At 61.2% G+C, this 55,013-nt stretch carries 61 protein-coding genes (2 of these 61 running past the window's edge); 17 read left to right on the top strand and 44 right to left on the bottom strand.

Features of this window, described 5'->3' with window-relative positions; translation table 11 throughout:
* From acnA to K3762_RS07460, 3 genes are all read left to right on the top strand, one after another.
* Positions 1–2,350, top strand: partial view of an aconitate hydratase AcnA gene (acnA, locus tag K3762_RS07470; RefSeq protein WP_120350772.1) — the 3' portion only. It extends 425 nt beyond the left edge of the window; 2,350 of the gene's 2,775 nt are visible here — the last part of the coding sequence; its start codon lies off the left edge, out of view; its stop codon occupies positions 2,348–2,350.
* A gap of 146 nt (positions 2,351–2,496) precedes the next feature.
* A complete protein-coding gene (locus K3762_RS07465) occupies positions 2,497–3,309 on the top strand; it encodes a hypothetical protein (RefSeq protein WP_132443672.1) in 813 nt (270 codons plus the stop codon).
* 63 nt (positions 3,310–3,372) lie between these two features.
* Positions 3,373–3,963 (top strand): NAD(P)H-dependent oxidoreductase, encoded by a 591-nt coding sequence (locus K3762_RS07460; protein ID WP_132443673.1) that lies wholly within the window; start codon positions 3,373–3,375, stop codon positions 3,961–3,963.
* On the opposite strand, the gene K3762_RS07455 is transcribed toward K3762_RS07460, so the two are convergent.
* The 10 genes from K3762_RS07455 to yajC form a co-directional block, all read right to left on the bottom strand.
* The gene (locus K3762_RS07455) at positions 3,953–4,471 is read right to left on the bottom strand and encodes a DsbE family thiol:disulfide interchange protein (RefSeq protein ID WP_162931897.1); all 519 of its coding nucleotides are present in this window, start codon (positions 4,469–4,471) and stop codon (positions 3,953–3,955) included. The two genes, K3762_RS07460 and K3762_RS07455, sit on opposite strands and share 11 nt — an antisense overlap.
* 13 nt (positions 4,472–4,484) lie before the next feature.
* Entirely contained in the window at positions 4,485–4,640 is a 156-nt protein-coding gene (gene ccmD / locus K3762_RS07450) for a heme exporter protein CcmD (protein ID WP_067627937.1), read from the bottom strand.
* Positions 4,640–5,374, bottom strand: a complete 735-nt coding sequence (locus K3762_RS07445) for a heme ABC transporter permease (RefSeq protein WP_132443674.1) — start codon at positions 5,372–5,374, stop codon at positions 4,640–4,642. The genes ccmD and K3762_RS07445 overlap by 1 nt, the downstream gene beginning before the upstream one ends.
* A 67-nt stretch (positions 5,375–5,441) precedes the next feature.
* On the bottom strand, positions 5,442–6,098 hold the full coding sequence (gene ccmB, locus K3762_RS07440) for a heme exporter protein CcmB (protein WP_132443675.1): 657 nt from the start codon (positions 6,096–6,098) through the stop codon (positions 5,442–5,444).
* Entirely contained in the window at positions 6,095–6,706 is a 612-nt protein-coding gene (gene ccmA, locus K3762_RS07435; protein ID WP_132443676.1) for a heme ABC exporter ATP-binding protein CcmA, read from the bottom strand. Before ccmA ends, ccmB begins: the two co-directional genes overlap by 4 nt.
* A gap of 19 nt (positions 6,707–6,725) precedes the next feature.
* A complete protein-coding gene (locus K3762_RS07430; protein WP_132443677.1) occupies positions 6,726–7,079 on the bottom strand; it encodes an Mth938-like domain-containing protein in 354 nt (117 codons plus the stop codon).
* Between the two features lie 18 nt (positions 7,080–7,097).
* Entirely contained in the window at positions 7,098–7,829 is a 732-nt protein-coding gene (locus tag K3762_RS07425) for a sulfite exporter TauE/SafE family protein (protein WP_260012600.1), read from the bottom strand.
* Positions 7,830–7,845: 16 nt separating this feature from the next.
* Positions 7,846–8,814, bottom strand: coding sequence for a protein translocase subunit SecF (gene secF / locus K3762_RS07420; RefSeq protein ID WP_120350762.1), 969 nt, complete (start codon positions 8,812–8,814; stop codon positions 7,846–7,848).
* Position 8,815: 1 nt separating this feature from the next.
* Positions 8,816–10,465: a protein translocase subunit SecD gene (gene secD, locus K3762_RS07415; protein WP_120350761.1), complete on the bottom strand. Its 1,650-nt coding sequence runs from the start codon at positions 10,463–10,465 to the stop codon at positions 8,816–8,818.
* A gap of 35 nt (positions 10,466–10,500) precedes the next feature.
* Positions 10,501–10,779 carry a preprotein translocase subunit YajC gene (yajC, locus tag K3762_RS07410; protein WP_067627241.1) on the bottom strand — a complete coding sequence of 93 codons (279 nt, stop codon included), beginning with the start codon at positions 10,777–10,779 and terminating at the stop codon, positions 10,501–10,503.
* 217 nt (positions 10,780–10,996) lie between these two features.
* On the opposite strand from yajC, the gene serS reads away from it, so the two are divergent.
* Together serS and K3762_RS07400 are read left to right on the top strand one after the other, a co-directional pair.
* On the top strand, positions 10,997–12,289 hold the full coding sequence (gene serS, locus K3762_RS07405) for a serine--tRNA ligase (RefSeq protein WP_132443679.1): 1,293 nt from the start codon (positions 10,997–10,999) through the stop codon (positions 12,287–12,289).
* Positions 12,290–12,441: 152 nt separating this feature from the next.
* On the top strand, positions 12,442–13,158 hold the full coding sequence (locus tag K3762_RS07400; RefSeq protein ID WP_132443680.1) for a tryptophan-rich sensory protein: 717 nt from the start codon (positions 12,442–12,444) through the stop codon (positions 13,156–13,158).
* Between the two features lie 6 nt (positions 13,159–13,164).
* Here the strand turns inward: K3762_RS07400 and der are convergent, their stop codons facing one another.
* From der to K3762_RS07385, 3 genes are all read right to left on the bottom strand, one after another.
* A complete protein-coding gene (gene der / locus K3762_RS07395) occupies positions 13,165–14,646 on the bottom strand; it encodes a ribosome biogenesis GTPase Der (RefSeq protein WP_132443681.1) in 1,482 nt (493 codons plus the stop codon).
* Positions 14,647–14,706: 60 nt separating this feature from the next.
* On the bottom strand, positions 14,707–16,089 hold the full coding sequence (locus tag K3762_RS07390) for a PQQ-like beta-propeller repeat protein (protein WP_132443682.1): 1,383 nt from the start codon (positions 16,087–16,089) through the stop codon (positions 14,707–14,709).
* A gap of 67 nt (positions 16,090–16,156) precedes the next feature.
* Positions 16,157–16,861, bottom strand: coding sequence for a tetratricopeptide repeat protein (locus K3762_RS07385; protein ID WP_120350756.1), 705 nt, complete (start codon positions 16,859–16,861; stop codon positions 16,157–16,159).
* A 148-nt stretch (positions 16,862–17,009) separates the two neighbouring features.
* Here K3762_RS07385 and K3762_RS07380 point away from each other — a divergent pair, with 148 nt between their 5' ends.
* Complete coding sequence (locus K3762_RS07380; protein ID WP_132443683.1) at positions 17,010–17,459, top strand: DUF302 domain-containing protein; 450 nt, start codon at positions 17,010–17,012, stop codon at positions 17,457–17,459.
* 20 nt (positions 17,460–17,479) lie between these two features.
* On the opposite strand, the gene K3762_RS07375 is transcribed toward K3762_RS07380, so the two are convergent.
* The 3 genes from K3762_RS07375 to K3762_RS07365 all read right to left on the bottom strand — a co-directional run bounded on the left by K3762_RS07375 (position 17,480) and on the right by K3762_RS07365 (position 22,665).
* Positions 17,480–18,295, bottom strand: coding sequence for an ion transporter (locus tag K3762_RS07375; RefSeq protein ID WP_165935532.1), 816 nt, complete (start codon positions 18,293–18,295; stop codon positions 17,480–17,482).
* 116 nt (positions 18,296–18,411) lie between these two features.
* The gene (locus tag K3762_RS07370; protein ID WP_132443744.1) at positions 18,412–20,196 is read right to left on the bottom strand and encodes an ABC transporter ATP-binding protein/permease; all 1,785 of its coding nucleotides are present in this window, start codon (positions 20,194–20,196) and stop codon (positions 18,412–18,414) included.
* A 216-nt stretch (positions 20,197–20,412) separates the two neighbouring features.
* Positions 20,413–22,665, bottom strand: a complete 2,253-nt coding sequence (locus K3762_RS07365) for a LysM peptidoglycan-binding domain-containing protein (protein ID WP_240791539.1) — start codon at positions 22,663–22,665, stop codon at positions 20,413–20,415.
* Between the two features lie 104 nt (positions 22,666–22,769).
* On the opposite strand from K3762_RS07365, the gene K3762_RS07360 reads away from it, so the two are divergent.
* A complete protein-coding gene (locus tag K3762_RS07360; protein WP_132443684.1) occupies positions 22,770–23,318 on the top strand; it encodes a TIGR00730 family Rossman fold protein in 549 nt (182 codons plus the stop codon).
* On the opposite strand, the gene rarD is transcribed toward K3762_RS07360, so the two are convergent.
* The 9 genes from rarD to K3762_RS07315 all read right to left on the bottom strand — a co-directional run bounded on the left by rarD (position 23,255) and on the right by K3762_RS07315 (position 31,616).
* Positions 23,255–24,175 carry an EamA family transporter RarD gene (gene rarD, locus K3762_RS07355; protein ID WP_132443685.1) on the bottom strand — a complete coding sequence of 307 codons (921 nt, stop codon included), beginning with the start codon at positions 24,173–24,175 and terminating at the stop codon, positions 23,255–23,257. The genes K3762_RS07360 and rarD overlap by 64 nt on opposite strands.
* Positions 24,176–24,241: 66 nt before the next feature.
* Positions 24,242–24,697 (bottom strand): host attachment family protein, encoded by a 456-nt coding sequence (locus K3762_RS07350; protein ID WP_120350750.1) that lies wholly within the window; start codon positions 24,695–24,697, stop codon positions 24,242–24,244.
* Positions 24,694–24,903: a hypothetical protein gene (locus K3762_RS07345; RefSeq protein WP_132443686.1), complete on the bottom strand. Its 210-nt coding sequence runs from the start codon at positions 24,901–24,903 to the stop codon at positions 24,694–24,696. Before K3762_RS07345 ends, K3762_RS07350 begins: the two co-directional genes overlap by 4 nt.
* 259 nt (positions 24,904–25,162) lie before the next feature.
* Positions 25,163–25,762 (bottom strand): superoxide dismutase, encoded by a 600-nt coding sequence (locus K3762_RS07340; protein ID WP_132443687.1) that lies wholly within the window; start codon positions 25,760–25,762, stop codon positions 25,163–25,165.
* A 122-nt stretch (positions 25,763–25,884) separates the two neighbouring features.
* Positions 25,885–26,463: a sarcosine oxidase subunit gamma gene (locus K3762_RS07335; RefSeq protein ID WP_132443688.1), complete on the bottom strand. Its 579-nt coding sequence runs from the start codon at positions 26,461–26,463 to the stop codon at positions 25,885–25,887.
* Positions 26,456–29,473 carry a sarcosine oxidase subunit alpha family protein gene (locus tag K3762_RS07330; RefSeq protein WP_132443689.1) on the bottom strand — a complete coding sequence of 1,006 codons (3,018 nt, stop codon included), beginning with the start codon at positions 29,471–29,473 and terminating at the stop codon, positions 26,456–26,458. The genes K3762_RS07335 and K3762_RS07330 overlap by 8 nt, the downstream gene beginning before the upstream one ends.
* 63 nt (positions 29,474–29,536) lie before the next feature.
* The gene (locus K3762_RS07325) at positions 29,537–29,866 is read right to left on the bottom strand and encodes a sarcosine oxidase subunit delta (protein ID WP_120350747.1); all 330 of its coding nucleotides are present in this window, start codon (positions 29,864–29,866) and stop codon (positions 29,537–29,539) included.
* A 111-nt stretch (positions 29,867–29,977) separates the two neighbouring features.
* A complete protein-coding gene (locus K3762_RS07320; RefSeq protein WP_067630669.1) occupies positions 29,978–30,268 on the bottom strand; it encodes a hypothetical protein in 291 nt (96 codons plus the stop codon).
* A gap of 103 nt (positions 30,269–30,371) precedes the next feature.
* Positions 30,372–31,616: a sarcosine oxidase subunit beta family protein gene (locus K3762_RS07315; RefSeq protein ID WP_120350745.1), complete on the bottom strand. Its 1,245-nt coding sequence runs from the start codon at positions 31,614–31,616 to the stop codon at positions 30,372–30,374.
* A gap of 196 nt (positions 31,617–31,812) precedes the next feature.
* On the opposite strand from K3762_RS07315, the gene ccmI reads away from it, so the two are divergent.
* Genes ccmI through K3762_RS07300 form a run of 3 tightly spaced genes read left to right on the top strand, consistent with a single transcriptional unit; the run spans position 31,813 to position 33,744 of the window.
* Positions 31,813–33,042: a c-type cytochrome biogenesis protein CcmI gene (ccmI, locus tag K3762_RS07310; RefSeq protein WP_132443690.1), complete on the top strand. Its 1,230-nt coding sequence runs from the start codon at positions 31,813–31,815 to the stop codon at positions 33,040–33,042.
* Positions 33,039–33,512, top strand: a complete 474-nt coding sequence (gene ruvX / locus K3762_RS07305) for a Holliday junction resolvase RuvX (protein ID WP_132443691.1) — start codon at positions 33,039–33,041, stop codon at positions 33,510–33,512. The genes ccmI and ruvX overlap by 4 nt, the downstream gene beginning before the upstream one ends.
* Complete coding sequence (locus tag K3762_RS07300) at positions 33,505–33,744, top strand: DUF1289 domain-containing protein (protein ID WP_132443692.1); 240 nt, start codon at positions 33,505–33,507, stop codon at positions 33,742–33,744. Before ruvX ends, K3762_RS07300 begins: the two co-directional genes overlap by 8 nt.
* A 7-nt stretch (positions 33,745–33,751) precedes the next feature.
* Here K3762_RS07300 and K3762_RS07295 read toward each other — a convergent pair whose 3' ends face one another.
* Both K3762_RS07295 and K3762_RS07290 read right to left on the bottom strand, forming a co-directional pair.
* Positions 33,752–34,006 (bottom strand): hypothetical protein, encoded by a 255-nt coding sequence (locus K3762_RS07295; RefSeq protein WP_120350741.1) that lies wholly within the window; start codon positions 34,004–34,006, stop codon positions 33,752–33,754.
* Between the two features lie 151 nt (positions 34,007–34,157).
* Entirely contained in the window at positions 34,158–34,979 is an 822-nt protein-coding gene (locus K3762_RS07290; protein ID WP_132443693.1) for a sulfite exporter TauE/SafE family protein, read from the bottom strand.
* A 184-nt stretch (positions 34,980–35,163) separates the two neighbouring features.
* On the opposite strand from K3762_RS07290, the gene K3762_RS07285 reads away from it, so the two are divergent.
* Positions 35,164–36,351 carry a multidrug effflux MFS transporter gene (locus K3762_RS07285; protein ID WP_132443694.1) on the top strand — a complete coding sequence of 396 codons (1,188 nt, stop codon included), beginning with the start codon at positions 35,164–35,166 and terminating at the stop codon, positions 36,349–36,351.
* Between the two features lie 2 nt (positions 36,352–36,353).
* Here K3762_RS07285 and dusA read toward each other — a convergent pair whose 3' ends face one another.
* The 9 genes from dusA to K3762_RS07240 form a co-directional block, all read right to left on the bottom strand.
* Positions 36,354–37,361, bottom strand: coding sequence for a tRNA dihydrouridine(20/20a) synthase DusA (gene dusA / locus K3762_RS07280; RefSeq protein ID WP_132443695.1), 1,008 nt, complete (start codon positions 37,359–37,361; stop codon positions 36,354–36,356).
* Positions 37,362–37,822: 461 nt separating this feature from the next.
* Positions 37,823–38,257 carry an EamA family transporter gene (locus tag K3762_RS07275; protein ID WP_132443696.1) on the bottom strand — a complete coding sequence of 145 codons (435 nt, stop codon included), beginning with the start codon at positions 38,255–38,257 and terminating at the stop codon, positions 37,823–37,825.
* Between the two features lie 94 nt (positions 38,258–38,351).
* Positions 38,352–38,843, bottom strand: a complete 492-nt coding sequence (locus tag K3762_RS07270; RefSeq protein ID WP_165935533.1) for a DUF2127 domain-containing protein — start codon at positions 38,841–38,843, stop codon at positions 38,352–38,354.
* On the bottom strand, positions 38,840–39,439 hold the full coding sequence (locus K3762_RS07265; RefSeq protein WP_120350736.1) for a DedA family protein: 600 nt from the start codon (positions 39,437–39,439) through the stop codon (positions 38,840–38,842). Before K3762_RS07265 ends, K3762_RS07270 begins: the two co-directional genes overlap by 4 nt.
* Before the next feature lie 39 nt (positions 39,440–39,478).
* Complete coding sequence (locus tag K3762_RS07260) at positions 39,479–40,507, bottom strand: metallophosphoesterase (protein ID WP_132443699.1); 1,029 nt, start codon at positions 40,505–40,507, stop codon at positions 39,479–39,481.
* Between the two features lie 166 nt (positions 40,508–40,673).
* Positions 40,674–41,012, bottom strand: coding sequence for a PepSY domain-containing protein (locus K3762_RS07255; RefSeq protein WP_132443700.1), 339 nt, complete (start codon positions 41,010–41,012; stop codon positions 40,674–40,676).
* A gap of 87 nt (positions 41,013–41,099) precedes the next feature.
* Entirely contained in the window at positions 41,100–41,528 is a 429-nt protein-coding gene (locus K3762_RS07250) for a GtrA family protein (protein WP_132443701.1), read from the bottom strand.
* Positions 41,528–42,523, bottom strand: coding sequence for a glycosyltransferase family 2 protein (locus tag K3762_RS07245; protein WP_132443702.1), 996 nt, complete (start codon positions 42,521–42,523; stop codon positions 41,528–41,530). The genes K3762_RS07250 and K3762_RS07245 overlap by 1 nt, the downstream gene beginning before the upstream one ends.
* Positions 42,520–44,040: a glycosyltransferase family 39 protein gene (locus tag K3762_RS07240; protein WP_240791540.1), complete on the bottom strand. Its 1,521-nt coding sequence runs from the start codon at positions 44,038–44,040 to the stop codon at positions 42,520–42,522. Before K3762_RS07240 ends, K3762_RS07245 begins: the two co-directional genes overlap by 4 nt.
* Before the next feature lie 144 nt (positions 44,041–44,184).
* On the opposite strand from K3762_RS07240, the gene K3762_RS07235 reads away from it, so the two are divergent.
* Positions 44,185–44,856, top strand: coding sequence for a response regulator transcription factor (locus tag K3762_RS07235; protein ID WP_120350731.1), 672 nt, complete (start codon positions 44,185–44,187; stop codon positions 44,854–44,856).
* Complete coding sequence (locus K3762_RS07230; protein WP_132443703.1) at positions 44,849–46,222, top strand: ATP-binding protein; 1,374 nt, start codon at positions 44,849–44,851, stop codon at positions 46,220–46,222. The genes K3762_RS07235 and K3762_RS07230 overlap by 8 nt, the downstream gene beginning before the upstream one ends.
* Positions 46,223–46,308: 86 nt before the next feature.
* Here K3762_RS07230 and istB read toward each other — a convergent pair whose 3' ends face one another.
* From istB to K3762_RS07190, 8 genes are all read right to left on the bottom strand, one after another.
* The gene (gene istB / locus K3762_RS07225; protein ID WP_260012591.1) at positions 46,309–47,100 is read right to left on the bottom strand and encodes an IS21-like element helper ATPase IstB; all 792 of its coding nucleotides are present in this window, start codon (positions 47,098–47,100) and stop codon (positions 46,309–46,311) included.
* Positions 47,090–48,619 carry an IS21 family transposase gene (istA, locus tag K3762_RS07220; protein ID WP_260010420.1) on the bottom strand — a complete coding sequence of 510 codons (1,530 nt, stop codon included), beginning with the start codon at positions 48,617–48,619 and terminating at the stop codon, positions 47,090–47,092. Before istA ends, istB begins: the two co-directional genes overlap by 11 nt.
* A gap of 570 nt (positions 48,620–49,189) precedes the next feature.
* Positions 49,190–50,536, bottom strand: coding sequence for an NAD(P)/FAD-dependent oxidoreductase (locus K3762_RS07215; RefSeq protein WP_260012589.1), 1,347 nt, complete (start codon positions 50,534–50,536; stop codon positions 49,190–49,192).
* A 45-nt stretch (positions 50,537–50,581) separates the two neighbouring features.
* On the bottom strand, positions 50,582–50,944 hold the full coding sequence (locus tag K3762_RS07210) for a hypothetical protein (protein WP_132446793.1): 363 nt from the start codon (positions 50,942–50,944) through the stop codon (positions 50,582–50,584).
* 4 nt (positions 50,945–50,948) lie between these two features.
* Positions 50,949–52,364 (bottom strand): mercury(II) reductase, encoded by a 1,416-nt coding sequence (merA, locus tag K3762_RS07205; protein ID WP_260012587.1) that lies wholly within the window; start codon positions 52,362–52,364, stop codon positions 50,949–50,951.
* Positions 52,361–52,597 carry a mercury resistance system transport protein MerF gene (merF, locus tag K3762_RS07200; protein ID WP_240791680.1) on the bottom strand — a complete coding sequence of 79 codons (237 nt, stop codon included), beginning with the start codon at positions 52,595–52,597 and terminating at the stop codon, positions 52,361–52,363. Before merF ends, merA begins: the two co-directional genes overlap by 4 nt.
* The gene (locus tag K3762_RS07195) at positions 52,594–52,890 is read right to left on the bottom strand and encodes a heavy-metal-associated domain-containing protein (RefSeq protein ID WP_132446787.1); all 297 of its coding nucleotides are present in this window, start codon (positions 52,888–52,890) and stop codon (positions 52,594–52,596) included. Before K3762_RS07195 ends, merF begins: the two co-directional genes overlap by 4 nt.
* A gap of 14 nt (positions 52,891–52,904) precedes the next feature.
* Entirely contained in the window at positions 52,905–53,306 is a 402-nt protein-coding gene (locus K3762_RS07190) for a mercuric transporter MerT family protein (protein WP_240791679.1), read from the bottom strand.
* A gap of 64 nt (positions 53,307–53,370) precedes the next feature.
* Between K3762_RS07190 and K3762_RS07185 the strand changes: the two genes are divergently transcribed.
* The 4 genes in view from K3762_RS07185 to K3762_RS07170 are tightly spaced (at most 46 nt apart) and all read left to right on the top strand, a layout consistent with a single transcriptional unit that may run on beyond the window.
* Positions 53,371–53,808: a helix-turn-helix domain-containing protein gene (locus K3762_RS07185; RefSeq protein WP_120350722.1), complete on the top strand. Its 438-nt coding sequence runs from the start codon at positions 53,371–53,373 to the stop codon at positions 53,806–53,808.
* Complete coding sequence (locus K3762_RS07180; RefSeq protein ID WP_132446785.1) at positions 53,805–54,167, top strand: hypothetical protein; 363 nt, start codon at positions 53,805–53,807, stop codon at positions 54,165–54,167. Before K3762_RS07185 ends, K3762_RS07180 begins: the two co-directional genes overlap by 4 nt.
* Before the next feature lie 46 nt (positions 54,168–54,213).
* The gene (locus tag K3762_RS07175; RefSeq protein ID WP_240791678.1) at positions 54,214–54,690 is read left to right on the top strand and encodes a molybdopterin-dependent oxidoreductase; all 477 of its coding nucleotides are present in this window, start codon (positions 54,214–54,216) and stop codon (positions 54,688–54,690) included.
* Positions 54,660–55,013, top strand: the beginning of a protein-coding gene (locus K3762_RS07170) for a sensor histidine kinase KdpD (protein ID WP_132446781.1). It continues 1,068 nt past the right edge of the window; 354 of the gene's 1,422 nt are visible here — the first part of the coding sequence; it begins with the start codon at positions 54,660–54,662; the stop codon falls past the right edge of the window. Before K3762_RS07175 ends, K3762_RS07170 begins: the two co-directional genes overlap by 31 nt.

Genomic DNA, 55,013 nt, shown 5'->3' with positions numbered 1-55,013 from the left:
CAACCCGCGCGCGTTCCAGATGAACGTCGACCGCGAATATGAGCGCAACATTGAGCGCTACACCTTCCTCAAGTGGGGCCAAAAGGCGTTTAACAACTTCCGCGTTGTGCCCCCCGGCACCGGCATCTGCCACCAGGTGAACCTTGAGTATCTCAGCCAGACCGTTTGGACCGACAAGGACCAAAACGGCGAGGAAGTCGCCTACCCCGATACGCTCGTCGGCACCGACAGCCACACCACCATGGTCAACGGCGCTGCCGTTCTGGGCTGGGGTGTTGGCGGGATTGAGGCCGAAGCCGCAATGCTGGGGCAGCCGATCTCCATGCTGATCCCCGAAGTCATCGGCTTTGAGCTGACAGGCCGCATGATGGAAGGCACCACCGGTACCGACCTCGTGCTGAAAGTCGTGGAAATGCTGCGCGAAAAAGGCGTGGTGAGCAAATTCGTCGAATTCTACGGCGAAGGTCTGGATCACCTGCCGCTGGCCGACCGGGCAACCATCGCCAACATGGCCCCCGAATACGGCGCGACCTGTGGGTTCTTCCCGATCGACGACGAGACCCTGCGTTACCTGACCAACACAGGCCGCGACAAGGATCGTGTGGCGCTGGTCAAAGCCTATGCCCAAGAGAACGGCATGTGGCGCGATGCGAACTATGCGCCGGTCTACACCGACACGCTGTCGCTCGACATGGGCACCATCGTGCCTGCGATTTCCGGCCCCAAACGCCCGCAGGATTACATCGCTCTCGACAGTGCGCACACTGCATTCGCCGAATACGTCAAAGGCATCCGCGAAGGCAAAGACACTTCGGCCAACTCGGAAATCCGTTGGGAAGGCGAAGGCGGCCAGCCCGAGCCGCGCGACATCCCCGGTGACGAAGGCCATCACAACCGCGGCTATGTCGCCACGGATGATGGCAACTACCAGCTGCACGACGGCTCCATCGTGATCGCCTCGATCACGTCCTGCACCAACACCTCGAACCCCTACGTCATGATCGGCGCGGGCCTCGTGGCACGCAAAGCGCGTGAATTGGGCCTGACCCGCAAGCCTTGGGTCAAGACATCGCTGGCGCCGGGCTCGCAGGTCGTGTCGCATTACCTTGAGGCCGCTGGCCTGCAAGAAGACCTTGATGCGATTGGCTTCAACCTCGTGGGCTATGGCTGCACCACCTGCATCGGCAACTCCGGCCCGCTGGAAGCGCCGATCAGCAAGGCGATCAACGATTATGACCTGATCGGCACCTCGGTCCTCTCAGGCAACCGTAACTTCGAAGGCCGGATCAGCCCTGATGTACGTGCCAACTACCTCGCCTCCCCGCCCCTCGTGGTGGCCTATGCGCTGGTGGGTGACATGAACCACGACCTGACAAACAGCCCGCTGGGTCAGGACAAGAACGGCAACGACGTCTACCTGAAAGACATCTGGCCCTCGACGCAGGAAGTCGCTGAACTGGTCGAACAGACCGTGACGCGCGAAGCCTTTCAAGAGAAATACGCCGATGTCTTCAAAGGCGACGAAAAGTGGCAGTCGGTCGAAACCACGGACAGCAAGACCTACGACTGGCCGCCGACCTCGACCTACGTGCAAAACCCGCCCTACTTCCAAGGCATGTCGCCAGAGCCGGGCGTGATCTCCAACATCGACGGCGCGAAAGTGCTGGCGGTGCTGGGTGACATGATCACCACCGACCACATCTCGCCCGCCGGTTCCTTTAAGGAAACCACCCCTGCGGGTCAGTACCTGACAGAGCGTCAGGTGCCGGTGCGGGAGTTCAACTCCTACGGGTCGCGTCGTGGTAACCACGAGGTCATGATGCGTGGCACATTCGCCAACATCCGCATCAAGAACGAGATGCTGGACGGCGTTGAGGGCGGTTATACCAAAGGCCCCGATGGCGCGCAGACCTCGATCTTTGATGCCGCCATGGCGCATCAGGAAAACGGCACCCCGCTGGTGATCTTCGGTGGCGAACAGTACGGCGCGGGCTCCTCGCGTGACTGGGCCGCCAAGGGCACAGCCCTGCTGGGTGTGAAGGCCGTGATCGCCGAGAGCTTTGAGCGTATCCACCGCTCCAACCTCGTCGGCATGGGCGTCATCCCGTTTGAGTTCACCGGCGGCGACACCCGCAAATCACTGGGCCTGACCGGCGAAGAAACCGTGTCGATCAGCGGTCTGGACACCATCAAGCCGCTGCAAGAAGTGCCCTGCACGATCACAATGGCCGATGGCAGCACCAAAGAGATCACGCTGAAGTGCCGCATCGATACCGCGATTGAGATCGAATACATCGAACACGGCGGCGTGCTGCACTACGTGCTGCGCAACTTGGCGAAATCGGCCTAAGCGCCGATCGCCCTCGCGAACTGATCCAAGGAGCGGCCCCCCAGCGGGCCGCTCCTTTTCTTTTTGCCCCAAGCCCCTGCGCGGGAACCTGCCTGCCGATCACGGGTTGCCCCTGTAAGACGATCGCGTTCGGGGAAGGCAAAGCAATGATAGCAGGTTACGCGCTTGGCGCTTTGGGCGCGCTGATCCTAGCTATCGTGCTGCTGGACTTTCTCTATACCGCCATCGGTGCCGCCCCTGTCGCGCCCCTGTCGGAGCGGGTTGCACGGGCGGCGTTCTTCGTCTTTTCCAAAATCATGCCAGAGGGCAACGCCCGCCACCGCCTCTCTGGCCCGGTGGTGATGACAGCCATTGCGGTGACATGGATCATACTCGTCTCGCTTGGCTGGACCTTGGTCTTTCAGATAAGCCGCGAGGCCGTGGTGATGACCGAAAGCGAACGCCCGGCGGGCTTTCTGCGCGATTTCGCATTCGTCGGCCATCTGCTCTCAACCCTCGGCGGCGGGCCGTTTCAGACCGAAAACCCCTTTTGGCTGGTGCTGTCGGTCCTTGCTGGGGTCAACGGTATGGTGATCCTCACGCTGTCGGTCAGCTTTGTGCTGTCGACCACCACCACCGTGGCCCAAGCGCGCGGGCTGCTGACCAAAGCGTCCATGTTTGCAGCCGATAGCAACGAGATGAACACCATCATCCTGCCTGAGCTTGCCGATCTGGTGTCGAACCTCAACGCGATGCAATTCGCGCTCTACTACAGTGCCGAACACCCTGCCCGCCGCGTGCCCGCGGCGATGGTCGAGATGGCCCAGCGGGTCGCACCCTACCCCGAACAGATGCGCCGCCTGCGCATCGCACTAGAGCCGCTGCCCGATTTTACCGCGCCTGAGGGCACCTTGGATCAACTGACCGATGCGCAGTTCATCGCCCGACTGCGAGACTGGGCGCGGCAGTATTCGCTTTGAGCGGGAGGAACAGAACACCCTGCGAGCCGTTGATCTTGACGCACCCAAGCGAAAGGACACCTCATGAGCCCGAAAATCACCGTTCTTTTCTACTCCACCTATGGCACAAACCACGCCATCGCTGAGGAAGCCGCCCGCGCCGCCAAAGAGGCAGGCGCCGAGGTTCGCCTCCGCCGCTGTACCGAAACCGCCCCAAGAGCCGTTGTCGACGGACAAGATGCGTGGCGCGAACAGTTGGACAAGATGAAAGACATTCCCGAGGCCAAGCCCGAAGACATGGAATGGGCCGATGGCTATTTCATCTCCGTCCCGACGCGCTTTGGCGTCGCCGCCAGCCAGTTCCGCGCCTTTATCGACACGTTGGGGCCGCAGTGGCAATCAGGCGCGCTGGCCAATAAAGCGGTCACCGCGACAACCTCTGCCCAGAACCCCCACGGGGGCCAAGAAACCACACTCCAATCGATCTATGTCACTGCGATGCACTGGGGCGCGATCATCGTGCCGCCGGGCTATGCCGATGGGGTGAAGTTCGAAGACGGCGGCAACCCTTACGGCTATTCCTGCGAACCCGGCCCGCTGGGTGAAACGGGCAAGAAATCCGTCGCCTTTCAGGCCAAACGTCTGGTCGAATTCGCAGGCAAGATCAGCGGCTAAGCGCGTCTTGCAATGCCGGGAGGAACCGCTGCTCGTAATCGCTGCCGACCAGCGGCCCGGCAAATCGGAACAGCACCGTCCCGTCACCGCCAACGATGAACGTCTCTGGCGGGGCGGTCACGCCCCAGTCGATCGCCACCCGCCCTTGGGGGTCGAAACCAACCCCGGCAAAGGGGCTTTTTTCGTCTTCCAGATAGGCGCTGGCGTTCTTCTCGGTATCCTTGAAATTCACGCCGATGATGTTCATCCCCTCGGCCTGCAATTCCAGCAGCTTGGGATGCTCAGCACGGCAGGGCGGGCACCAGCTTGCCCAGAAATTCACAAGGCTCACCTCCCCCCCGCGCAGCATGTCGTCGGTGGCCTGCGGATAGCCGGGCAACGCGGCCTCGGGCATGGCGGGCGCCTGTTTGCCAACCAGCGTAGAGGGCAGCCCCTCAGGGTCATCGCGGTACATGCCGACCGCCGCCAGCGCCACGAAGGCCGCGAAGATCAGCGGCGGGGCGATCATCATGGGAGAGAGTTTAGCCACGGCGTCCGGCCTCCGCTTCGACCTCTTCCAAAGCGCGGCGTGCCGCCCGGCCCCGCAGCAGGGTCAGCCCCACCAATGCGGCCAACAGCAGCAGCGACACCCCATAGGCCGAGAGCACCTCGGCCGCATATTTTCCAAGTTCCGGCATCACGCCCCCCTGTTCATCCGCGCCCGCAGCGCCGCCGTGCGGCGCAGGCGAATTTCGGTGCCCGTGCGGTAGACCACCAGCGCCAGAAACAGCAGGCCGAAGCCGATCATCGCCAGCACCAAAGGATAGAAAAATACATCCGCCACGCTGCGGTTGCCCGTGGCCACGGGGATCGACGTGCCCTGATGCAGCCCTTGGTTCCAGAACTGCACCGCATAGCGCGACAGCACCGCAAAGACCGAGCCCACAAGGCAGAGGACCGATGTCAGATCGGCAGCGGTGTCTGGGTCTTCGACCGCCTGCCACAGCGCGATATAGCCAAGGTAGAACAAAAACAGGATCAGAAACGACGTCAGCCGCGGATCCCACGCCCACCATGTGCCCCACATCGGCTGACCCCAGATCGCCCCCGTCACCAGCGCGATTAACGTCATGACCAGCCCCACGGGGGCCGCAGCCTTGGCCGCCAAGGCGCTGACGTGGTGCCGACGGATCAGCCAGATCAGCGAGGCGACCAGCATCATGAACCATGCGTTGATCGCCATCAGGGCGGCAGGCACATGCAAATAGATGATCTTGACCGTGCTGCCTTGGCGCGCGTCATCGGGCGTGCCGAAGAACCCCCAGAGCAGGCCGAGGCTTACAAAAACAGCCGCAAGCGCCCAAAGCACAGGCTGCACACGCTCTGAAAGCGCAAGGAATTTGACCGGGTTTGCGTATTGCCAAAGGGACATGCGGACTACCTATCGCGCGGGTGGGTGGTGCTCAATGCACAAATACTTGGGGCACGGTTTCTTGGGGTCATCGCAACCCCATCCGAAGCACCGCCGCTGCGGCAAATGGCATCAAGGCCAGAACGGCCAGCGTCAGCCCCGCCAGCATGAAAAGCGGTGTGCTGACATCCAGCCCCGCCGCCCCGCGCCGCGCGACCTCGGCGCCGAAAATAAGCGTGGGGATATAAAGCGGCAGCACCAGCAGTGACAGCAGCAGACCACCGCGTTTGATCCCAACCGTCAGCGCCGCGCCGAACATGCCGATTACCGACAGCGCAGGCGTGCCGAGTGCGAGCGAGGCCAGCAGCCACAGATGTCCGGGTGCGGCGAGTTGCAGCATCACGCCAAGGAATGGGGCCGCCAGCACCAGCGGCAACCCTGTGGTCAGCCAATGCGCCAAAGCCTTGATCGCAAGCGCACCTTCAAGGGGCAAAGGCGCAGTGAGTAGCAGTTCCAGCGACCCATCTTCGAGGTCGAGCGCCAGCAGACGGTCGAGCGACAATAGGCAGGCCAACAGCGCCCCGAGCCAGAGCACACCGGGGGCAATCGCCTTGAGCAGCGTGGCCTCTGGCCCAACGCTAAAGGGCACCAGCATCGTCACGATCAAAAAAAACGCCAGCCCAAGGCCAAAGCCTCCGCCCGCGCGCAGCGCCAGCCGCAAGTCCCGCAGCAACAGCGCCTTCATAGGAACGCCGCGTCGCTGGCGCCGAAATCGGCATCGGGGGCCGCGCGAAATGCGGTGATATCAAGCACGCGGGCATCGACCCCCAGATCAATATGCGTGGCCATCAGCGCCGATCCCCCCGCCGCGAGATGCCCGCGCAGAACGCTGCCGAACAGCGCCACGGCATCCGCATCGAGCGAAACCGTCGGCTCGTCCAACACCCAAATCGGCCGCCCGGTCACCAACAGCCGCGCCAGCCCCAGACGCCGCTTTTGCCCGGCAGAGAGCGTCCCTGCCAAACGATCTGCAAGCGGCCGCAGCGCATAACCATCAAGCGCCTCAGAAATATCTGCGTTCCCAAAGACTTGGGCCCAAAAGCTCAGGTTCTCGCGCACGGTCAGCATGGATTTCAGCCCATCCGCATGGGCAGCATAGGCGACACGGTCCTCCGCCCCCTCGATCTGCCCCGTGAGCGGCGCTTGCAGCCCAGCGATGCAGCGCAGCAGCGTCGTCTTGCCCGCCCCGTTGGGGCCGCGCAGCACCAAAGCCTCACCCGACTCCAGTGCGAAGGATACGCCCGAAAGCACCGGCACCCCGCCGCGCGCCACGCTGAGATCGCTTATTTGCACCGGCGTCGCCGCTCCGCCCTTAGACCGGCAAAAGGGCCAGTGCGATGCGCCGCCCCTCGCTCAGCAAGATGTTGTAGGTCCGGCAAGCGGCGGGGGACGACATGACCTCGACCCCCAGGCCCGCCTCCTCCAAAGTCTCACGCAGGTCGTCGGGGATATGCGCCACGTCCGCCCCGGTGCCGAGGAAGACCACATCGACCTTGCCCGCCAGCGCCAGCACCGGCGCGGGATCAGCCAGACCGCCCCAGCCTGTGATGCCGTCGGGGCCGATCACTTGCGGCCCTTGCACAACCTCTCCGCCAATGCGGAAAAAGCCGGGGCCGTAGCCGTCGATCGGTTTGGCGTCGGTATAGGTGATCTCATTCAATCGCATGTCATGTCCCTCTCAGGCTCAGGTATTCCACAGCGGCAGGCCAAGGATAGCCGATGCGGCGATGACGATATAGGCCACCGCGCGAAAAAGCCGCTCTCGGCCCGGATCAAATAGCCGCGCCCCGACGATATTGGCGATGACATTCGGCACCCCGGCCAAGAGGCCCAGCATCAGCACCGGCCAGACCACCTGCCCCGTCGCTGCCAGCATCGCAAAGAGCATCAAGTCCAGCCCCAGAAGATAGAGCAGGAAATTGGCGCGGATCACCGCAGCGGGCCGACGGCTGGCCATATAGAGCAGGATCACCGGCGGCCCGGCGATGCCCGCGAAACCGGTCATGAAGCCACCCAGAGCGCCGGTGGCCGTCACCAGCTTCGGGCCAAGCGGGCCATGGTAGCGCCAGCCCGCAAGCAGCAGCACCAGAAGCCCCAGAACCACACCGGAAACGATCCAGCCAAAGCCCTCGGGCGACATCAGCGACAGCCCCCAGAGCCCCAGCGGCATCCCGATCAGCACGCCCAGCAGTAGCCGCCCCACTTCACGGGGGGCACCTTCGCGCAGGGCATCAGGGAGGTTTGGCAGGGGGCCGATTAACTCGGCAGCGGTCATGAACAGGATCGCTTCGACCGGAGAGAGCACAGAGGCCGCCGCCGGCATGATAATCATGGCAGAGCCAAATCCCGCAAAGCCGCGGACCAGCCCTGCCACGATCACGGCCAGCGCAAGCCAAGCCACCCCGGGGGTGGCCATGGCCTGCGCCAGCAGGTCAGGCATCAATATTGGCGAATTGTGTGCCTGCGCCCGCGTCGGGCTTGGACCAGTCGCGTTTCACGCCAAGGTACAGCACCACATTCTTGGCCACATAGACCGAGGAATAGGTGCCGACGATCACGCCCCATGTAATCGCAAAGACAAAGGCCCGGATCACATCGCCGCCCAAGATCAGCAGCGCGATCAGCGCCAGCAGCGTGGTGCCCGAGGTCATCAGTGTCCGGCTGAGCGTCTCGTTCACGCTGAGGTTCATCACCTCACGCAGAGGGCGCTTTTTGTATTTGCGCAGGTTCTCCCGCAGCCGGTCAAAGATCACCACCGTATCGTTGATCGAATAGCCAATGATGGTCAGGATCGCGGCCACCACCGGCAGGTCGAAACGGATTTGCAGGATCGAGAACAGGCCGATCGTCAGCACAACGTCATGGAACAGCGCCACCACCGCGCCCACCGAAAACTGCCATTCGAACCGCAACCAGATGTAGATCAGGATCGCCGCCAGCGCCCCGCCCACGGCGAGGAACGCCGTCTGGATCAGCTCGCCCGAGACCTTGGGCCCAACGGATTCCACCGATGTGAACTTGATGTCGGGGGACACGCCTTGCAGCGCGGCCTCGATGGTTTGGATGGTTTCCGTGGTCGCCGCTTCTTGGCCCTCTTGGGCCTGCACGCGGATCATCGCCACATGGCGATCCGCGCCGAAACCGGGGTCAAAGACCTCGGAAATCGTCACGTCGCCCAGTTCCAGAGGGCCGAGGGCATCGCGGTAAGCGCCCACGTCGATGGCCTCAGAGCTTTCCGTCCGCAGCGTGGTGCCACCGCGGAAGTCGATGCCAAAGTTCAGCCCCATCACGCCCCAAGCGATCAGCGACAGGATCATCGCCACCACAGACGCGCCAAAGGTGATCTTGGCATAGCCGAAGAAATCGAAGTTCGTGTTGTCGGGTACCAGCTTCAGTCGCATGTCAAACCTCGATTGTCTTGGGGCGGCGGCGTTCAAACCAGATCACCACCAGCAGACGGGTGACGAAGAAGGCGGTGAAGACCGATGTCATGATGCCCAGTCCCAGCGTTACGGCGAAGCCGCGCACCGGGCCAGAGCCTAGGGCAAAGAGGATGACCGCCACGATGAAGGTCGTGATGTTGGCATCCAGAATGGCGCTGAGTGCGCGCTCATAGCCCAGCGAGATCGCCCGCGCGGCACCCTTGGCGTTGCGTTGCTCTTCGCGGATACGCTCAAAGATCAGCACGTTGGCATCCACCGCCATGCCGACCGTCAGCACGATCCCGGCAATGCCCGGCAGGGTCAGCGTGGCCCCGATGAGGCTCAGCAGGCCAAAGATCAGCCCGACGTTGATGATCAGCGCGATATTGGCGAAGAACCCGAAGAGCCCATAAGACGCCCACATGAAGAACAGCACAGCGGCAAAGGCCACCATGGTCGCGATCTTGCCCGCGTCGATGCTGTCTTGGCCCAGTTCCGGCCCGATGGTGCGTTCTTCGACAAAGCTCAGCCCCGCAGGCAGGGCCCCGGCGCGCAGCAGCACGGCAAGGTTGGTGCTTTCCTCGACCGAGAAGCGCCCGGTGATGATGCCTGAGCCGCCGGGAATATGGCTTTGGATGGTCGGCGCGCTGATGACTTCATCGTCAAGCACGATGGCAAAAGGCGAGCCGATGTTCTCGGCCGTGTAGTCCCCGAATTTGCGCGCACCGGAGGTGTCAAAGCGGAAGGACACGGCAGGTGCGCCGTTCTGATCAAAGCTTGGCTGCGCGTCGACGAGTTGCTCGCCGGTGACGACGGGGGCGGTTTCGATCGTGTAGAACACGCCCTCTTCATCCGCCGCCGGCAGGATCGCGTTGCCGATGCCGGGGTTGTCGTTTTCATTGGAGCCACGGTTGACCACCGGGTTGAAGGTCAGCTGCGCCGTGGTGCCGATGATCGCCTTCAACTCGGCAGCAGAGCCAATGCCCGGCACCTGAATCAGAATGCGGTCTGCACCCTGACGCTGGATCGTCGGCTCGCGGGTGCCGACTTCGTCGATGCGGCGGCGCACAATTTCGAGGCTCTGCTGCATGGTGCGCTCATCGGTGGCCTGCATTTCGGCCTCCGACAGGGTGATTGTGATGACGCCATCAGCGCCGCTCACGTCGATGTCGCTGCCGCCTGCCCCGGTCACCGTAGTGACGGGACGTGCCAGATCACGGGTGATCTGCAGCGCTTCGGCCATTTTCGACGGATCATTCAGACGGACCCGCAATTCCCCCGCTGGCGCTTCTTCGCGCCGGACCGGGGTCAGGCTGCGCAGGGCATCGCGGACCTCAGGCCATTGGGCTTCCATCCGCGAGGCATAGACATCGGCCAGTTGCACTTCGGCCAGCAGATGCGCGCCGCCGCGCAGATCGAGGCCAAGGTTCACCAACCCCGAGGGCATCCATTCAGGCCAAAGCGCGCGCTGCGCTTCCAGTTCGGGCGTGCTGCCCTGAACTTCGATGGCCGCAACGGCGTCATTGTGCTTTTCAACAGGAGCGTAAAAGGCATTGGGAAGCGCCAGCCAAAGCCCTGCCAAACAGGTCAGGACAATGACAATCCGCTTCCACAGATCAATCTGTAGCATAGTTCCGCCTTTGGGTTGCGGCCTCGGGGTAGGGTTTATTTCGCCGGTTCGGTCTTGGAAACGACGGTCGCGATGGTGGCCTGCACCACCCGAATTTTCACGCCTTCGGCGATTTCCACCTCAAGCTCGCCGTCGTCTTTGACCTTGGAGACCTTGCCGATGATTCCGCCTTGGGTGACGACCTGATCGCCGCGGCGCAGGCCGGCCACCATGGCCTGATGTTCTTTGGCCTTCTTCTGCTGCGGGCGGATGAGCAGAAAATACATGATCGCGAAGATCAGGATCAGCGGCACAAATTGCTGGATGCCTTCCATGGGGGTCGTCCTTTTCGATGGGTATTGGGCCGCAGGATGGGCCCTGAGAATTTGGCCAGAACCTATGCGCGGCGGCAGCGGGGTGCAAGGTGGAAAGCCGCCGCCGCATGGCCGCCTGCGCGGGGCCAATCGCCGCACGGTTGCGGCCCCTACCGCCGCGCAGCACTTTGAGGCATAAGGCAACGAAACCGACTCACCCGATCTTGAGGACAAACCCATGCACGACATCCGCGCCATCCGCGACAATCCCGAGGCTTTTGACGCCGCTCTCGCCCGCCGGGGCGAGGCTGCGATGTCGCAGGCGGTGCTGTCGCTCGATGCCGCGCGCCGCGCTAAGATCGCTGCGGCTGAGACGGCCAAAGCCGAGCAGAACAAGGCCAGCAAAGAGGTTGGTGCTGCCAAGGCAAAGGGTGATGAGGCCGAATTTGAGCGCCTGCGCGCGCTGGTCAGCGACAAAAAGGCCGAAGTCGCCGCGATGAATGCTGAGGCGCAGGAGCTGGATGCACAGCTGATCGACATGCTGGCCCGCATCCCCAACAGCCCCGCCGATGACGTGCCGCAGGGCGATGACGAAGGTGACAACGTCGAGGTGAAAAGCTGGGGCGAGAAGCCCAGCTTTGATTTCAAACCGGTCGAGCATTACGAGATCAAGGGCGTCAAACCCGGCATGGATTTCGAGACCGCGGCCAAGACTTCGGGCGCGCGGTTCGTCATGCTGAAAGGCGCCGTGGCGCGGGTGCACCGGGCGCTGGCGCAGTTCATGATCGACACCCATGTGGATGAGAATGGGCTGACTGAGGTAAACTCCCCCGTGCTGGTGCGCGACGAGGCGATGTATGGCACGGATAAGCTGCCCAAATTCGGCGAGGACAGCTATCAAACCACCAATGGCTGGTGGCTGGTCCCGACCTCGGAAGTGCCGCTGACCTATTCGGTGGGCGGCGATACGTTAGAGGAAAGTGCCCTGCCGATCCGGCTGACCGCCCATACCCTCTGCTTCCGCTCCGAGGCCGGGAGTGCTGGCCGAGACACCGCTGGCATGCTGCGCCAACACCAGTTTGAGAAGGTCGAGATGGTCTCGGTCACCCACCCGGATCAAAGCGACGCCGAGCAGCAGCGCATGGTTGGCTGCGCCGAAGGTATCCTTGAAAAACTCGGCGTACCCTACCGCACGGTGATCCTCTGCACCGGGGACATGGGCTTTGGCGCGCGCCGCACCTATGACATCGAGGCTTGGGTGCCGGGGCAGAATTGCTACCGCGAGATTTCCTCGGTCTCGACCACCGGGGATTTTCAGGCGCGGCGCATGAACGCGCGGTTCAAGCCCGAAGGCGGCGGCAAGCCGCAGTTCGTGCATACGCTGAACGGTTCTGGTTTGGCCGTCGGACGCTGCCTCATCGCGGTGTTGGAGAATGGCCAGCAGGCGGATGGGTCGGTGAAACTGCCGGACGCGCTGGCGCCCTATTTGGGTGGGAAGACGACGCTGACCGCGGAAGGTGTGCTCGCCTAAGGATGGGGCATCCACTAGGCCCGGGATCAAGCCGCATGCGCCGGGCCATCGCCTGCCCGCCCGGACGGGTAGGCGATGGCCCTTGGTTGCCATGGTTCCCGCCCGCTCTAAGATTAGCTGTACCGCAACAGCTAATCCCGCGAGGCCCCCGCTTGCCCAAATCCTCCCGCACCCTGATCGCAGCGCTCGCACTGCTGCTCAGCATCGCCTTCGCGATTTCGCCCTTCTTCGTGCCCAGCTTTTCAGGCTTTGACCCAAACCAATTCCCGATCCCGCAAGACAACCCGCCCGCGCAGCCCGCGGGCTATGCGTTTTCCATCTGGGGCGTGATCTATCTTTGGCTGATCATCGGACTGGCCTATGGGCTTTTGCGCGCGCCGCGGGATGGGCAGTGGCACGACATGCGCGTGCCGCTCTGCCTGTCGCTCGCCGTGGGGACGACATGGCTCGCGGTGGCCACCATGAGCCCGATCTGGGCGGCGGTGCTGATCTGGGTCATGCTGATCACCGCCCTGATCGCCCTGTTCCTCGCCCCGGTCGAAGACCCGCTGTGGGCCGCGGCCCCGGTGGGGCTCTACGCGGGCTGGCTCTCTGCCGCATCCTGTGTGTCACTGGCGCTGCTTGCGGCGGGCTATGGCTATCTGGAAGACCAGACGGCCGCCGTGGTCTTTGTCGGGCTCGCAGGGGCGATTGGGGCCATCGTGCAGACCGCCCTTGGCCGGACCCCCACCTACGGTATCGCGGTGATCTGGGGGCTGGTGGGCGTGATCGTGACCAATTGGGGCGAAACGCCCTTGGTCGCCTATCTGGCCTTTGGGGGCAGCATCCTTGTGGCGCTGCCCATGCTCAGGGCGTTTCGGCGGGGCTGACCACGGTCAATCCCGGCGGCGACCGTCGGTGTGCTTGCGCAGCTTCGACGGCGCGGCCTTTTTGCGGTTTTTATAGGGGTTGGCATCCGACTGGCCGCGCATCCACAGACGGATCGGCGTGCCGGGCATGTCGAAATCCAACCGCAACCCGTTGACCAGATAGCGCGTGTAGCTGTCCGGCACCTTGTCGGGATGGCTGCACATCACAACGAAGCCCGGCGGACGGGTCTTGGCTTGGGTCATGTAACGCAGCTTGATGCGCTTGCCCTGCGGCGCGGGGGGCGGATGCGCCTCCATCATGCCCGAGAGCCAGCGGTTGAGCTGTGCGGTGGTGATCCGGCGGTTCCAGACCTCATAGGCGCGCATGATCGCGGCCTGAAGACGGTCAAGCCCCCTGCCCGTTTTGGCAGACACAGTGATCAGCGGCGCGCCACGCAACTGCGGCAAGAGCCTCTCAAAGCTTTCCTTGAGATCGCGCAGCTTTTCCTGACGGTTCTCTTCGATGTCCCATTTGTTCACGGCCACAACGACCGCGCGGCCCTCACGTTCGGCCAGATCGGCGATGCGCAGGTCTTGCTGCTCAAACGGGATTTCGGCGTCGAGCAGGACGACAACGACCTCGGCAAATTTCACCGCGCGCAGACCATCGCTGACACTGAGCTTTTCAAGCTTCTCCTGTACCTTGGCCTTTTTGCGCATCCCGGCGGTGTCGAAAATCCGCATTGGCACCGGATCACCATCCGGCCCGGCCCATTCGGTCATGAGAGAGATCGCATCGCGGGTGATCCCCGCCTCCGGCCCGGTGAGCAAGCGGTCCTCGCCCAAAATCTGATTAATCAACGTCGACTTGCCCGCATTGGGGCGGCCCACCACGGCAACCTGCAGAGGTTTGGAGCGCGTGGGCATCGGCACGGATTCGGCTTCGAGATCGGCGTCATCCTCAGGCAGGTCCACATCCGTCTCGGGCGCGTCCTGCGTGGCGCGGTCCTCATATTCATCGGCCAGCGGCATCAGCACGGAGTAAAGATCGGTCAGACCTTCGCCATGTTCGGCGGACATGCGAATGGGCTCGCCCAGACCCAGCGAATAGGCCTCGATCATGCCAGCATCGGCGGCTTTGCCCTCGGCCTTGTTACCGGCGAGAATCACATGGGCGGATTTTTTGCGCAGGATCTCGGCAAAGACCATATCCGACGGGGTCACGCCGACACGGGCGTCGATCATGAACAGACAGATATCGGCCATATCCACGGCACGCTCGGTCAGGCGGCGCATCCGGCCTTGGAGGCTGTCGTCGGTGACCTCTTCCAGACCGGCCGTGTCGATCACGGTAAAGCGCAGGTCGGCCAGTTTGGCCGCCCCTTCGCGCAGATCGCGGGTCACGCCGGGCTGGTCGTCGACCAGCGCAAGGCGTTTGCCGACAAGGCGGTTGAACAGCGTGGATTTCCCGACATTGGGACGGCCCACGATGGCAAGGGTAAAGGACATAATTCAGGCTCCGGGCCCCGGTTGGGCCAGTTCAGACACGCGCCTTAGCCTATTTGCGGCCTAACGGAAAGCGTGCAATTGCCCCTTGGTGGAGACGACATAAAGCGTGCCGCCTGCCACGACGGGGGCAGTGGTCGCCCCGCCGGGGATTTGGGTGGTGCCCGTCAGCCCGCCGCCCACGGGGTCAAAGCTGCGCAGCACCCCGTCGTTGGACGCCACGATCACGCGGCCTCCGGCGATGATCGGGCCGTAATGCGCCACGACTTCGGATTGCCTTCTGGGCCGGTCCTTGACGAAATTCGGCAGCGGCGTGCCCCAGATGCGGCGGCCCGTGCTGGCGTCGAGCCGCACAAGTTCATTGAGGTCGGTGACCGCGAAAACAGAATCGCCCGCAGGCCAGACCGGGCCGATCGCCCCGTCGCGCGCGACCCATTTACGGTCCCCGCTGTTAACGTCGAGCGCGGCCAGACGGCCCGAATGGTTGCCCACATAGACAGTCCCGCCCGAGACCACGGGCGCGCTTGTCACGTCGCCAACAAAGCTCAGCGCGCGGCCCTGACGTTTGCCCAGAACAGAGGTCGCCCACCGCTCCAGCCCGCCTTGACGGAACAGCCCCTGAACCTCACCCGAGCCGAAGGCAAAGATCGCAAGATCATTGGTGACGGCGGGCGCCGGTGCGCCCAACACGTTGCTGAGGCTGGTGACAGCACCGGTCTGCCACTGGATGCGGCCTGTGGTTTTGTCGAGCGCGAAGCCGGTATCGTCACCCGCCGTGAGATAGACCAGATCGCCCGAGACGGTCGGCGTGCCGGAGCCCGTGGCGTCGAGGTCTTGCGTCCAACGCACTCCGCCTGTCGTCACGTCGAGCGCGGCCAGAACACCAAAGCCCACAGAGACGTAAAGCGTTTCGCCGTCCACGGCGAGCCCGCCACCGGAGGCTTGGCCTTCGCGGTCGGATGCGGGGGTGAGGTCGCGGGTCCAGAGCGTTTGCCCGGAGGTCGAGGTCGCAGTGACCTGCGCGCCGGCATCGAGCGTAAAGACGCGCCCGCCCGCGACCACCGGATCAGCAGTGATGCGCTGTTTGCGGCTGTCGCCCGCGCCGATCTTGGCGCTCCAGACCGGCTGCAATGTGCTGCGCAACGCGGGGTGGCCCACGCGGGTCGAGGGGGTGCCGACACTGTGGGTCCAGTTGGCGTTGTTTACCGCGCCGCCCAAAGCGATGGCGCGGCTGGTGTTTTCTGGCACCGGGCCGTCAATGGCGTCAAAGGCCGGGTTTTGCACACCGGGGTTTTGCAGCACCGCGCGCACGTCTTCGCGTTTGCCCGGCAGATAGGTCTGCTCATCCGCGCAGGCCGTCAGCAACAGCGCGGCACCGAAGGCCCCCGCCACGCCCAGCCCCCGCAGACCCGCATGGCCGGGTTCGGATTCGCGATGCTTCGTCATGGACCTGCTCACTTTCTGTCTTTCCTCAACCTTCACGCCCCCGCCGTTTTCGGCGGGTGGATATGTGTCAGTCACCCGTTGCTTCGGGGATCTCCAGCTCAGCCGCTGCAGCAGCGTCTTCGACCCCCGGTTCTTCACCCAAGGCCACAATCACCTGAAGGGCGCGTTGTTGCAAGTCCGGGGTGGTTTCCGCATCGGAGAGAATGGATTGGTAGCGCGCCACGGCCTTGTCGGTCTCACCCTCTTGGATGTCGATCAGGGCCAGTTGCTCTTCGGCCAGTAGGCGCAGCGGGGCACCGGGCTGGGCCAGTGCTTCGAGCGCCTGACGCCGCTCTGCCACGGGCACCGATTGGCCCTGAAGGGTCACGGCTTTGAACTGCGCCAGTTGGCGGTAAATCGGCGCAAGATCGCCGTCGAGCGCCACGGCGTCGAGCTGTTCAACGGCGGCGTCAATCTCGCCGGCCTCGGCCAAGGCATCGGCGCGCATGAAATTCAACACGGCGCGGGCACCGGGGCCTTCGGCCTCAATCGGGGCAAGCGCTTCGGCGCGGGCATTGCTGGCATCCGCTTCAAGCGCTTCGAGCATGGCATCGCCCAAGGCTTCGGCCTGCGCGCGTTCTTGCGCTTTGCTATATTCGTTCCACGCGGCACCGCCGACGATGGCAACCACAGCGACCACAGCGATCCAGCCATAGCGGCGCAGCAGGCCATAAAACCGGTCGCGGCGGACCTCTTCGTTCACTTCGTCAATAAAACTGTCGGTATCGCTCATCGCGCCCTGCCCCCGGCCTGATTTTGCCCCTCTTACCGCGCGTGAGCAGCCAAGCCAAGACCCAGCGAACCGCAGCACGGTGTTGAGCGCTTGGCGCGGGCCGAGGTCACGCTAAGTCAGTGGCAGGATGCAGCGAAAGGAGACGATGATGAGAGCGATTGCAATGGCGGCAGGTCTGGTGATGGCGGCGGTGCCCGCCTTGGCCCAAGATTTGGTGGCCAAAGTCTCACCCCATGACGTGGTGACGACGATGGACCGGCTGGAAAGCGCCGTCGAAGAGGCCGGGGCCGAGGTTTTCGCCCGCGTCGATCACGCCGCAGGGGCCGAGAAGGCCGAGATGGAATTGCGCCCAACGCAGCTTTTGATCTTTGGCAACCCCAAGCTCGGCACGCCCGCGATGCAGGACGCCCAGACGGCCGGGCTGGATCTGCCGATGCGGGTGCTGGTCTATGCTGATGGTGAAGGCGCGGTGCACGTCGCCTATGCCGCGCCCGAGACGCTGGTCACGGCGCATGGTCTGCCGGAAGAGGCCGAATATATCACTAAGATGACCGAGGCGCTGGACAACCTCACCGCCAAGGCGATCGGCGAAGAGTAACGCTTCTCCCCGCCCGGACCTTAGCGTTTGGGCGGGGTGTTCTGCGCCTTGATGAGGTTTTCCAGATCGGTCAGCCGCGACATGACCTCATCGCGGTAGGTATTGGTCTGCTCGTTGCTTTCCTCATGATGCGCGTCTTGCATTGAGTTCACGATCAGACCGACCAGCAGGTTCACCACCGCGAAGGTCGTGACCATGATGAAGGGCACAAAGAACATCCACGCATAGGGATAGACCTCCATCACCGGGCGCACGATGCCCATCGACCACGATTCCAGCGTCATGATCTGAAACAGCGAATAGCCCGAGCGCCCCAGCGTGCCGAACCACTGCGGGAAATCCGCGCCAAAGAGTTTGGTGGCCATGACGGAGGCGATGTAAAAGATCACCCCCATCAGCAGGAAAACCGACCCCATGCCCGGCAGCGCGTTGACCAGCCCCTCAACCACGCGGCGCAGCGAGGGGGCGACGGAGACCACGCGCAGCAGGCGCAGGATACGCAGGGCACGCAACACGCTGAGCCCTTGGGTCGCCGGGATCAGCGAAATGGCAACAATCACGAAGTCGAAGATGCTCCAGCCGCGTTTGAAGAAATCCATCCCCCGACCGTAGAGTTTAATCGCGATCTCAATGACAAAGATGCCAAGGCAGACCTTGTCGAGCAGCAGGATCAGCGACCCCACCTCCGCCATCACCTCATCCGAGGTTTCCAGCCCCAAGATCACGGCGTTGAACAGAATCACGCCCAGAATGAAGTTCTGAAACGATGCGCGGTCAGCCAGTCGCGCCGCGCGGGCGCGCAGCGATTGTGGCGAGGGAGGGGAGAGATCGGTCATGGCGGTAGATATCGTGTGCCGCTTGGCACAACGCAAGAGCAGATCAGCAGCGATTGCACCATCGGCGGCAACGCTCCGCCCGTCTGCCAAAACAGAAGGCGGGGCCTGCGCGGCGTTTACTCTTCTTCCGCCTGCTGGCGCTGCCATAGCTGGGCATAACGCCCGCCTTGGGCCAAGAGCACCTCGTGGCTGCCCTGCTCGATGATCTCGCCCTTCTCCAGCACGACGATGCGATCCGCCTCTGCGATGGTCGACAGACGGTGGGCGATGGTCAGCACCGTGCGCCCCTGCCCGGCCCGGCGCAGCGCGTCTTGGATTTCGTGCTCCGTCTCACTGTCGAGCGCGCTTGTCGCCTCGTCCAGCAGCAGGATGGGCGGGTCTTTCAGCAACGTCCGGGCGATGCCCACGCGCTGTTTCTCGCCGCCTGAAAGCTTCAGCCCCCGCTCGCCCACCGTGGTCTTATACCCCTGCGGCAGCGCCATGATGAAATCGTGGATCTGTGCAGCGCGGGCGGCGGCTTCGACCTCTTCCTGCGTCGAACCATCGCGTCCGTAGGCGATGTTATAGCCGATGGTGTCGTTGAACAGCACCGTATCCTGCGGCACCACGCCGATGGCCATATGCAGCGAATGCTGGGTCACATCGCGCACGTCTTGCCCATCGATTTTCAGTGCGCCTCCGGCGACATCGTAGAACCGGAACAACAGCCGCCCGATGGTGGATTTGCCCGACCCGGTCGAGCCGACGATCGCCACCGTCTCTCCCGGTCGCGCCTCAAGCGAGATGCCTTTGAGGATTTCACGGTCGGTGTCATAGGCAAAGCGCACATTCTCCAGCGTCACATGGCCGCCCGTCACCTTGAGGTCCGGCGCATTCGGCTTGTCGTCAATCTCTGCCGGTTGTTCGAGCAGGCCGAACATCTGGCCCATATCCACCAGCGCCTGACGGATCTCGCGGTAAACGGTGCCAAGGAAGTTCAGCGGCACGGTCAATTGGATCATGTAGGAGTTCACCATGACGAAGTCACCGACGCTGAGTTCACCGCTTTGCACGCCCATCGCCGCCATGACCATGACGCCCACAAGCCCCGCGGTGATGATCAGCGCTTGACCAAAGTTCAGGAAAGCGAGCGAATAGTTCGTCTTGATCGCCGCGTTTTCATAATCCGCCATTGCCAAGTCATAACGCGCGGCCTCACGGCCCTCGGCGCCGAAGTATTTCACCGTCTCATAGTTCAGCAGGCTGTCGATCGCACGTTGGTTGGCCTCGGTGTCGCTGTCGTTCATCTGCCGCCGCAGACGCACGCGCCATTCGGTCACGGCAAAGGTAAACCAGACGTAGACCGCGATGGTCACGGTCACGACCGCCAGATACCAAATGTCGAACAAAACGGCGAGGATCACGCCGACGAGGATCAGCTCAAGGATCAGCGGCCCGATGGAGAACAGCAAAAAGCGCAGCAGAAAATCGACGCCTTTGACACCGCGCTCAATGATCCGGCTCAGCCCGCCGGTCTTGCGGGTGATGTGATAGCGCATCGAGAGTTTGTGGATGTGCTGAAAGGTCTCAAGCGCCAACATCCGCAGGGCGCGCTGCCCAACACGGGCAAAGACCGCATCGCGCACCTGTTGAAAGCCCACGCCCATCAGTCGCGCCATGCCGTAGGCCACGGTCAGGCCAATCGCCCCAAGCGCCAGCATCGGCGCGCCCTCGCCCGCCAGCGCATCCACCGCGTCGCGGTAGAAGAACGGCGTGGCGACGATGATCAGTTTCGACACCAAAAGCGCCAACATCGCCAGAACCACCCGGCGCTTTACCCAAGGCATATCCTTGGGCCAAAGGTAGGGCGCCACCTTGCGCAGCACCAAAAAGCCCGATTGACGCTCGGCAGCGTCGATCATCTCGGCCTCTGTGGGGATGCGGTCAGGCTTGGGGGTTTTGCGGTCGCGCCGACGCGCGGCGGGAGATTGGTCTGTATCGGCTGGCATGGGAATTCCTGAAGTGATTACAGGCTACATAGGCCCCATGCGCCGAGGTTGCCAGTGTGAGGCGGCGCACAGCCGGTCTGCGCGCTGCGAATGCCGCCCCGGTTTGGGCCCCTGAGGTCGGGCGTCGGATCACTCAGATGCGGGTTCTTCGGGCAAATCGAAAACCTGTCCGGGGTAGATCAGATCGGGGTCGCGGATGTTGCCGCTATTGGCCTCGAACACCTTCACGTAAAGCAACGGATCACCGTAGCGTTCGCGTGAGATCGCCCAGAGCGTGTCGCCTTTCTGGACCGTCACAGCGCTCAGCGGGCCGCTCAGCCCTTCGGTGGCGGCGGCCAGCACCTCGGGGGATTCGCGTTTGAAGGGTGTCTCCACCCGGCTGGTCACATCGCCTGCGCGAGAAAGCTCATCCACCCGCAGGGTATAGACGCCCTCATCGACATTGGGCAGATCGCCCCGCCAGCGGCCCTCCTGATCGACCGGCAGGCTGATCACCGCGTTGTTGTTGAGATAGACGCGCACTTCGCTGGTGTCCGGCTGCGCACGGCCTGCAAGCTGCACGTCCCCCTGATCGGAATAGCCGATAGTGTCGAGCGCTACATTGGTCATGACTTGCGGTGGCGCGGTGTCGAGCCGCTCCACCCCCTCGGCCGTGGATTTCAGCACCGGGGCTGGCGCAGATGGCTGAGCCGGGGCGGCGGTGGTGTCGGTTTCTTTCGTGGGCGTCGGGTTTGTGGTCTCAGGGCTGGGCGCGTCGCGTTCCGCGAGGCTGGGGGCATCGGTTGTGGGATTTGGCGTCGTGGCCCCCTGCGCAGGGGATGCGGTATCATCGGCAGCGCCAGTGGCGGGATCCGCCGTTCCCGTCTCCGCCAGCGGCGTGGCTTGGGCTAGGGCGTCGGAGGTCGCCTGTTGCCCTTGGTCAGGCGCAGTATTGTCGCCCGCGCCGGTGCCCGTTCCGGCCAACCCCGCGCCAGTGCCCGTTCCGGCCAACGGAGTCGCTTGAGAGGGCGCGGTGCCGGTGGCAAGGTCTTCCCCCGCCTCGGTGGCTTGGTCCTGCTCCGGTGCGGAGCCCGCTCCCTCCGCGGGGCCGGTTTCGGAAAGCGGTGTGGCCTGAGTGGGGTCAGAGACGGTGGCAGTCTCTCCTTCGCCCGCGGCAGCCTCTTGCTCTGGGGCGGAGTTCGCGCCCTCCGCGGTGCCGGTTTCGGAAAGCGGTGTGGCCTGAGTGGGGTCGGAAATGTTGGCGGTCTCACTTTCGCCCACGGCAACCTCTTGCTTTGGGGCGGAGTTCGCGCCCTCCGCGGTGCCGGTATCGGAAAGCGGTGTGGCCTGAGTGGGGTCGGATACGTTTGCAATCTCTCCTTCGCCTGCGGCAGGCTCTTGCTCTGATGCGCTGCCCCCGGGCCTGTCGGTTTCCGTAGGCTCGGATTGGCCTCCGCCCTCAATGGTCTCTTGCTCCGCTGTGGCCGTCTCGCTTGCAGCGGCGGGCGTTGGCGAACCGTCGTCAGATGATGGCTGGCTTTCGGCAGCCTCCTCAGCCTCGGCGGTCGCAGTCCCGGCGAGCGGGGTCGCCTGTGCCGGAGCGGTCGCGGCGGGCTCGATTGCGGCCTCGTCCCGCTCTTCGGCAGGAGCATCGGTCGAAGCCGTCTGATCCGCAGGCGCCTCTCGCGTCATCTCCGCCTCGGCAAGCGAGGTCACGTCAGAGGCTTCAGACTCAACCTGCGCGTCGCCCGGCGATGCGAGGTCAGGCTCGGCACCCTCGTCTGCTGCCGCGTCGCCACCGGGGTCCGCGCCCTCCTCCGCAATCCCAAGCGGGCTTTGCTCGGGCGTGGTGTCCGCCTCTGCCATCTGCAGAGGCGCTGCATTCGGCGTGAGGATGATTTCTTCTTCCGAGGCGAGCTTGGTCTCACCGTCCTGCCCCAAAAGCGTCAGCACATGGCCCTTGCCGTCGGGAGGGATCATCGCGAGGGTCGCGAACTTTCCGGACCCATCGGCGGTGGCGGTGGCGATCTCCTTGCCGTCTTTCAACACTGCCACGCTGCTGCCGGGGGCCGCGCGGCCTGCGATCACGGTCATCCCATCGCTTTCGCGGCGCACTTCGTCAAAGGCTGGGGCCTGCGGCTCTGTCGCTTGCTGTGTGACCTTGGGCTCCGTCGCTGCCGCGTCTTCGGGGCCCACGGAAACGCCCTGCACGGCATTTGGCACAAGCGTGGCGTTCTCTGGGGTGGCATCGCGTTCGGGGAGCACGGCCACCGTGGTTTGCCCTGCCTCCTCCGGCCCGCTGCGCTTGCTGCCGATCCACGCGCCAAGCGCCAGCACCGCCGCCGCAAAGGCGCCCGCCGCCATCGCTCCCATGCCGCCAAACCGGCCAAATCCCTTGAACATCTTCTACTTCCCCTGTGGTTGAGCCTTTTTAGCAAGCAGGCTAACAGGGGTCAAAAGCGCAGACGATCCGCGCCGAATTTTCCTAATCATCAGGACGCTTTACCATGCAACATTCTGTCTGTGTCTATTGCGGCTCCCGCCCCGGCGATGACGATGCCTTCACCCAAGACGCCGAAACGCTGGGCCGTGGTCTGGCCGAAGCCGGGCTGCGGCTGGTCTATGGCGCTGGCGATGTCGGCCTGATGGGCAGCGTCGCCCGTGCCGCCCAAGCGGCTGGCGGAGACACCTTTGGCGTGATCCCCGCGCATCTTGTTGCATGGGAAGTCGGCAAGACCGATCTGACCCGCTACATCGTAACCGAGACGATGCATGAACGCAAAAAAGTGATGTTCATGAACTGTGATGCCGTAGCCGTTTTGCCCGGCGGCGCGGGATCGCTGGATGAGCTTTTCGAGGTGCTGACATGGCGCCAGTTGGGCCTACATGAAAAACCGATTTTCCTTGTGAACACAAACGGATACTGGGATCCGTTCATGTCATTGATGAACCATGTCGTGGCTCATGGTTTTGCCGATGCGACGCTATTGAATTACGTCACCGTAGTGGCGGATGCCGATGCCGCTCTCAGCGCCCTGCGCCGCGCCTTGTCCTGACGGAAGCTGCTGACGGAATAGACCGCCAACGCGCACCAGATCAGAACGAAAGCCTGCACATGCCAGCCAGTGAAAGGCTCGCGAAACAGGACCACGGCGCAGAAAAACTGCAAGGTCGGATTGATGTAGCTCAGCAATCCGGCCGTCGCCATCGACAGCCGCCGCGCGGCGTAGCTAAACAGGATCAGCGGCGTGGCCGTGATCGGTCCGGCCAGTATCAAAAGCGCCGTATCGCGAAACGACGCACCAAAGGCCCCGGCCCCATTGTCACCCGTTTGCCACAGCACGAGCACCGCGAGGGGCGACAAAAGCAGCACCTCCGCCGTGACGGAGACCACCGGCCCCACCGCCAACCGCTTTTTCGCCAACCCATAAAGCCCGAAGGAGGCCGCCAGCGCCAGGGCGAGCCAGGGCGCGGTGCCCAGCCCATAGGTGAGAAATGAGACGGCCACGGTGACCAAACCGACCGAGAAGAGCTGCACAGGGCTCAGCCGCTCGCCAAAGACCAGCCGCCCCAGCAGGACGGAGACCAGCGGGAAGATGTAGTAGCCCAAAGCGGCCTCGGTCGCCTGCCCGCTCTGCACCGCTGAGATGAAAAGATACCAGTTCGTCGCGATCACCAGCGCCGCGAAGGCGAGCAGACCAAAGGCCCGCGGCCCCGCCATCGCGTCGAATACCGCCCGCAGACGCCGCTGTACCGTCAAGACGATGATGAAAAACACCAGCGACCATAGGGTACGATGCGCAAGCACCTCGGCGGCGGGCACATGCGACAACAATTTATAGAAGATCGACGACAGCCCCCAGATGCAGCAGGCCGCGATCATGGCGGCGAAACCCTTGGTGGTGTCGGTCATTGGAAATCCTTGGCGCGGTAGACTGCTTCCTTGTGAAGGCAATCAATTCCCGCGCCAAGGGAAAAGTCAGGCCTGGGCCAGTTCCCCGGCCACGATCTTTTCGATCTCATCAATGGGGTGGTTGGTCAGGGTCTTGGGGATTTCGCCCACGACCTTGTTCCGCACCTCTTTGTGAAGATCATCGCGCAGATCACCCAGCACGGCGGGTGGCGCCACCAGAACGATCCGCTCGAAACGTCCCTTGTGGGCAAGCTTGTAAAGAATGTCCGCCAAGTCTTTGGCAAAGCGCTCTTTTTCCAGCTCGTGCCAATCGGTATCGTCAAAGGCAGAGCGGTGCCCGCTGGGCCCGTCGCTCATACGTCCGGGGCGGTTGGCGGCTTGTTCCCGCGTCGGGGGATTTTCCTGCTCTTCCTTGCGCACGACCTGAAGATAAGGGTCTTCGCCATCCGTGTGGTTTTGCAGGAAAAGGGCCTTTTCGCCGTCCGCGATCAGCACCCATGTGTCTTGGCTGAGTTTGGTCATGAAGGCTCTCCGTGGTTGCGTTTGTCTTCGCCGGTGACACGGGTCACGCCGTCTTCGCCCTTCGCGGCGCGGCGCATGGCATCTTGGGTGCCCACGTCCTTTTGCAGGTCTCCCACGGCGCGGCCACCTTGGTCTGGCGTCTCAGTCTCGGAGAGGAATTTTTCCGTTTCCTTGGTACCGTCGTTGGATCGTTTCCGCTCGGCCATGTTGTCCTCCTTTTTTGACGTGAAGTCTCATGGGAAAAACATCCGCGAAGGGGCTTGGGTTCCAACGAAAAAACCCCGCAGCAGGCTGCGGGGTTCTGTCTGCCACTTGGGGCCAGCCTGAAGGCCGGAGGGTCAAATCACAATCGCGAGGCGACGTTGTCCCAGTTCACCCAGCCTGCGGCGCAGCCGCGGGCGGCGGTGGCTGGGAGAGCAACACCCGCATCAAGCGCAGGCGTCGCTCAAACGCGCCGCAACCTAATCACAGGCGCGAGGCGACGTTGTCCCAGTTCACCAGATTGTCGAGGAAGTTCGAAAGGTAGTCGGGGCGCGCGTTGCGGAAGTCGATGTAGTAGGAGTGTTCCCACACGTCGCAGCCCAGCAGTGTCGTTTGGTCAAAGCAGATCGGGTTCACGCCGTTCTCGGTCTTGGTGACCTTCAGGCTGCCGTCTTTATCCTTAACCAGCCACGCCCAGCCCGAGCCGAACTGGCCCGCGCCTGCGGCTTTGAACTCATCCTTAAACTTGTCGACGGAACCAAAGCTCTCGGTGATCGCTTTTTCCAGCTCGCCGGGAAGCTTGTTGTCTTCGGGGCTCATCATTTCCCAGAACTGGTTGTGGTTCCACAGCTGGCTGATGTTGTTGAAGATGCCGCTTTGCGCCACGGCGTTCGGGTCATAGGTGCCCTTGATGATCTCTTCGAGGGTCTTGCCCTCCCACTCGGTGCCTTCGATCGCCTTGTTGCCGTTGGTCACATAGGCGTTGTGGTGCTTGTCGTGGTGGTATTCCAGCGTTTCCTTGGACATGCCTTTGGATGCAAGCGCGTCGTGGGCATAGGGGAGATCGGGAAGTTCAAAAGCCATTTCTGGGCCTCCTCATTTGGGAATTTCGCTGCGGCCACTTGATGGGGATCAAGCGCCAACGTCAAGGTCAACGTCTGCAAATCACATCCGTTCCAAGCGAAATAGTCAGTTTTTCTCCCGACTTATACCGTTTGGAAATGGCCCACCTCGCTGCCGGGCTGGGCCGCGACACTGAGCAGGTCGAACATATACTGGGCAACCGACCGAAAGCAGATCACCTCAAAGGCACCGTCTTCGCGCAGCCATAAGGCCGCTGGCACCTGCCCCATGCGGGTACGGCGGAACATGCCGGAGGTGAACTGACCGGGGGCGAGGTCGACCGGCGCCAGCTTGGCCAGCACCTCCCGCGCATGGGGGCCTTCGACGCGAAACACCGCCCGCGCGCCAGAGACATCCACCGCTGTGGTATGGGTATCCTCAAAGGCCGCATGCAGCCGCGCCAGCACCTCTGGCACCTGCGGGTGCGGACAGAAAAGCAGCAGTTCGTCGGGCGACATCCAAGCCACGCCGGCTGCGCCTTCGAACTGGCACTGCCCGTGCTCCGGGCGGTCAACGCCGGTGAGTTTTTTGGTCACCTTGCGGACATAGGGGGCATCCAGATCGCCGCGAATGGTGATCATGCCCAAGGGGGCGACTTCGGAAATCGTAGCGATACCAGCGTCGTAGCGGGCGTTCTTCAATGCGGTGACGGGTTCAGACATTCTGTTTCTCCCCTTTGGGATCATAAAACACCGGGTCGACGATCATCGCCTCATAGGTTTTGCCGTCGGTGCCGGGGAAGGTCAGCACTTCGCCCATCCGGTCCGGCCCGTTCAGCACCAGCCCCATGGCGATGCCGCGGTCGAGCGTCGGCGAATGATAGGTCGAGGTCACGCGCCCCTGCATTACCTTTTGCCCGTTCTCATTCTCTCCCTCGCCAAGCGCGTAGGCGCCATCCGGCAGGGTGCTACCATCGGTGGTTTCCAGTCCCACCAACTTCCAGCGTGTCGGGTCCTGCATATGGCGGCGCTGCTGGGCGCGTTTGCCAAGGTAGTCATCTTTCTTTTTCGAAATCGCCCAGTTCAGGCCAAGGTCTTGCGGGATCACCGTGCCATCGGTTTCATCCCCGATCATGATAAAGCCCTTTTCCGCGCGCAGAATATGCAGACATTCCGTGCCATAGGGCATTACGCCCAAATCATGTCCAGCAATCAGCAGTGCGTCCCAGAATGCTTGCCCCTGCCCGGCCTCGACCGCGATCTCATAGCTCAACTCGCCCGAGAAAGAGATACGGAAGACGCGCACCTTGAAACCGCCAAGCTCACCGTCGGTCCATTCCATGAAGCCAAGCGCCTCGCGGCTGAGGTCCATGCCGCCGAGTTTCTCCAGACATTTGCGCGCATTTGGGCCGACCACGGCCACCTGCGCGTAATTTTCGGTGGCGTTGACCACATGCACTTTCCAGTCCCACCATTCGGTTTGAAGCCATTCTTCCATGTGGGCATGGATGCTCTCGGCCCCGCCAGTGGTGGTGTGACAGAGGAAGGTCTGCTCATCCAGCCGCGCGACCACGCCGTCGTCGATCAGAAACCCGTTTTCGTTGCACATCAACCCATAGCGGCATTTGCCGGGCTTCAGCGTCGACATCATATTGGTGTACATCATGTCGAGGAACCGCGCCGCATCCGGGCCGCGCACGATCAGCTTGCCCAGTGTCGAGGCATCCAGCAGGCCGAGGTTTTGCCGCGTATTCGACACCTCGCGCATCACCGCGTCATGGGTGCTTTCGCCGCTTTGCACATAGGCATAGGGCCGCCGCCATTGGCCGACCGGCTCCCACACCGCGCCATTGGCCGCGTGCCAATCATGCAGCGAGGTGCGGCGGATCGGTTGGAAGGTATCGCCCCGCGCCGACCCCGCAATCGCCCCCATTGAGATCGGGTGATAAGGCGGGCGGAAGGTGGTGGTGCCGACGCTGGGGATCTCTGCGTCCAGCGCCCCCGCGAGCGCGGCCAGCCCGTTGATATTGCTGAGCTTCCCCTGATCCGTGGCCATGCCGAGCGTGGTATAGCGTTTGGCATGTTCAACCGAGACGAAGCCCTCTTGCGCGGCCAGACGCACATCTGAGACTTTGACGTCGTTCTGGTAATCGAGAAAGGTCTTCTCGCGCAGTTTGACGCTGGCGCCCTGCGGCATTTGCCAGACCGGCATCATCGGCGCTTCCTCGCGGCGCACGGCCTCGGGCGAGGTGAAATCGCGCGGCATCTTGAACCCGAGCGAGGTGGCCACCCCATCGGCGGCGGCATGGGCGTCGTGCAACACGTCGTCGAGCGCGAAGACCCCCGCCGCAGCCCCCGCGGGCGTGACGAAACCGTGGCCATCCGCCCCGGTGGGCGGATGATCCTGATCGGGGCGGAAGCAGGCATGGGTCGTGTCCCACGTCAGCTTGCCGCCGCAATGGGACCACAGGTGCACCACGGGCGACCAGCCGCCCGACATGGCGACCGCATCGCAGGCGATCTCTTCCAGCACCGCGCCTTCGCCCGCCTGCGAACAGACCGCCACGCCGGTCACGCGCTTGCCCCCCTGAACCGAGGAAACCGCATGGCCCATGACCACCCGAATGCCGAGCGCCTTGGCCTTTGCGACCAATTCGCTGTCTTGTGGCAATACCCGGGCATCTAGCACGGCAGGCACATCCAGCCCCGCCTGTTTCAGCGCAATGGCGGTAAGATAGGCGTTGTCGTTATTGGTGACCAGAACAGTGCGGTCCCCCGGCGAGACCCCGTAATTCGCCACATAGTCGCGCATGGCCGAGGCCAGCATCACGCCGGGCACGTCATTGCCCGCAAAGCTCAAAGGCCGCTCAATCGCGCCTGTCGCGGTGATCACATGCCCGGCCCGAACGCGCCACAGCCGGTGGCGTGGTCCGGCATCCTCCGGCACATGATCCCGCAGCCGTTCATAGCCCAGCACATAGCCGTGATCGTAGACACCCGCGCCCATGGTCCGGTCGCGCAGGTCGACATTCTCCATGCCGCGCAGACGGTCGAGCGTTTGGGCAATCCAATCCTCAACCAGTGCGCCATCCACCGTGCCCCCATCGACCGGCGCACGCCCGCCCCAATGGCCGGATTGCTCCATCACGATGACCCGCGCGCCGCTCAGCCCCGCCGCCAGCGCCGCTTGCAGCCCCGCGACCCCGCCGCCGATGACCAGCACGTCGCAGAAGGCGTGGAAGTGTTCATAGGTATCCGCATCCGCCGCCTTTGGCGCTTTGCCCAGGCCTGCGGAATGGCGGATGATCGGCTCGTAGAGATGCTTCCACAGTGGGCGCGGATGCATGAACATCTTGTAGTAGAACCCCGCGGGCAGAAAGCGGCTGAGGTGTTTGTTAAGGGCGCCGACATCGAACTCAAGGCTCGGCCAATGGTTCTGGCTCGCCGCTTCCAACCCTTCATGCAGTTCGGTCGTCGTAACACGGGCATTGGGCTCGAACTGCCCCTCTTGGCCCAGCCCCACCAAACCGTTGGGTTCTTCGGGGCCGGAGGTCACGATGCCGCGCGGGCGGTGGTACTTGAACGAGCGCCCGACCAACACCTGATCGTTGGCCAGCAGAGCCGAGGCCAGTGTGTCGCCCTCATAGCCGCGCATTTGCTTGCCGTTGAAGGTGAAACTCAGCGGTTTGCTTTTGTTCAGCAGGCGGCCGCCTGTGGCCAGTCTTGTGCTCATCTTGGAAAACCTTGCGGGCTGAAGAAAGAGGGATGCCGATGTGGGGATCGGAACCGAACGGGGCTAGTTGGCGCTGCGCCACTGCCAGTCGGGATGGCGTTTGCGGATCGCATCACGGATGTGATCGGGCGGGGCGAGGGTCTGGGCCGCATAGCTGCCAAAGACCTCAAGCGTAGCGGTATCACGGGCCATGTGAAACCACTTGCCACAGCCATAGACATGGCGCCACCGCTCCAGATGCACTCCCTTCGGGTTCTCGCGCATGAACAGATAGCTCTCGAAATCGTCGTCCGCGCCGCCGGGGCCGACACGTTTCAGATGCGCTTCACCGCCGCCGTGAAACTCTGTCTCCTCGGCGGTGACATGACAGCAAGGACAGGTGAGGATCAGCATGGGCAGGCTCCTTGTCGTATGGAGAACGGCAAAACGCCGCCCCGGCGCAAAAGCGCGGAACGGCGTCGGTCGTGAGAGGGCAGCGCCACGCGGGACGCTGCCAAAGTCGGTTTACTCAGTCGGTGTGGCTGTCTCTTCGACGGCGTCCGCTGTGCTTTCGGCTGCGCCTTCGATGGCTTCGCCTGTGCTTTCGGTTGCGCCTTCGACGTTGACGTTAACGTCATTCGCACCGTCGATGTCGCCACCTGCAAAGAGGAAGTAGGCCAGCAGAGCCACGACAACGACAACCGCGCCAACGATAAAGGCAAGGCCGCTGCTGCCGCCACGGTCAGTCGTGGTTGTGGTCGTGGTGGTGTTGGTGTGATCAACGTGGTCTGTGCGGTTGTTTTCCGGGGTTGCCATTGTTCAGCTCCGTTATATTCAATGTCTGAACAGGCAACTCCAGCGCGGGCGAAATCGTTCCGCGCAATACAACGCTTCAGCGATTTGTGGCCGATCCGCAACATCAATGGGCCACCCCGGCGGCCACGGATTCGTCGATAAAGCGGCCTTCGGCGAACCGCTCTAGCCCAAAGGCGTCGGTCAGCGGCGAATGCCCCTTGGCCATCAACTCGGCAAAACCCCAGCCCGACCCGGGGATCGCCTTGAACCCGCCCGTGCCCCAGCCGCCGTTGATAAAGACCCCCTCCACCGGGGTCTTGCTGAGGATCGGAGAGCGGTCGCCGGTCACATCCACGATCCCGCCCCACTGCCGCAACATCTTAAGCCGTGAGATCATCGGGAAGGTCTCAACCAGCGCGCGCACCGTCTCTTCGATATGATGGAAGCTGCCGCGTTGGGTGTAGTTGTTGTAGCCATCCGTGCCGCCACCGATGACCATCTCGCCCTTGTCGGACTGGCTCATGTAGCCGTGCACCGTATTGGCCATCACGACCACATCCATACAGGGTTTGATCGGCTCGCTGACCAGCGCTTGCAGGGCGACGCTTTCCATCGGCAGACGGAAGCCCGCCATATTCGCCAACTGCCCGGAATGCCCGGCCACCACCATGCCCAGCTTATCGCACTCAATATCGCCGCGCGTGGTGCTGACACCGGTGACCTTGCCGCCCGTCTGGCGCACGCCGGTGACCTCACATTTCTGGATGATGTCCATGCCCATATCCGAGCAGGCCCGCGCATAGCCCCAAGCCACCGCATCATGCCGCGCCGTGCCGCCGCGGGCTTGCCACAATCCGCCGAGCACCGGATAGCGCGGCCCGTCGATGTTGATGATCGGCACCAGTTGTTTAACCCGGTCCGGCCCGATGAATTCGGTGCTGACGCCCTGAAGCGCGTTGGCATGCGCCGTGCGCTGATAGCCGCGCACCTCATGTTCGGTCTGCGCCAGCATGATCACCCCGCGGGGGCTGAACATGACGTTGTAGTTCAAATCCTGGCTCATCGTCTCGTAAAGGCTGCGCGCCTTTTCATAGATCGCGGCAGAGGGATCTTGCAGATAGTTCGAGCGGATGATCGTCGTATTGCGCCCGGTGTTACCACCGCCGAGCCATCCCTTTTCAAGCACCGCTACATTGGTGATGCCGAAATTCTTGCCCAGATAATAGGCCGTGGCCAGCCCATGCCCGCCTGCGCCGACGATGATCACATCATAGCGTTTCTTGGGCTGCGCATCGCGCCAGGCGCGGGTCCAGCCCGTATGATGGCGCATGGCCTCTCGGGCCACTGCGAAAACGGAGTATTTCTTCATCACGTCACTTCCCGGCAAGGATTCGGGCCGCGCGGGCGGCTGAGGTCTTTTCTGAGCCTAGGAGCAGATATTCGAAATGACCACCACGGCATTTGGATGCGGTTTTGCGACATGTGGCGCGATTGGTGAAAAATGCCGCAGGGGGCGCGGCATTTGCGGTCTTTTGTCGGCGCCGGGCAAAGGTTAGGTAGAGGGCATGATATTTTGGTTTCTCTCTGGCGCGATGGCGCTTGTCGTGGGCGGTTTTCTAGCGCGGGCCGCGTGGCGCGGCGCGGATACGCCCCTGCCCGCGCAGGCGGATTATGACCTCAAGGTCTACCGCGACCAATTGGACGAGGTCGAGCGTGACCTCGCCCGCGGTGTGGTGTCTGAGGCCGATGCCGTCCGGATCCGCACCGAGATTTCGCGCCGCATCCTTGCCGCCGATGCCGCGCAGGATGGGGGCAAGCAAAACACCTCGCGGCCCGCGCCCGTTGTGCTGATCGCAGGGGTCGTGGTCTTGGGTGCCGGATCACTGGCGCTCTACTGGCATCTGGGGCAGCCCGGCTATGGCGATCTGGCCTTGGCCGACCGCATCGCCTTTGCCGAAGACATGCGCCGCAACCGCCCCAGCCAGCAAAGCGCGGTGGAAAGCCTGCCTGCCAGCCCCAGTACCGAGGGGCTGAGCGCGGATTACCTCGCGCTGATGCAGCAGCTTCGCGCCACGGTCAAAGAACGGCCCGAGGATTTGCAGGGCCAGACCCTGTTGGCGCAGAACGAGGCCCGTGTCGGTAATTTCGCCGCCGCAGCCGAGGCGCAGGGCAATGTGCTGCGTCTCAAGGGCGCGGACCGGACCGCGAAGGACATCGCGGATTACGCCGAACTTTTGGTGCTCGCCGCGGGGGGCTATGTCTCTCCCGAGGCGGAAACCGCCCTGCGGGAAGTGCTCAACCGCGATGAGCAGGATGGCCGCGCACGCTATTACCTTGGCCTGATGATGGTGCAGACTGGGCGGCCGGATGTCGGTTTCCGCATTTGGGACGCGCTGTTGCGGCGCGGGCCTGCGGATGCGGCATGGATCGAGCCGATCCGCGCGCAGATTTCGCAGGTCGCCAGCCTTGCCGGGGTGAATTACGAAATGCCTCAGATCGGCACCGGCGCCCCTGCGCGGGGGCCATCCGCCGAAGACATTGAAGCCGCCTCGGAGATGAGCGCGGACGACCGGATGGAAATGATCGGCGGCATGGTGGCTGGCCTGTCGGATCGTCTGGCCAGCGAAGGAGGCCCCCCGCAGGACTGGGCGCGGCTGATCACATCGCTCGGCGTTTTGGGGGACACCGATCAGGCCCGCGCGGTCTATGACAACGCGCTTGAGGTCTTTTCAGGCGATAATGCGGCGCTGGACATGATCCGCAGCGCCGGAGAACGTGCAGGAGTGGCAGGATGATTTACGACGACACGGCAGATTTCATCGCCGCCCTGCCCCCGATGCAGGCGTTGATCGGGCTTGACCTGGGCGAAAAGACCATCGGCGTCGCGGTGAGCGACAGCTTCCAATCCGTCGCCACCCCGCTGGAAACCGTGCGGCGCAAGAAATTCGGCGTGGATGCCGCCCGTCTGGCCGAGATCATCGCCGAGCGCCGTATCGGTGGGCTGGTTTTGGGATTGCCGCGCAATATGGACGGCTCAGAAGGGCCGCGCTGCCAATCGACCCGCGCTTTCGCCCGCAACTTCGACCGGCTCACGCCGCTGCCCATCACCTATTGGGACGAGCGGCTGTCGACCGTGGCCGCCGAACGCGCATTGCTAGAGGCCGACACCACCCGCAAACGCCGCGCCGAGGTGATCGACCATGTGGCCGCGGGCTACATCCTTCAGGGGCTTTTGGACCGTTTGCAGGTGATGCGCCGTGAATAAGAAAGTCTGGCAACGCGATGAGATCGAAAGCCCCTGCATCAACATCTGCGTGGTGCATCCCGAAAGCCGGCTCTGCACGGGCTGTTTGCGTTCGATTGATGAGATTGGCCGCTGGTCGGCGATGAGCGCGGAGGAGCGCCGCGCCATCATGGCGGAATTGCCCCAACGTGAAAGCGCCCACGCAAAACGGCGCGGGGGCCGCGCGGCGAAACTGGCACGACGGCGCGACTAGAGCGGCCTTAGGCGCCGCGACGCTGGACGATCTCGTTCAGGAAAATAAGAGCCGCTTCGCCGTTCGTGGCATCGTGGAGGCCCATCGGGGTCGCGTTGTAATTGGCCGCGGGCACCGAGGCACGGGCAAATGTCAGGCTGGTTTCGCGGGTGAACATCCCGTCAAAGCGAAATGCCCGACGGCCACGGCGCGCAGGTTTCCAATAGGCGAGGTCACTGCCCTGCCCTTTGAGGATGATCGCTTTGGTCCCGCTTCGGCGCATCTCGTCACGTCCCTTGGTTCGGATGATTCTGCGTTTGTTAAGGCAGTAAGCCAGTTGTTTGTGTCGAGATTGCGGCAATTTGATGAACATTGTCCGAAATTGGGCAGAAACCGTCACATTCCGGCAGGTTTAAGGTCAAAAACGGGTCAACTCAGCCCCAAAGTGCTTTTCTCAACATATTTAGCGCCACCAGCACCAGAAACACGGCAAAGACCCGTCTGAGCGGCTTGGGGTCCATCGCATGGGCCAACCGCACGCCCCAAGGCGCGGTGATGAGCGTCATTGTCACGACGATCCCGAAGGCACCTAGATTAACCGCGCCGATGGTCAAGGGCGGGCGGCTTTGCGCGATATCAACGAAGAGAAAGGCAATCACCGAGGGCACGGCGATCAAAAGCCCAAAGCCCGCCGCCGTGGCCACGGCCCGGTGAATGGGCCGACCATGGAGCGTCATCAGCGGCACGCCAAAGCTGCCGCCTCCGATCCCCATCAGCACCGACAGAAACCCGACCATCGGCGACAGGGTCGCACGTTTGATGCCACGCGGCATGGTCTCTCCCAAGCGCCAATCGCTGCGCCCGAACCCTAGGTAGAGCCCGACAATCAGCGCCAGTCCGCCAAAGATCGCCTGAAGCGTCTGGGTGCGTAATTGCGCCACCAGCAGCACGCCCAAGATGGCCCCCACCATGATCCCCGGCGCCCAAGTGCGCAGGATTTCCCAATCGACCGCGCCCTTTTTATTATGCGCATGGACCGAGCGCGCAGAGGTGACGATGATCGTCGCCAGTGATGTCGCAAGGCAAATCTGCATCAGCTGTGGCCCGTCATAGCCGAGCGATTGCAGCGCATAGAAAAACGCGGGGACCAAGACGATCCCCCCACCGACGCCCAGCAGCCCTGCCAAAACCCCGGCAAAGCCTCCGATCAGGGCGATAAGCATCAGCATCGGCAAAAGATCGTTCAACTCTGGCATGTGGCCCCTCCCGGCTGTCGATGCGCCTATCAAGCCCTTTCGCGCCGGGGGTTCAAGCGATAACGCCGGGGTTGCACTTCCCCCAAGGGGGGTTAGGTTGCGCGCGAAAGTCGGCCCCAGACATCGGTCTGCGCTTGCCGCCTTGCCCATTTGGCCCCGGCCATCCCATCCGAAAGGACATCACGTGCTACGTTCAGCGCTCATTCTCGGGTTGCTGGGGCTGGTCGGCCCCTTCGCCATCGACATGTATCTGCCCGCCATGCCTGCCATCGCTGCCAGCTATGGCGCGTCAGAGACGGCGGTTCAGGCGACCATCACGGCCTATTTCATCGCCTTCGGGCTGGGTCAGCTTTTCTATGGCCCATGGGCCGATCAGGCGGGGCGCAAGCTGCCGATCATGGTGGGGCTGGTGCTGTTCCTCATCGCGTCATTCGGGGCCGCCTTCGCGCCGACGATGGCGGCGCTGACGGGCTGGCGCGCGCTGCAAGGGCTTGGCGGGGCCGTGCTGATGGTGGTGCCGCGTGCGATCATCCGTGACCAATACACCGGCACCCAGGCGACGCGGTTGATGGCGATGCTGATGCTGGTGATCTCAATCTCGCCGATGTTGGCCCCACTGGCGGGCAGCGCGGTGATGGCGCTTGCCGATTGGCGCGCGATCTTCGTGACTCTGGGCGTGTTGGCCATCGCCGCGCTGGCACTCACCGCCTTCGCCCAGCCCGAGACGCTGCCCGTCAAACGCCGCGTGCGGATCAACCCGCGCAACCTTTGGCGCGGGGCGAAAGTGCTGCTGAGCGATCCGATCTTCATGGGGCTGACCTTTATCGGCGGCTTTGCCATGGGGTCATTCTTTGTCTTCATCGCCTTTGCGCCCTTTGTCTATACCGGGCAATACGGGCTGGGGCCGACGGGGTTTTCGCTGGCCTTTGCGGTCAACGCGGTCGGCTTCTTCTCGGCCTCGCAACTGGCGGGGTGGCTGGGCGAACGCTGGGGCATGCGCAGCCTTGTGCGGCGCGGGGTGGCGGGCTTCGTCCTCTTTTCCGCCGCGATTTTTGTCACAGCACTGGCAACCGATCCGGGCCTCTATCTGGTGATGGCGGGGCTGTTTTGCGCCAATGCCTGCCTTGGCGTTGTGGTGCCGACAGTGATGGTCGTGGCGCTGGACGATCACGGCGATATCGCTGGTCTCGCCTCTTCGCTGGGCGGCACATTGCAGATGGTGGCGGGTGGCCTCTCCATCGCGCTGGCCGGGCCGTTTTTTGACGGGACTGTCACACCGATGCTGGGGGCGATTGCGGCCTGCGGACTGGTGGCCGCCCTGCTCACGCTGGCGCTGCTGCGGCCCCGCCCGGTGGCAGAGCCCACGGTCTAACCCTACCCCGCCGCGGCGATTTCCTGCGCCGCGGCGACCTCGGCCAAGGCGGCCTCGACCAGTTCCGGCCCCGCGCCGGGCTTATGCGCCCCTTCGGACAGGATACGCCGCCACTGCCGCGCGCCGGGCCGCCCGGCAAAAAGCCCCAACATATGCCGGGTGATTTGCCCCAGACGCCCGCCGCTGGCCAGATGCGCCTCGATATAGGGCAACATCCCCTGCACCGCGGCCTCTGCACTCCTGTCAGTACCCCGCCCGTAGATGCGCCGATCAGCGCTGGCGAGGATATCGGTCGGCGCATGATAGGCGCTGCGCCCCACCATGACGCCATCTAACCCGGCATCCAGAAAAGCTTCGGCCTGATCGAGCGATGTGACCCCACCGTTGACCGAAATATGCAGGTTCGGAAACAGCCCCTTCATCTGATGCACGAGATTATAGTCCAACGGCGGAATATCGCGGTTTTCCTTGGGGCTCAGCCCCTGCAGCCACGCCTTGCGCGCATGGATCGTGACACGGGTGCAGCCCGCCGCCACGATACGCGCGAGGAACTCGGGCAAGATTTCCTCAGGGTTCTGATCGTCCACGCCGATACGGCATTTCACGGTCACCTCGACATCGCAGGCCGCGCGCATGGCATCCACACAGTCCGCCACCAGCCCCGGCTGCTGCATCAAGACCGCGCCAAAGGCGCCCGATTGCACCCGGTCAGACGGGCAGCCGCAATTGAGGTTAATCTCATCATAGCCCGTGTCAGCCCCCAACCGTGCTGCCCGTGCCAGCTCTGCGGGGTCCGACCCGCCAAGTTGTAGGGCCACGGGATGTTCCGAAGGGTCATGATCCAGCAGATGCAACGCCCCACCCCGCACCAGCGCGGGGGCGGTGACCATCTCGGTATAGAGGAGCGTCTCACGGCTTAGCAGCCGGTGGAGGTAGCGGCAGTGGCGGTCGGTCCAGTCCATCATGGGTGCCACGCTCAGGCGGGCTGATTTTTCAACCTTATTTTTCAATCTCTTAACCTCAGCTCCGAATGAACTTCATGTAGCACGCTATGCGTGGATTTCCGGGGGTTTTCCCCGATTATCCGGGGTTTTCGATTCTGCATTGCTACCGTGTAGCAGATCCGCATTGCCAGAACACCGCCACTTCATCCGGCCTGGTTCGCCCCGCGGTCCGCCCCTTCGCGCTGTCCCTCAGGCAAGGAAGTCGGGAAACAAACAGAGAACACTTTTTTCGCGGAAGCGCCGACTTCCTTCTCACAACAGCACAGAAGGAACTTTCTTTATGACCACCATCGACGACAGCACCAAGAGCGTTTTGGCTATGATCACCGCGGAGCGAGCCGCCTGCCGTAACAATGCCCCTGCTTGGGAACAGGTTTCGAACCCAGCAATCACCCCCTTGCCGACGCAGAACGTTGCCTCCGCAGAGTCTGCAAGCAAAAAGAAAGCTAAGCCTCGCTCGCGGCATATCAGGTCAAGGCCACAAGAACCGCGCCGAGCCCTATCAAACCAACGCCGCTCCATCCGGTCATTGATAACTTCTCTCCCAGAAAAACCGCGGCGATAATTGCGGCGAGCACAACGCTCAACTTGTCGATAGGTGCTACCTGCGAGACCTTGCCGAGCTGAAGCGCGCGAAAATAGCACAACCATGACGCGCCAGTCGCAAGACCGGACAGCACCAGAAAGATCCCCGTCTTCGCGGAGATTGTAGATAACGACTGCACCTCGCCCGTCAACCAAACCAGCAGACCCAACGCGAGAACGACGATAATGGTGCGCAGAAAAGTGGCAAAGTTGGAGTTTACGCCCGACACCCCGACTTTTGCAAAGATCGCGGTGAGCGCCGCAAATATGGCGGCGAGAATGGCCCAAAAGAGCCAGGATTCTGAAACGGAATGCATAAATTCTCCTCTTTTGAGTTTGAGCGTTTAGGCGAGGTGGAGGTTTGCTTCGTTTTTTAGATCAGGCACATAAAAGAGAACTGCAATTTCCGCGTCAGGACCCCAACAGAGCACGACTACGCTGTTCGCGCACGGTGATGTAGATAACCGTTAGATCGATCGCAGTCAGGATCAGCAAAGCCACGCCGCCAACAGTGAGCCATTCGAATAGTTGATAGATCACAAACGCCCAGAGCACGAAAACCGCTGCGCGATGCGCCCATGCTGCGCCGTAAAGCAGCGCCACGACAATCGCGATATGAAGTCCACCATGCGCCAGAAAGTAAGTGGTATAGAACGCCAGATCCGATGTCGGGATGACACCGGCGAGCGACATGGCGCGGGTCGCGAGGAAATCATTAGGGTTCTCCGCAAGCTCTGCGCGAAAGAACCATTGGGTGAGAGCAGGAAGGCGATCTACTGCTCCCGCGAAGATCGACGCAGCCGTTGCCAATTGAAGAACGCCCAAGACTGCTTTTGCAAAAAGGGTCACCGCAAATAATCGGTGGTTCAAGCTTTTTGAATTATGCTGTTTTAACGCTGTCATCTTTCTGCCTTGGGGCGAAGCAACCGCCATACATAAAGCACAAGAAGGCCTCCAAGCAGGACGTTTGTCACCGGATTGATCCACGTCTCAACTTTGGCAAACTGCGCTTCCAGCAGATAGCCTGAAATGGTGAGGGCGGCTGTCCAGAGCAGGCTGCCCAACCCGGTGTAGAGAAGAAACGGCAATAGCGGCATTCCCGTCATACCGGCGGGGACGGATATGAGCGTTCGGACCCCCGGAACCATCCGGCCCAGAAACACCGCCATGCCGCCATTGCGCCGAAACCACGCAAGGGAACGATTGAGATCTTGTTCTGAGATGGTCAGCCACCTGCCGTGCCGCACGATGAGCTCGCGCAACCGTGTTTCGGAAGCCAATGTGCCGATCCAATACCATAGGAATGCGCCGGCCACTGAACCGATCGTGCCTGCGATCACGACACTGACGAAGTAGAGGTCACCGCTCGCCGCGAGATAGCCAGCGAAGGGCATGATGACTTCCGAAGGGATCGGAGGGAAAACGTTCTCAAGCAGCATCAGGGTAGCGACGCCCAGGCTGCCCATGGAGGCGAGTAGCGATGTGATGAAGTCAAACATGGTCGGGCCTTTGCGGGTGGCTGTGCTGGACTGCGGGTGTCAACATTGGACCGTGCCGCTGTCTGTTTCCATCGATCCGGGACCGGTGAGGTAGGTCCAGCTGGCCGTTTTAACTGTAAAGGTCAGCTTCAGCATGCCTGTCGTTCCGGTGATTAGTCGCTCGGAGAAGGCCGCAGGCTCAAGGTTGCCCTGTGTTGATTTGCCACCGGCCCCAACCACGAAGGCGATCGTGCCGCCCTGGTCCGGTTTGCCCTCGGCATTCAGCGGCGCAGTGCGTTCGTAGAAGTGGTTGTGTCCATGTAAGACAAAGCGGACGCCTGCTTTCGCGACAAGCCGGAACAGCGCCCGCGCACTGTCAGTTCGGCTGCGCGTCACGCTCGAATACGCAGGTTTGTGGAAATATGCCGCAGTGCAGCTGTCTGTGTGCGCTGCGAGCACTTCCTTTACCCATTCTGCCTGTGCAGACCCTGGGGACGCATCAATCTCGCTGTTCAGCGACAGGATCAACCAGTTCCCGGCTTGCAGGGCGTAATAGCCGTTTCGGTCTGGCCCCGCGCGATCTTGCCAGTAATCGTAATAGGCATATGCATAAGGCGAGTGGTATTCGTGGTTTCCGGGGGTCGGCCATGTTTGTGCCCATGCAGCCCCCCAATATGGGTCGTAGCAATCTTCAAAGCCCACAGCTTCGCCGTGTTTATAAACCAGATCCCCCAAGGCGAGCACCGCCGTATTGGGGTGTTGGTCTAAGATACTTTTGGTTTCCAACATGCCCTCGTTCGGCGCGGCCTCTGCCCTGGGGAGACCAACCGCATAGCGTAGGTTTCTATTTGTTCTTCCAAAGTAGCCCCCGTTTGCGCAGGAGGCGACGTCACCTGCCGCGAGAGCAGAGAACGGCAATGTCACATCCAGCTTGTGGACCCGTTTTGTGTCGAACAGTTGCGAGTGAGAGGAGCCGGTCAGTGACCGTAGGCCAGATGCCGCAATTGAGAAAAACTGCCCCTCGGTTCCAGCGATCAGAATGACGGCCGCCGATGCAGCCAGTAGGGTTCGAAAGACGGTTTTTTTCATCGGGTTCTCCTCAAAAGCACCTGTAGAGTTTGCCGACTGATGAAAGGCTTACCGAAAGGTTACCAATTGGTAAGGTGTCGCTCGGACTACCGGCGGCGCTTAGGATGAAGGGAAAGGAAAATTCCAGCGCGGCAGCAAGATGAACCTGTGCCGCGCCGGTATAGATTTAGCCGTTGTCGTCATCTTTCTCGTCGTCATCGTCCATGAACGGGCCTTGTGCGATTACTGATCCGTCATTGGCATCGATAAGGATCTCGGTCATGGACCCATCCGGGGCGACGGCGACTGCCTCGTAGACAGCCTTGCCATCCTCGCTTTCGAATTCAATTGAGGTGATCTTGCCATCCACACCTTCCAAAGCAATGGTGAGTGCTTTCTGGATGTCGATCTGCGCTACAGAGAACAGTGTCATTTCTTTCGCATTTTCTGTTTCAGCCAGTGCCATTCCGGCCATCGCGACCGCACCTGCGGCAATCAGTGTGGTAAGAGAAATCATACGTTTCATCGTGGTCTTCCTGTCTTGCACGGCCCCCAACTGGAACCTCGCCTCAAGAGATAACCGACCCTTGTAGCCGGGAACGTCTCCACCAGATTACTGATTGGTTAGATTGGCAGACGGTTCCACATCGACCGGCCCGCCGGCTTTGTGCGGGGTGCGAAACGCCCACAATCTGCTGAGTGCAAAAGTCAAAACCGCCGCGGAACCGGTTGAGATCCACAGGCTCACTGTGTCGGATAGATCCCCTTCGGATAGCAACATGATCAGAAGCCCTTCGTTAATGGCAAAGCCGATCAGGGCGACAAGCGCAAATTTCCACAGCGCGCTTGATGCGCTGACTTCCTGATCGGCAAAGGAAAATCCGAGATGGCCGATGAAGCTGACCACGAAAGCGATTGTGAAGGCGAGCAGGTTCGCCAAAAGAGGATGCCAGGTCGACTGGATCAGCAGAAAGCCGATCATCATGTGAACGAAGGTCGCGAGCAGACCGACCATCCCGAACCGCAACAACTGGCGCCACATCACAGGTGCTCCGAATCTGCTGAAAAATCCTCGGCGATGATAAAGCCAGGACGGCCTTTGACCTCGGTAAAGACCCGCGAGAGGTATTCGCCCAACACACCGATGGAGATAAGCTGCACCCCACCCAATAACATAACGGCCACCACAAGGGTCGACCAACCCGGCACGTCGATGCCGAAGATCAGGGTGCGGACGGCAATCCAGAGGGCGTAGAGGATCGAACAGGCAGCAATGGTCATACCAACCCCTGTCCAGACCCGCAGCGGCCAGGCGGTGAAGGACGTGAGCCCGGTCAAGCCTAACTTAAACAAGCCAGTGAAGCCGAATTTAGAGGCCCCGGTCGCGCGCGGGTCCAACTCAATCGCCACAGCCTTGGCGCGAAAGCCAACCCAGCCATACAGCCCTTTCATGAAGCGGTTGCGCTCTGGCAAAGCGCAGAGCGCATCGACAACCCGTCGATCCATGAGCCTAAAATCGCGCGCATTGGCTGGTATCGCGGTGTCGCCGCCGATATTCAGCAGAGCGTAGAACGCGCGGGTAAAAAACCGTTTACGCCATGTCTCGTCTCGACGTTGCGCGCGGACGGCATAGACCATCTCATACCCCTCGGCGCGATGTTTCAACATGGTTTCGAGATGAAAAAGGGGTTCCTGAAGATCAGCATCAAGGATAACCACCGCTGCACCCACCGTGCGCTCCAGACCGGCCATGATCGCATGTTCCTTGCCGAAATTCCGCGACAGGCGCAGCACACGAAGCGGATATCTGGCGCATAGCTCTCGGCTTTCTTCAAATGTTCCATCAAGGCTGCCGTCATCCACAATGATGATCTCGAAGCTGGGCACCAGCCTGCGGGCATGCGCCTCTACCTGGGCCACCGTTCTGGCGATATTGCCCGCCTCATTGAACGCGGGGATCACAAAGGAAAGATCAGGAACTTGCTTTGCAGGCGGAACGATCCGGGGCTTTTCAAACCCTTCGGGACGACGGTTCATGATGCTTCCCCCTGATCCAGATCTTCGACAAACAAAATGCGGTGCCCGAACCGTCCGGCGGGGCCAAACCGCGGTCCCAAATAGGGAGCGATTTCCGAGGCGACAGCCCTCGGGATGGCCACCGCGTCGCGCAGGCCATTGTCAGCGAAAATGTCGAATGTCGCGGTTCGTTCGGTGAATTTGACGCGACCGCGGGTATAGAACTCGGCAGAAAAGCTGCGACCGCCCCAATAGGTAATCTGCACATCAAGGTCGTAACTTTGCGCCGCAATTACCAATGCGCGCTCGGATCGATTGGTGACGCTTTCTGGCTGGTAGCGCGCCAGAATCGTCACCGTTAGAAATGCTGCCCCAACGAGGCCGATGGCCACGGCTGTCGCTCTTCGCCCCCACCAGCCCGGCTGCCCCCTCACTTGCGCCCAAAGCGACACCAAGAGAACCGCTGCGGCGGGAAGCCCGGGCAAAGCATAGGCTGGCAATATGTTTGCGGCGGGCGTGAAGAGGATCAGCGGCGCAACGACCCAAAGTGCGAGATAGCTGTGCCAGCCCCGGTCATTGCCCGTCACCTCGTTGACGCAAGAACCCGGCCGGGAAAGTAAGGCCAAGAAAAACAAGCTCCACGGCAGAAACGTAGCCCCGGCATAGACCCAGATCAGGCCTTTGGGCTGCTGATGGCCGGACCCGTAAAGATCCCCCTGCCAGCCCGGCACGACAAAGCGCTGGAAGTGTTCTCCGACAAGAAAGTAGCGCAGGAAACCCGGCGTCTTGATCTCGGCAAGGATATACCAAGGAAGGGTCAGCGCCGCCGCGATCAATAGCCCCGACAACCAAGGAAATCCATGTAGTTCGCGCCAGCGCCCTGTCAGCGCGAGCCACGGCACAAGCGCGATCATCGTGATGACAAGCGCGACCGGTCCCTTTGCCAAAAGGCCGATAGCGATTCCAACAAAGAACCACCGCCCCCAGGCGCTGCGCGCGGGGCTGTCCGACAGGCAATTGTAGAAGCCGATCATGCTCAATGTAGTGCCAAGCACCATGACCATGTCCGTCATTACGAAGGCCGACGCGCCGAAAAACATTAAAGATGAGGTGAGCACCGTCGTCACGACAAGAGCCTGATCTGCGCCTCGATGCTGGCGCACCCAAGTGAAAATTAGGCTTAGCACCCCCAAGGAGGCAGCAAAGATGAATACCCGCGCGCCAAAGGTTCCAACGCCAAAAAACTTCATCCCTAAGGCAGACAGCCAAGTATGTAAGGGAGGTTTGCCCCAAAACGGGACGCCATAGTCGAACTGAGGTGTGACCCAGTCCCCGGTCTCGACCATCTTACGCGCGATCTCGGCATAACGGGCTTCTGTTGAATCTGTGAAAGGCCACCAGAACAGGGCAAGCAGACGCAAGGCGAACAAAGCACCAAGCGCAAACAGCAGGAACCGTTGGTCGCTGCGCGTTAAGCCAAAGCGCCCCGCATGCTCTTGCCGCACGGCTGTGTCGAATTTGGGATCGATTGCGACCATGTTGTCCTGTCCTTTTTCTAAGGGCATAGGACGGCGGTGATCTGCAAAAGGTGGTCGGCACTATACCGATCCGTAATATTACGAAGATGGTGCAAAGCCGCAAAGCAGGCTATTTTCTCAATACCTTATGGAGCTTGAGCGCAGATGCGGGTGCTTGTTGTAGAAGATGATGGCGAGACGGCTGAGTATATCTGCACGAGCCTGAAGGCACTTGGCCATGTGACGAAACATGCGTCGGATGGCAAACAGGGCTTCCTAGATGCGCTGGACAATGACTTTGATGTCATCGTAGTCGACCGGATGCTGCCCGGCTTGGATGGGTTGACCCTCGTCAAATCAGTGCGCGGTGCGAACGTTGATACGCCGATCCTGTTCTTGAGCGCGCTCGGCGGTTTGAACGACCGGGTGAATGGATTGGAAGCCGGGGCGGACGACTATCTTGTGAAACCTTTTGCGTTTTCTGAGCTCTCCGCGCGCCTAACTGCACTTGCACGCCGCCCCCCGATGCAGGCCGAAGAAACGCGACTTCAGGTTGCCGATCTGGAGATCGACCTGATCCGCCATACTGTGTGCCGATCCGGTCAGGAGATCGCTGTGCAGCCGCGAGAGTTTCGCTTGCTGTCTTATCTGATGAAGAACGCCGAGCGGGTGGTGACACGCACCATGTTGCTGGAAGCAGTCTGGGATTTTCACTTCGACCCGAACACCAATGTCGTCGAAACGCATATCAGCCGTCTGCGCAACAAGATCGACAAACCCTTCGAGCAGCCGTTGATCCATACCGTTCGGGGCGCTGGATACAGCCTTCATGGATAACCCTAAGCGCAAAGGTCCTTCAGCGTTGCGGACATCCATACGGCTGTCTTTGCAATACTCGTTCCTCTATTCGGTGCTTTCTGCGCTCGTCTTCGCATTGGCCTACTGGTTCACGCAATACGAAGTCCAAGATTGGGTCCTCGATCAAATGCGCAGCGATGCGGCCACACTCGTTGAGATTTTTGAGTTGGGCGGCGATGAGGTGCTGGTCGACCGCGTCGACGCCCTTGCCGAAGTCAGTTTTCAAAATGCCCGGGTCTACCAACTGCTGAACGCCGACGGCGCTATTATTTCCGGCAACTTGTCCTCGACCGTTGAAAGCCCCTTGCCCGACTACCTTTCGGCACAGGCATTGCCGCTTGCTGGAGAGATTCACGACGAAGTCACCGGCTATTGGCTGCGCGCAGATGACGTCGGCCCTTACCGCCTGATCCAAGGGGCAGGCGACCATATCGTCTTGGAGATACTCGAAGCGCTCGGCATGGCTTTGGTGGTCGGCTATCTGGCAGTCGTAATCCTCGGTCTAATCGTCGGTATTCGGATCGGCCGCATTACCGAGCGACGGATTACGGCGATATCCAACACTCTCGCGGAGGTTTCCTCTGGCAACCTCGCTTCCCGTATTTCGACCGCCCCAAAGGCACGCGACGATCTTTCGCGGTTATCAACCGAGATCAATAGTATGCTCGGGCAGATCAAACGCCTGCTCGAAAGCCAAGAACAAATCTCCAATGACATTGCCCATGACATGCGCACACCGCTTCAGCATCTTCGGCAGCGGCTGGAGAAACTACGAGACAGTCCGACTATCAACCCGGGCGACATTTCTGCGAGTCTGGATCAAACTGAAGAAATCATAGCGACCTTTAACGCCCTTTTGCGCATTGCGCAGATTGAGGGAAGTGACCGTCGTGAAAGGTTCGCGTGGAACGACCTGCGTGAGGTCATAGGCAATGTTACGGAAGTCTTCGAGCCTACTGCCGAGGATGCTGGTATTGAGTTGACCATTAAGGTGCCGGACGAACAGCTTGAGGTTTTTGGGGATAAGAACCTGCTGACGCAACTGCTGTCGAACCTTGTCGAGAACGCGATCAGACATTGTCCCGTTGGTTCTAAGGTTTTGGTCTTGGCGGAAACCACACCTGTCGGTCCGACCTTGCGCGTCACTGACGATGGTCCGGGTATCGAATGCGAGAATCGAGAGCGTATTTTTCGACGGTTCTTCAGGGGTGAGAAAAGTCGGAACAGTCCTGGGAATGGCCTTGGCTTGGCATTAGCAAAAGCAATCTGTGATCTGCATGGCGCCGAAATAACCGTCTCGGAGAATGATCCAGGAACAACTTTCGAGATCAATTTTCTGCGGTAAATGCGATCTGGGTTGTTGATTGTCACCGAGAACTGACCCGGCATTTTCACCGAGACTTGACCCACCCAGTTGTTATGTTCTTTGCGTTATGATGGCGTCAATGCCGCTTTTTCCTTTCGTTTCTGTTTGGCTGTCGCGGAGCTGGCCTTGAACCGGTAGCTGTCATTGCCGGTCTCGAGAATGTGGCAACGATGTGTGAGGCGGTCGAGGAGCGCGGTGGTCATCTTTGCATCACCGAACACGCTGGCCCATTCGCTAAAGCTCAGGTTGGTTGTGATGACGACGCTGGTGCGCTCGTAGAGTTTGCTTAGAAGGTGGAACAGCAACGCGCCACCCGTAGCGCTGAACGGCAGGTATCCCAGCTCATCCAGGATCACCAAATCAGCTTTCACCAGCACCTCAGCGATCTTTCCTGCCTTGCCTTGGGCCTTTTCTTGCTCCAACGCATTGACCAACTCGACCGTGGAGAAGAAGCGCACACGCTTGCGATGATGCTCGATTGCTTGAATGCCGAGGGCGGTAGCGACATGCGATTTTCCCGTTCCAGGGCCTCCGATCAGCACTACATTCTCAGCCGCGTCCATGAACTCGCATCGGTGAAGTTGGCGGACCAAAGCTTCACGGACTTCGCTGGCGCCAAAGTCGAAGCCAGAGATGTCTTTGTATGCCGGAAAGCGTGCTGCCTTCATGTGGTAGGCAATGGAACGCACCTCACGTTCAGCAATCTCGGCTTTAAGCAGCTGCGACAACATGGGGATCGCTGCATCGAAAGCAGGCGATCCCTGCTCATGCAGGTCCTGCACGGCCTGAGCCATGCCTGGCATCTTCAGGCTACGCATCATGATGACGATGGCAGCACCGGCGGGATCATGACGCATGACGTGTTCCTCCCGTGGTGCGTAGCCCGTCATATCGTGCGACATTGGCCTCGGGCTCCTTATTCAAAGAAAGGGCCGCAGGCGGGGTCACATCGGGCTGGTCTATCGGTGCGCCATCCACCAGCCTGTGAAGTAGGTTCAAGACATGGGTTTTTGTTGGTACGCCCGCCTCCAGCGCCATTTCTACTGCGCAAAGCACGGCCTGTTCGTCATGGTGGAGGACCAAGGATAGGACGTCGATCATCTCGCGGTCACCACCTGGCCTACGCAACATATGATCCTGCAGCTTCCGGAACCCTTCTGGCATCTCAACGAAGGGCGCCCCGTTGCGCAGCGCGCCGGGTTTGCGTTGAACCACCGCCAGATAATGGTGCCAGTCATAAATAACGCGCCCTGGCTGACGGTGTGAGCGTTCAATAATGCGCTCATGCGTGCAGACCACATGGCCTTCGGCGACGATGACCAGCCGTTCAGGATAGATGCGGAGACTGACAGGGCGGTTCGCAAAGCTGGCAGGCACTGAGTAGCGATTACGGTCGAATGCTATCAGACAAGTGGGGGATACCCGCTTGCTCTGCTCGACAAAGCCGTCAAACATTGTGGGCAGTGGCATCAGCGCGGCCTTCTCGGCGTCCCAGATATCCGCAATATTGCCAGGCAATCTGCCATGCGGTGTCTCGGCCCAGAGAAGCTTGCAGCGCTCCTCCAGCCATTCATTCAGCGCATTGAGGTCCGGAAAGGCGGGCATGAGTTGCCAAAGCCGATGGCGGGCGTCGCGCACATTCTTCTCAACCTGACCTTTCTCCCACCCTGCCGCGGGATTGCAGAACTCAGGGTCAAAAACATAATGGCTGGTCATCGCAAGGAACCGTGCGTTTACATCGCGCTTCTTGCCGACACCAATCCGGTCAACGGCTGTCTTCATGTTGTCATAGACGCCACGCCCCGGAACACCCTCAAACACCCGAAAGCCATGCCAGTGGGCATCGAACAGCATCTCATGCGTTTGCAGCCGATATGCCCGCACCAGAAATGCGCGGCTGTGTGACAGCTTGATATGAGCGACCTGAAGCTTGAGGCGCTCGCCGCCGACATAGGCCCAGTCCTCGCTCCAATCGAATTGGAACGCCTCGCCCGGCTGAAAGACCAAGGGCACGAAAACACCCCGGTCAGTCGTATGTTGAGCACGCTGGCGTTCGCCCTTCCAGTTCCGCACGAAGGCCGCGACACGCTCATATGAACCATCAAAGCCGAGCTGAACCAGATCTGCATGCATCTGTTTGGCCGTTCGCCGTTCCTTGCGTGATTTACGCTGCTCAGACAGCAACCAGCCTGTCAGCTTCTCAGCATAAGGGTCTAACTTGCTCGGTCGGTCCAAAATTTGGAACTCGGGCTCAACTATCCCTGTCCGCAGATACTTCTTGATCGTGTTGCGAGACACCCCTGTCCGGCGCGCAATCTCGCGGATGGGCATCTTGTCTCGCAGAGCCCATTTCCGAATAATCCTCAGAAATCCCATGTCTAACACTCCAATAGCTCCCAGCTGATTCAAGCAGGGGCAAGGTTACACATGGGTCAATTCTCAATGACAATTTCTGCAGTTGCCGGGTCAGTTCTCGGTGACAATCAACAATCTGGGTCTCAACATTGGCTTTCTTTGCCGTATTCAAGATGCGCAGTCAGAGTCGCCTTAAAGTAGACATTGCTCAATAGAAAGAGCAACGTCACTTGCGGGTCGCTCTTGCCAGATCAGTTTATGCTGCAATTGCGAAGACCTTCATTACTTACGCGGTCAATTTGGGCTCACTGCGGACGTTTGCCGCACTACACGTCAAGGTTCGCACAGCGGACTTTGCAGCCGTTCGCTGCGGACGCACAGTTTCCGATTCAGTTGAGAAGACCTCTTGGAGAAAAGCGCCGAAAACCAGACCTTCGCTGCGGTCGCAAGAAAGCTGACGGAGGCACCAAAAGCAGACGCTCGCCAAGCGCAATTGAACTTTCCGATCATGGCCTCCGTTTGCTGACCGGAGGTCAGCCCAGCTCATGCTCAATAACGCACAGTTTGGCAATTCTCTGAACTCTTGCGTTCCTAAAACATGGAACCGATATCCGACGCCCCCGTGGGATAGGCTGCCGGCATCGTCTTTACCTGGTCAACCGTAAGCCCCAGTTTGATTGCCAGCGAAAAGATATTGATGAGTTCCGCGTAGTCCGGACCAAACATATGCGCGCCCAAGATTTTACCATTCTCATCAGAGATGATTTTGGCACCTGCATGGGTCTCTCCCAATCGTTTTTGAGAGAACCAGTTGGATGTATCTGCGAATGATACCTCCACATCACCAGTCTCACGCGCTTCTTCCTCCAACATGCCGACCCGGGCGAGTTCTGGAATGGTGAACGCCACGCTGGGGACGCCGGTGTAATTAGGTGCGGTTTGTTTGTTTTTCAGCATGTTCGATGTGGCAATCTTGCCTTCGAAAACAGCCACCGGGGTCAAAGGTTTCCCCGGGGACGCCGCGGCATCACCAGCGGCATATACGCGAGAGTTGGATGTGGACTGTAGCCACTCTTCGACTTTGACGCCGCCATGCTCAGCCTCAATGCCCGCAGCGCTTAGATCTAAGCAATCGACGGCAGGCACGCGACCCGCGCCATGGACAACAAGGTCGGCCTCTTTGACATGTGATTTGCCATCGACGCTATAGGTGACGCGCTCCATGTCACCCGCAGAGTCGATTCGGTCGGGCGCGGCATTGGCGATGATCTCAATTCCGACAGCACGGCTCCGCTCCAGCAGCATATCGACAAGATCGGGGTCGAACATTTTCAGCTGCTGCTTGCCATGATCAAGAATGGTGACCTCGGCACCTGCTCGGGCAGCAATATGGGCAAACTCAAAAGAGATGTATCCACCACCCACGAATACGATGCGTTCGGGCAGGTTCGGCAGGTTCAGAAACTCGATGCTGTCGATGAGCCGATCGGCACCGGGAAAGCCCAGAGGTCGCGGTTTGGCGCCTGTTGCGATCAAGGCATGCTTGAAGGTGAACTCCCCATGGCCTTCGATTCCGAGTCGATCCTCTGCGGTAAAGCGCGCCGACCCATGCAGCGTCTTCACGCCAGCTTGCTTCAACCCGTCTTCCATGTTCTCCGGCACCGGATCGGTGAAGCTTTCTTTGTGTTCCATGAGCGCTGGCCAGTCGATCCGCGTGTCACCTGCAACGCCCTTACCCTTTAGTAAACGAGCTGCGTCGATCGCTTCAGCTCCGGCCCGTAGCATTTTCTTCGGGTCGCAGCCGCGCAGCGCACAGGTGCCGCCGTAGGGCAGTTCGTCCACAATGGCGACGGACCATCCAGCCCCGGCTGCTTTTTTCGCGGCGTTGATCCCGGCCATGCCGGCGCCGATGACGATCAGATCAAGTGTTTCGGTCATGAAGTGTCCTTGCAGGCGAGAGTTAGGAAGGCTTTTGTTCCAAGTTCAACGATATCGGCCGAGTTTTCGTTCACTGAGCCACCAGATCCCGGTCGCGCCGACGCCGATCGTGAGCCCAAGCCAGCGCCAACCGTCGCTGCCCAGTGGCAGCGCGCCTACACCATAAGCCAGCACCGGCAGCGTCATGGCCAGCAGGAACGGCCCGGTGTAGCGGCAATGCGCCCGGCCACAGCGCCGGGCATTGCGCAGGCAGGCGACGCCCATCCAAGCAAGGGCGATGACCCAGATTGCGGTTTTGGGGCCGTCGGCGAGCGGGACCGCCAGAAGCATCGCGCCGATGGGAAGGCCCCACGCGAGCAGGCTGCCAAGCCGGGTGTTTAGCCAATCGTGGGTGGAGGGATCTGCCATGTCTTTACCCCGCGCAACAAGACAGGGCAGCAACGTCCTTCTCGAAAGTCTGGGCCGCCAGTTTCAAACCCTCGACGGTGGTCAGATAAGGCATGATCGTGTCGCCAAGCTCTTCGTAGGTCAGCTCGGCCTTCAGCGCCATCGCTGCGGTCTGGATGCTGTCGGCCCCTTCCGGTGCCATGATCTGTGCGCCGAGCAGCCGTTTGCTTCCCGCTTCGGCCACCAGCTTGATGAGGCCACGCGTATCGCGGGCCCCCAAGGCCCGCGGCACGGCATCCAGCGGCAGAACGGAGGTCAGCACTTCATGACCAGCAGCGCGGGCCTGCGCTTCGCTGAACCCAACGCCTGCCACCTGCGGATCGGAAAAGACGACCCAAGGCATGGTGGCATTGTCATAGCTGCGGGCCTCACCCGCCACCGCATTGCGCGCCGCGATCTTGGCGCCATAGGCGGCCATATAGACAAACTGGTCACGGCCCGTGACATCGCCCGCCGCCCAGATATTTTGATTGCCGGTGCGCATTTGAGGATCGGTCTGAATGCCGTCCCGCGCATCCACTGCAACTCCAGCAGCCGGGAGGTTCAGCCCGTCACTGTTTGGCACACGGCCGGTTGCGAGCACGAGCCGTTCCGATGTCAGTGCTTGGCCATCCGAGAGATGCAGCGTGATATGGTTGTCACCGTTCGAAATGCGGTCATAGCCATTAGCGCGGACCACACGGATGCCCTCATCGCCCAAGTAACCTGCCAGCGCCTCTGACACTTCCGGTTCTGCCTCCGGCAAGACGCCTCGGCGGCTGACCAGCGTCACGGCAACACCGGCTCGCGCAAAAAGCTGCGCCAGCTCCACGCCGATATATCCCGCCCCAAGCACAATCATGGATGCCGGAAGAGCGCTCAGTTCCAGTGCTGTTGTGCTGTCGAGGGTGTCGACGTCCTCGATTCCCGGGATTGCAGGCACATGGGGGCGGGAGCCGGTGGCAATGACGACCTTTGCTGCCGGGAAGAGACTGCCATCGACCGTCAACCTGCCATCGTCATCGAATGTCGCGCGGCCTTCGACGTAATCGACATTCTCATGCCGGGGTAGAACATCTGCATATTTCGCCGCACGTAATTTTTCGACCAGCGCCTGCTTTTGCGCGACAGTCGCCGCCCAGTCGAACACGCGGGCCTCGGCCTCTATCCCATCAAACCGAGCCGCAGCAAGCGTATGATGCAAACTCTCAACCGCGCGGATCAACGCCTTGGACGGCACGCAGCCCACGTTGACACAGGTGCCGCCAATGGTGCCCGCGCCGATGAGCGCCACCCGCGCGCCGGTCTCAGCCGCAGTGATGGCGGCAGAGAAACCCGCGGAACCGGCGCCGATCACGGCAAGGTCATAAGATTTCCTCTGGGGGGATTTAGTGTCTTTCATGATGATCTCTCTGAATCGCGGCACTTCCAAAGCGCGTAAATTGTGATGCCGATGAAGATGGCGAGCGCTGGCAACAGCACGTAATCAAGCCAGCCCAGCAGCGCCGACAGGCCAACAGCGCCGAACAGGATCACCAGCACTGGCGTGAAACAGCAAAGGGCGACGATGACCGTGCCAATGAGTCCGAACTTGAGCAGGCCACTCTGGGTGTCGGAACCCTCCACGCCGCTCACGATCCGTTCTCCGCATTCAAGGCAGCGCGATATCCGACGGCCGTCACAGCGGCGACAATGGCCTGCGGGTCTGTCAGCGCATCATCATAGCGCAGAACATAGAGGCCATTTTCCGCCTCGCCTGCGATAAACTCCTGCACTTCGACGCTGTCCACGCGCTTCATGGCAGTAGCGACGATATAGCTGCAAGAGGGGCAATTGAGCCCCTCAACGGCAATGCGAGTGGTTGCTTCTGCGGCCAGTGTTGGGCTGGCAGAGAGGATAAGCACAGCGGTGGAGACGAGCAGTTTCATAGGAGACCTCATGGTCAGAATGTCAAAAGAAGGGGCGAGACTATTGGAAAGGCGAGCGCCAGAAGCACGACAATCAAAGCGCCCCAAAGCAACCGCCGCATCACCCCGCGGTCGACCGGGCGCGCACAGATGCCGTCCGTGCAAGCTTCCTTCGGCACCGGGCGATAGGCTTTCCAAAACCCATATGCGAGCGCGAGCGTTGCGAGGCTGAAGGTCACCCATTTGTAGGCATAGAGCGCGGTAAGTTGACCGATGAAGACTCCGGTGACGCCAGAGCTGACCAATACCAACGGCAGAATACAGCAAGATGACATGGCCAATGCTCCGAACACACCGGCGCCGGTGGCCAGCCAGCCAGAACGATCATCATGCTCGGTCGGTGTCGCAGGAGTGTGATCTGTCATCGCGGTGCTCATGGTTGCCTCCGTCATGACAGGCAAGGTAGGGTCTGTAGCAACTACAGGATCAAGGAGAAACTTCATGTCGAGCGATCACGGATTTGCGAGCGCCTTAAAGCGTTCCGATCTTGCGAAGTTGACCGGCTGCAACCTTGAGACCATCCGCTATTATGAGGGTGTCGGCTTGATGCCGGACCCACCGCGCAGTCCCGCCGGGCACCGCCGTTACGGAACTGCGCATGTTGAGCGGCTGAGCTTTATCATGCGAGCGCGAGAACTGGGTTTTACCATGGAAGAAATCCGAGGGCTGCTCAGCATGGTCGATCGCGGCAGCCATACCTGCGGCGAAGTCGAGAAACGTGGGCGGGATCACCTCAATGTCGTGCGGGCGAAGATAAGGGATCTGCAAAGCATCGAGGCAATCTTGGCAGAAACGATTGCGAAGTGCAGCGGTTCGGATGCACCGGAATGCCCACTCCTCAACGTGCTGTCAGATGGAGCTGTGGCCAAGGCAGATTGACCCGCACTTTACGGGACCTGAAGGAAAGGTGTTTTCAGCGTTTGAAAGTGCCGCAAACTTTGGAAGATTGCCCAGAACGGATTCCGAAGGATCAGAACGATTGCCACCAGCGGAGGAACGTCGGCTTTCTGGATGCTGTTGCGCAGCAAATCTCTAAGACCCGAATGGCAGCAATGGGCCGCTCTTGGCGGCGCAGCTTATGCCGCAACTGCGAAGAACTCCGCCCCACAAACGGTCAGTTTGGGCTCGAAGAAGACGTTAACTGCAACGAGCACCAAGGTCGCCAGAGCGGACATAGCGCCAATTCGCTGCGGCTGCGCCAACCGCAGCTTTTGAAGGCCGACAAAATATTGACATGAAGTCTCGTTAGGATGGGACTGCACTGACCAATACAACCGGGATTGAATGATGCTGATTATGAGAACTTTTTTCACCGGTCTATTTGCTTTGTTGCTTGCGGCTCCAACCTTAAGCTACGCGCAGGACATCCTAACGGTTGCGACGGCGGATCGAACGGAGAGCTTCACCCTCGAAAAAATTCTCGCGATGCCCCAGACAACTGTTGTGACGAAAAACGACTACGTTAACGAAGCGACCACCTTCCAAGGGCCGAGCCTGCGCTCAGTTCTGAAAGAGATGGATGTTGCTCAAGATGCGACCCTGAAAATGGTCGCGCTCAACGACTTTTCCTCGGAAGTGCCGGCTGCGGATGCTTTTGCGTATGACGTCATTCTGGCGGTTTTGCTTAACGGGGAAACAATGCCGGTTCGTGACAAAGGACCGATTTGGGTTATCTACCCAATGGACGGCAACCCGGAACTTCATGACGACATCTACAATGATAGGTTGGTATGGCAGTTAAAGAGCATCTCCGTCGACTAATTCCTTACAGGAAATTTATTCGCGGCTTGCTCCTTTTATTGTTTATCGGCGCAGTAATTTTTGGGATCACGGTAGTTGCCAAGCTGGACGACGGGGTCCAGAAAATTCAAACTGCTGAGCAGAGTGACCCACTGTGGGTTGCCTCACAATTGCAGTTTGAAGTGCTACGGCTCGAGAATGCCCTCGGCGAGTATGCACTCGGGTCTAAAACAGCGATAGATGTGGTCTTGCGGTTTGAAATCGCATGGAGCCGCATTAATATTCTCCAGAGGGGAGATCTGCCGCAGCTTATCGAAAGCTTTCAAGTTGATAGCGACGTCGTC

Origin of the sequence: Sulfitobacter sp. W074 (assembly GCF_025142275.1) — a bacterium.
GTDB lineage: Bacteria > Pseudomonadota > Alphaproteobacteria > Rhodobacterales > Rhodobacteraceae > Sulfitobacter > Sulfitobacter profundi.
Note: the sequence above shows the minus strand (reverse complement) of the source record. Positions and strands in the feature narration are given on the sequence as shown.

Coding starts and splice junctions, on each gene's coding strand:
- K3762_RS07365 (WP_240791539.1), bottom strand. CDS start 22,665: ATGTTCAAGGGATTTGGCCGGTTTGGCGGCATGGGAGCGATGGCGGCG.
- K3762_RS07235 (WP_120350731.1), top strand. CDS start 44,185: ATGCGGGTGCTTGTTGTAGAAGATGATGGCGAGACGGCTGAGTATATC.
- K3762_RS07210 (WP_132446793.1), bottom strand. CDS start 50,944: ATGGCAGATCCCTCCACCCACGATTGGCTAAACACCCGGCTTGGCAGC.
- K3762_RS07330 (WP_132443689.1), bottom strand. CDS start 29,473: ATGAGCACAAGACTGGCCACAGGCGGCCGCCTGCTGAACAAAAGCAAA.
- K3762_RS07390 (WP_132443682.1), bottom strand. CDS start 16,089: ATGACGAAGCATCGCGAATCCGAACCCGGCCATGCGGGTCTGCGGGGG.
- K3762_RS07430 (WP_132443677.1), bottom strand. CDS start 7,079: ATGCGATTGAATGAGATCACCTATACCGACGCCAAACCGATCGACGGC.
- serS (WP_132443679.1), top strand. CDS start 10,997: ATGCACGACATCCGCGCCATCCGCGACAATCCCGAGGCTTTTGACGCC.
- istB (WP_260012591.1), bottom strand. CDS start 47,100: ATGCGTCATGATCCCGCCGGTGCTGCCATCGTCATCATGATGCGTAGC.
- secD (WP_120350761.1), bottom strand. CDS start 10,465: ATGCTACAGATTGATCTGTGGAAGCGGATTGTCATTGTCCTGACCTGT.
- merA (WP_260012587.1), bottom strand. CDS start 52,364: ATGAAAGACACTAAATCCCCCCAGAGGAAATCTTATGACCTTGCCGTG.
- K3762_RS07465 (WP_132443672.1), top strand. CDS start 2,497: ATGATAGCAGGTTACGCGCTTGGCGCTTTGGGCGCGCTGATCCTAGCT.
- K3762_RS07460 (WP_132443673.1), top strand. CDS start 3,373: ATGAGCCCGAAAATCACCGTTCTTTTCTACTCCACCTATGGCACAAAC.
- K3762_RS07290 (WP_132443693.1), bottom strand. CDS start 34,979: ATGCCAGAGTTGAACGATCTTTTGCCGATGCTGATGCTTATCGCCCTG.
- K3762_RS07385 (WP_120350756.1), bottom strand. CDS start 16,861: ATGAGCGATACCGACAGTTTTATTGACGAAGTGAACGAAGAGGTCCGC.
- K3762_RS07345 (WP_132443686.1), bottom strand. CDS start 24,903: ATGGCCGAGCGGAAACGATCCAACGACGGTACCAAGGAAACGGAAAAA.
- K3762_RS07320 (WP_067630669.1), bottom strand. CDS start 30,268: ATGGCAACCCCGGAAAACAACCGCACAGACCACGTTGATCACACCAAC.
- K3762_RS07240 (WP_240791540.1), bottom strand. CDS start 44,040: ATGGTCGCAATCGATCCCAAATTCGACACAGCCGTGCGGCAAGAGCAT.
- ccmB (WP_132443675.1), bottom strand. CDS start 6,098: ATGAAGGCGCTGTTGCTGCGGGACTTGCGGCTGGCGCTGCGCGCGGGC.
- K3762_RS07260 (WP_132443699.1), bottom strand. CDS start 40,507: ATGAAAAAAACCGTCTTTCGAACCCTACTGGCTGCATCGGCGGCCGTC.
- rarD (WP_132443685.1), bottom strand. CDS start 24,175: ATGACCGACACCACCAAGGGTTTCGCCGCCATGATCGCGGCCTGCTGC.
- ccmI (WP_132443690.1), top strand. CDS start 31,813: ATGATATTTTGGTTTCTCTCTGGCGCGATGGCGCTTGTCGTGGGCGGT.
- K3762_RS07190 (WP_240791679.1), bottom strand. CDS start 53,306: ATGAGCACCGCGATGACAGATCACACTCCTGCGACACCGACCGAGCAT.
- ruvX (WP_132443691.1), top strand. CDS start 33,039: ATGATTTACGACGACACGGCAGATTTCATCGCCGCCCTGCCCCCGATG.
- K3762_RS07245 (WP_132443702.1), bottom strand. CDS start 42,523: ATGAACCGTCGTCCCGAAGGGTTTGAAAAGCCCCGGATCGTTCCGCCT.
- K3762_RS07455 (WP_162931897.1), bottom strand. CDS start 4,471: ATGATCGCCCCGCCGCTGATCTTCGCGGCCTTCGTGGCGCTGGCGGCG.
- secF (WP_120350762.1), bottom strand. CDS start 8,814: ATGCGACTGAAGCTGGTACCCGACAACACGAACTTCGATTTCTTCGGC.
- K3762_RS07340 (WP_132443687.1), bottom strand. CDS start 25,762: ATGGCTTTTGAACTTCCCGATCTCCCCTATGCCCACGACGCGCTTGCA.
- yajC (WP_067627241.1), bottom strand. CDS start 10,779: ATGGAAGGCATCCAGCAATTTGTGCCGCTGATCCTGATCTTCGCGATC.
- ccmD (WP_067627937.1), bottom strand. CDS start 4,640: ATGCCGGAACTTGGAAAATATGCGGCCGAGGTGCTCTCGGCCTATGGG.
- K3762_RS07315 (WP_120350745.1), bottom strand. CDS start 31,616: ATGAAGAAATACTCCGTTTTCGCAGTGGCCCGAGAGGCCATGCGCCAT.
- K3762_RS07445 (WP_132443674.1), bottom strand. CDS start 5,374: ATGTCCCTTTGGCAATACGCAAACCCGGTCAAATTCCTTGCGCTTTCA.
- istA (WP_260010420.1), bottom strand. CDS start 48,619: ATGGGATTTCTGAGGATTATTCGGAAATGGGCTCTGCGAGACAAGATG.
- K3762_RS07185 (WP_120350722.1), top strand. CDS start 53,371: ATGTCGAGCGATCACGGATTTGCGAGCGCCTTAAAGCGTTCCGATCTT.
- der (WP_132443681.1), bottom strand. CDS start 14,646: ATGTCCTTTACCCTTGCCATCGTGGGCCGTCCCAATGTCGGGAAATCC.
- K3762_RS07195 (WP_132446787.1), bottom strand. CDS start 52,890: ATGAAACTGCTCGTCTCCACCGCTGTGCTTATCCTCTCTGCCAGCCCA.
- K3762_RS07325 (WP_120350747.1), bottom strand. CDS start 29,866: ATGCTGATCCTCACCTGTCCTTGCTGTCATGTCACCGCCGAGGAGACA.
- K3762_RS07255 (WP_132443700.1), bottom strand. CDS start 41,012: ATGAAACGTATGATTTCTCTTACCACACTGATTGCCGCAGGTGCGGTC.
- K3762_RS07360 (WP_132443684.1), top strand. CDS start 22,770: ATGCAACATTCTGTCTGTGTCTATTGCGGCTCCCGCCCCGGCGATGAC.
- K3762_RS07425 (WP_260012600.1), bottom strand. CDS start 7,829: ATGGCCACCCCCGGGGTGGCTTGGCTTGCGCTGGCCGTGATCGTGGCA.
- K3762_RS07335 (WP_132443688.1), bottom strand. CDS start 26,463: ATGTCTGAACCCGTCACCGCATTGAAGAACGCCCGCTACGACGCTGGT.
- K3762_RS07275 (WP_132443696.1), bottom strand. CDS start 38,257: ATGCATTCCGTTTCAGAATCCTGGCTCTTTTGGGCCATTCTCGCCGCC.
- K3762_RS07295 (WP_120350741.1), bottom strand. CDS start 34,006: ATGCGCCGAAGCGGGACCAAAGCGATCATCCTCAAAGGGCAGGGCAGT.
- K3762_RS07270 (WP_165935533.1), bottom strand. CDS start 38,843: ATGACAGCGTTAAAACAGCATAATTCAAAAAGCTTGAACCACCGATTA.
- K3762_RS07230 (WP_132443703.1), top strand. CDS start 44,849: ATGGATAACCCTAAGCGCAAAGGTCCTTCAGCGTTGCGGACATCCATA.
- K3762_RS07175 (WP_240791678.1), top strand. CDS start 54,214: ATGATGCTGATTATGAGAACTTTTTTCACCGGTCTATTTGCTTTGTTG.
- K3762_RS07250 (WP_132443701.1), bottom strand. CDS start 41,528: ATGTGGCGCCAGTTGTTGCGGTTCGGGATGGTCGGTCTGCTCGCGACC.
- K3762_RS07350 (WP_120350750.1), bottom strand. CDS start 24,697: ATGACCAAACTCAGCCAAGACACATGGGTGCTGATCGCGGACGGCGAA.
- K3762_RS07215 (WP_260012589.1), bottom strand. CDS start 50,536: ATGACCGAAACACTTGATCTGATCGTCATCGGCGCCGGCATGGCCGGG.
- K3762_RS07380 (WP_132443683.1), top strand. CDS start 17,010: ATGAGAGCGATTGCAATGGCGGCAGGTCTGGTGATGGCGGCGGTGCCC.
- K3762_RS07265 (WP_120350736.1), bottom strand. CDS start 39,439: ATGTTTGACTTCATCACATCGCTACTCGCCTCCATGGGCAGCCTGGGC.
- K3762_RS07375 (WP_165935532.1), bottom strand. CDS start 18,295: ATGACCGATCTCTCCCCTCCCTCGCCACAATCGCTGCGCGCCCGCGCG.
- K3762_RS07370 (WP_132443744.1), bottom strand. CDS start 20,196: ATGATCGACGCTGCCGAGCGTCAATCGGGCTTTTTGGTGCTGCGCAAG.